Origin of the sequence: Shewanella oncorhynchi, from assembly GCF_012584455.1 — a bacterium.
Lineage (GTDB): Bacteria > Pseudomonadota > Gammaproteobacteria > Enterobacterales > Shewanellaceae > Shewanella > Shewanella oncorhynchi.
The window spans coordinates 478,799-536,469 of sequence record NZ_JABAEB010000001.1; the positions used below are offsets into that span (position 1 = coordinate 478,799).

Genomic DNA, 57,671 nt, shown 5'->3' on the forward strand with positions numbered 1-57,671 from the left:
GCGCGTGTAGCTCAGCTGGATAGAGTACCTGGCTACGAACCAGGCGGTCGGAGGTTCGACTCCTTCCACGCGCACCATATAGATAAGCCCTGCAAGCAATTGCAGGGCTTTTTTATTTTTTAATCTGTAATGGTTTAACTCATTATATTTTTACCCGCTTAGGTTTAACCTTAACTTTGCATCATCATCTTTTGCCTTACCTTAGCTATCTTCGGTGTCGCTATCTTTAGCCATTTCGCTTTAAACACTTCTCCTTCTTAGGTTCAACTCACTGAAGAATCTGCTTTTACCTGTGTTGAGAGTCTATGACGACATTGGATACCCATGTCAGTCTCTCAGAGCTGTCTCTAGAGGTATTAGCTATATAGTGATGTTTACGTATGTCGACAGTGATGGGCTACGTGCGAGCTCATGAGCGATAGATCCCGGGGAATGATGAGGATGAATGGTGAGGTGGTTTCAATACTGTGCCGTAGGTTAAATGGCAGTGTTTAGAATTGACTCGGGTTCAATGCGGCATCTGGATCAAGAGCGTAGATTAAGGCTCATAATTGTTCATAGATTGCAGCGATATAGATACAAGAAGGGCTGCCAAGTGGCTGCCCTTCATTCAGTTAGAACCAATCATAACAAGTGAATCAGAGTAAATGAGAAGCTTAAGCTTCTAACTTAGCAAACTCAGATTTTTGTTCATTGAGTTTGTCCATATCTCGCTTGAGATCGGCCATCTTGGCGCGCTCTTTGTCGATAACGTCGGCAGGGGCTTTTGCCACGAAGCCTTGGTTCGACAATTTGCCTTCGATGCGAGCGATCTCTTGGCCGATCTTTTCAAGCTGTTTGTCGATACGGGCCATTTCGGCGGCGACATCGATTAAGCCTGCCATAGGGATCAGCAGCTCCATTTCGCCAATCAAACCTGTGGTCGACATAGGCGCAGTTTCGCCATCGGCTAAAATGGTCATGCTTTCTAAGCGGGCAAGTGTGGTGAAGAAGGTTTGGTTCGCTTCAACACGAGCTTTATCCTGCGCGCTAACACCACGAAGTAGGGCATTTAGCGGTTTAGATGGGGCAATGTTCAGTTCGGCGCGAATGTTACGCACCGCGACGATCACTTGCTTAACCCATTCTAAATCGGCCATTGCTGCGCTATCGACTTTAGCGGCATCAAATGTTGGGAACGGTGCCAGCATGATGGTATCACCTGCGACACCGGCTAACGGTTTAACGCGTTGCCAAATGGTTTCAGTAATATATGGCATCATAGGGTGCATCAGGCGTTGCATAGCTTCGAGCACTGTCACTAAGGTGTGACGGGTGCCGCGCATTTGTGCTTCAGTGCCGTTTTGCAATACCGGTTTAGTTAATTCTAAGTACCAGTCACAGAACTGGTTCCAAGTGAACTCATACAGGGTATTGGCTGCTAAGTCGAAACGGTAGGCTGTCATGTGATCGTCAAAGGTCTTAACGGTTTGATTGAACAAGCCGATAATCCAGCGGTCGGCCAACGACAGTTCCATTTCGCCGCCTTTGTGCTCTGGTGAGCCTGGGCCGCAATCTTGATCTTCTGTGTTCATCAACACGTAGCGTGAGGCGTTCCATAACTTGTTACAGAAGCTACGGTAACCGTCTAAGCGCTTCATATCCCAGTTGATGTCACGACCCGTTGATGCCATTGCCGCAAGCGTAAAGCGCAGTGCATCAGTGCCGTGGGCTTCGATGCCGTCGGCAAACTCTTTGCGAGTGCTTTTTTCAATCTTGGCGGCCAGTTGTGGCTGCATCATATTACCGGTACGTTTTTCAACTAAATCTTCAAGTCCGATACCGTCGATCATATCTAATGGATCGAGTACGTTACCTTTAGATTTTGACATCTTGTTACCCGCTTCATCGCGGATAAGACCAGTTACGTACACGGTTTTGAACGGGACTTGTGGTTTACCGTCTTCATCTTTGATGAAGTGCATGGTCATCATGATCATACGGGCAACCCAGAAGAAGATGATGTCAAAACCTGTCACCAACACGTCGGTTGGGTGGAAGGTTTTTAAATCTTCTAAATTGTCAGGCCAGCCGAGTGTAGAGAAAGTCCACAGGGCAGAGCTGAACCAAGTGTCCAGTACGTCTTCGTCTTGGCGTAATGTCATTGAGTCGGCGATATTGTGCTTAGCACGCACATCGGCTTCGTTGCGGCCGACATAGACTTTGCCATTTTCGTCGTACCAAGCAGGGATGCGGTGACCCCACCACAATTGACGCGAAATACACCAGTCTTGAATGTCACGCATCCACGAGAAGTACATGTTCTCGTATTGCTGTGGCACAAATTTAATGCTGCCATTTTCAACTGCTTCGATAGCGGTTTTCGCCATTGGCGCAACAGCCACATACCATTGGTCGGTCAGCATCGGCTCGATAACCACACCTGAGCGATCGCCGTAAGGCACTTTCAAGGCGTGAGGCGCGATTTTTTCGAGCAGCCCTAAAGTGTCAAATTCAGCGACGATAGCATCGCGCGCTTTAAAACGGTCAAGTCCGGCAAAACGTTCAGGCAGGCTGCCATCGAGCGTTTTGTTAAAGGTACCGTCAGAGTTCACCACTTCGGCGCTTGCACGAATGGCGGCATCTAAGGTCAGCACGTTGAACATTGGCAGGTTGTGACGTTTACCGACTTCATAGTCGTTAAAGTCATGGGCTGGGGTGATCTTCACGCAACCTGTACCAAAGGCCATGTCGACGTAATCGTCGGCCACGATAGGAATGCGGCGGTTAACAATCGGCAACAGAATAAACTTACCGACCAGCGCTTGATAGCGTTCATCATCGGGATGCACTGCAACCGCACTGTCGCCGAGCATGGTTTCTGGGCGCGTGGTAGCGACTTCTAAATAGTCTTTACCATCGGCTGTCAGTTCACCGTCGGCCAGTGGATAACGCAGATGCCACATATGGCCCTGTTTTTCTTTGCTTTCCACTTCTAAATCAGAGATAGCCGTGTGCAGCTTTGGATCCCAGTTGACCAAACGCTTACCGCGATAAATCAACTCGTCTTCGTACAGACGTACAAACACTTCTTGCACGGCCTTGGACAAGCCTTCGTCCATAGTGAAACGCTCGCGGTCCCAATCAACAGAAGCGCCCATACGACGTAGCTGCTTAGTGATAGTGCCGCCCGATTGCGCTTTCCATTCCCACACTTTATCCATAAAGGCATCGCGACCTAGGTCATGGCGATTTTTGCCTTCTTCGGCTTCAAGCTTACGCTCAACCAACATTTGGGTGGCGATACCCGCATGGTCAGTACCGACTTGCCATAGGGTATTTTTGCCTTTCATCCGTTGGTAACGGGTCAAGGTATCCATGATGGTGTCTTGGAAGGCGTGGCCCATGTGCAAGCTGCCCGTCACGTTTGGTGGCGGGATCATGATGCAATAATTGCCTTGGGATTCATCGCCGTGTGGCTTGAAGTAACCTTGCTCTTCCCAGTTTTGGTAAAGCGTTTGCTCGATGGACTGCGGATCGTATGTTTTTTCCATGGGAACGTGTCTGTCTCAAACTAATTAAGTGGATGTGTTGCTAAGTCTTGGGTCTGTAAATTGACCCCTAAGCCGCGATACTGTCGATAACGTTCGCGAGCGACCGCTTTATGCTGATCGTCATTGGCAACAAAATCGATAATGTGGCCAAAGTTTACCGCAAATGGGGGCGCTTGGTCTGCAAGATTAATCAGAACTTGGCGACTTTTGTTGGCGCCGAGGCGATCAAAACCAATTTCTACCGGCGATCCCGTCATCGGGCCTTCACCTTTGAGGTTATGAGGTACAAAGGCACTTGGCTCAAACTGCCATAAAAGTTCATCAATTGCATGGGCTTGCTGTTTATCTTGGCAATGGATATAGACCCATTGTTGCTTCACAAAAGCCTGTTGCGCCAGTTGGCATGCCAGAAGATGCATCTCGCAAAGTGCAGGGTTCGCATTCGCGGTTTCAACAGGTGAATCAGCCTTGGCTTTGGCAGGCGATGCCACTGGCGGCATAAGATAAAACAGCACTTGAGTCATGATTTCAATGCCTTGCTTCACTTGTTTTAGTGGCGAACGAGAGCAGCAGTTTACACTAAAAGTCAGTATGGGTTAATGCTTAGGGCAAACCTTACGGTGAGGTTTTATCTATCACTGTCTGGCTGGACTTAATGGGATGCTTTCAAACCGTTGGAGATGAAGAGGGTAGAGCTATAACTCTTTGAAAAATTATTCTAAAACCATTAGTTGTTCAGTTTTTTATTCAAGTTCTTATTCAGGAAATCGATTTTCTGATTAAATTAAGAAAATAAAAAAGGCGAAGATTTTCATCTTCACCTTTCATTTATCGAGCCTTTAACACACTAAGGCCGGATAGTCGGTTATTCGCCGAGTTCAACGCCAGCACGATTGATCAGGAACTGAGTCAATAGTGGCACTGGACGGCCCGTAGAACCTTTGTTAGCACCGCTATTCCAAGCTGTACCCGCAACGTCTAAGTGAGCCCAGTTGTACTTTTTAGCAAAGCGCGAAAGGAAACATGCTGCTGTGATAGCTCCAGCAGGACGGCCACCTAAGTTGGTCATGTCAGCAAATGGGCTGTCGAGCATATCTTGATACTCATCCCACAATGGCATGCGCCATGCGCGGTCACCACTTTGCTCTCCGGCACTTAATAGCTCGTGTGCTAGAGGGTTATGGGATGAGAACAGACCCGATGCGTGTTTACCAAGGGCAATTACACACGCGCCAGTCAGGGTTGCAGTATCGATAACCAATTCAGGATCAAAACGCTCAACATAGGTTAATACGTCACACAAGACTAGACGGCCTTCCGCATCGGTATTTAATACTTCAACGGTTTGACCTGACATAGTGGTCAGAATGTCACCTGGACGGTAAGCATTACCCGATGGCATGTTTTCACAGCCAGCCAGAATACCCACAACGTTGATAGGTAACTTCATATCACAGATGGCTTTCATTGTGCCGATAACACCCGCTGCGCCACCCATGTCGTACTTCATTTCGTCCATGGCTTCGCCAGGCTTCAATGAAATGCCACCCGAGTCGAAGGTTAACCCTTTACCGACTAATACGATGGGTTTTTCTGTGCTATCTACAGCGCCTTTGTATTCCATCACCGTCATGATGGATTCGTTGGCACTGGCGCGACCGACTGCAAGGTATGAGTTCATGCCCAGTTTGGCCATTTGCTCTTCACCGATAGTGGTGACATGCAGAGTGTCGTGTATTTCAGCCATTTGGCGAGCTTGTGAAGCTAAATAGGCTGGATTACAGATGTTCGGTGGCATGTTGGCTACATCGCGACATAAATGCATGCCAGCAGATACTGCCATACCATGCTCGATGGCGCGCTCACCTAAGGTTAATTCACGGCGAGTCGGGACATTGAACACTAATTTACGCAGTGGACGGCGAGTTTCACCTTTGCGGGTCTTCAGGGCATCAAAGCTATAAAGACTGCTATTAGTGGTTTCAACCGCTTGACGTACTTTCCAATACGTATCGCGTCCTTTCACGTGCAGTTCAGTTAAGAAGCAAACCGCTTCCATTGAACCCGTTTCGTTAAGGGTGTTGATTGTCTTAGTGATGATTTGTTTGTATTGGCGTTCGTCTAGTTCTCGTTCTTTGCCACAACCCACTAATAATACACGTTCACTCAATACGTTAGGAACATGGTGCAGCAATAACATCTGGCCAGGTTTACCTTCCAGATCGCCGCGACGCAGTAGGTTACTGATATAACCTTCGCTAATTTTATCTAATTGCTCCGCGATACCCGACAGACGACGGGGTTCATAAACACCGACCACGATACAGGCTGAGCGTTGTTTTTCGGGGCTACCGCTCTTTACGCTAAACTCCATGAGCACTCCTAGATTCTTAAAGACAAATTTTTATATTTATTGGATAATGTCTGCTTGTCCCGAAAAGGGCCTAAGTTATTACTCCAAAGGTGATTTATTCTCGGCGCTTGAGTCACGCATTTCGTGACGTTAAGTTTACCTAGAACCCCTGAAGCTGGTCAGAAAACTATCAAAAGTAAACAGTTTACATGAAAGTTAGTCTGTTACCAGCAAAAAGATAAGTTTAGAGACCGGATCCTGCCTGTGATTGTATTTAAATACCTTATTCGAGAAGTTTTAAAGGCACAAATTGCGGTACTTTTAGTGCTGTTAACTATTTTTATTAGCCAGCATTTCGTGCGTATACTGGCCGATGCCTCCGACGGCGATTTTCCCGCCTCTTTAATCATGACTCTGATCGGGCTTAATTTGCCTTATCTGGTGATCTTAGTGCTGCCGTTAAGTTTGTTCTTGGGTATTTTACTGGCCCACGGCCGTATGTATTCCGAAAATGAAATGGTCATTCTCCACGGTGTTGGGGTCAGTGAGTGGTATGTCACCCGCGTAACGCTGATCCTCGCCGTGATCAATATGCTGTTTACTGGCTATTTATCCCTTTATGTTGCCCCCTGGGCAGAAGAACAGCAAAACCAAGTGCTCGAAAAAGCCCAGTCCGAAGCGGGTCTTGCCGCCTTAATCCAAGGGCGTTTTCAGGCGAGTCCCAATGGTCGCGCGGTATTATTTGTTGAGCGTATTGGTAAAGATAACGAGTTAGATAAAGTGTTTGTAGCCCAACTGCCAGATCCTGATGATGAAACTGGCGTGACCAATGTCGTGGTGGCTAAAGGTGGACGAGTACAGGAAGATAGTTCAGGTGCTCAACAATTGAACTTGAATGACGGCGTGCGTTATCAAGGCAGCCCGAAGGCAAAGGACTACCAAATGATCGAATTTGGTGGTTATAAAATGCAAATTAAAGAGCAGCAAGTTGATGAGCGTCGCCGTAAATTATCTGCACTGCCCGTTGATGAACTCGTGAAAATTGAAGGTGCTGAAGCCGCTGCTGAATTCCACTGGCGTCTTGCTATCCCACTCGCGATTCCAATTATGACACTGATTGCTGTGCCGTTAGCGCGGGTGAATGTGCGCCAAGGTAAGTTTGCTAAGATGTTCCCGGCAGTTCTTTTGTACCTTGGCTATTTTGGACTGATGGTCGCGGGACGTAAGGCATTGCAAGATGGGATTATTCCACTGTATTTAGGTATGTGGTGGATCCATGTTTCTGCGCTCTTGATGGGGTTATTCTTGCTCGGTAAAGATAGGCCTATTTTCAGTCGTATATCGTCCTTGTTTGCCAATAAGAAGGTGGCAGCATGAAGATATTAGACCTTTATATCGCCAGAATATTGTTAAGCACTTCAGCGCTTTGTTTGCTGGTGTTGACTGGTTTGTCGGGCATCATCAAATGGGTTGATCAGCTGCGTTTAGTTGGCCGTGGCACCTACAGCATGATGGATGCTGGCATCTATGTTTTATTTTTAGTGCCACGGGATATTGAAATGTTTTTCCCTATGGCCGTCTTGCTAGGCGCTTTGATTGGTATGGGAATGTTGGCATCGAATTCCGAACTTGTGGTGATGCAAGCTTCTGGCATGTCCCGTTTACAGATCACTATGTCGGCGATGAAAACTGCTGTGCCTTTGATGTTATTGGTGATGGTTTTAGGGGAATGGGGCGCACCGATTGCTGAGCAAAAAGCCAATGAGTTGCAAGCTGTTAAACTCTCTGGTGGGAGTTTAATTAAGTCCCATCGTGGAATTTGGGCAAAGGATGGTGATTTGTTCGTTAATATTGGTGAAGTTGAAAACATCAATAAGCTCAGCAATATCACGCTTTATAAATTCAATAGCGAACTTAAGCTCACCAACGTAGTTCACGCAGACCGAGCGGTATTTTCCCAAGATCGCTGGCGTTTATTTGACGTTAAACGTACTGATTTAAGCTATGAGAAAGTCGTGCTTGAGTATCTTGAAGAAGACCAATGGCAGTCGAGTTTAACGCCAGATAAGCTCAGTGTGGTTTCGATTAAACCCGAGGCGTTATCTATACGGGGTCTGGTCGGCTATCTTGATTACCTTAAAACTAACAGTCAAGATCCCAGCCGTTATGAGCTTGCTTTATGGCGCAAGGTGATGCAGCCCGTGACGGTCGCAGTGATGATGTTAGTGGCACTGTCGTTTGTATTTGGTCCGCTGCGGACTGTGACTATGGGCGCGCGCGTATTACTTGGGGTTGTAGCAGGTTTTAGCTTTTATATCAGTAATGAGATTTTTGGCCCCATGAGTATAGTGTATGAGCTACCCGCTTATGTGGGGGCTGTTGCGCCAAGCTTGTTGTTTACTGGCGTTGCCTTCTACTTTATCCGGCGATGATACGCAGCTTATTACTCCTTACTCCGGATTCCGTCAATTAAGAATAGTCCATAAAAATAGCCCATAAAAAACGACGCTTTTGCGTCGTTTTTTATATTTCGGATTTACTTAAGAATAAACTTATGCTCCATGCCAGTTACGCATTTGGTTGGCTTCTTTAGACAGCACGACCACTTCTGAGCGAGTCATCATATCCTGCAGTGCGCGTTTATCATCATTGATTAAAATCCATAAATTGCCAATGCCGAGCAGTGACCAAATGATGCGAGCGTAGGCAGTGATTAGACTTAAGTTTTGGCCATTAGGATGTTGAATTTTAAGCCGCCAAGCGCGCATCCCTAAGGTTTGACCGCCCTTACTCCAGAATAATGCGTAGAAAGTGCCGACACACAAGGCAAGCCAGAGTTGATAAATTCCCTGATAAACCGGCGTGCCATTGAGTGCATCTGAGACATGCTCAAAGCCATTCATGCCAGCCAGTCCTGAAGCGGTGAGGCCGTAGAAAATCCCAAAGCCCATTGCGCCAGCAACCATATAGACGGCCACGGCTAACATCGAATCGTAAACTGCAGCGCCTAGGCGGCGGAAGAATCCTGCGCGGGGGAAGTTAGCATGTTCGGTATTGAGCATTACAGTGTCCTGTTATTGAAGTGCTTACAGCTAATACAAAAAACAATTAATACATTAGCCTAGGCTTCAGGTTCTTCATCTCTGACAAAGTGGATATTGCTAAAACCAAAGCGGGCAAACTCTACTTTCCTGAATTCTTTTTCAGCCTTGGCACCTTTACGAGATGTCATGGCGACTTGTTGTTCCATAGCCAAAAATTTGGTCAGATCTATGCCTTCGGCTTCGGCCACAGCTTCATATAAATCATGGTGTTTGTCGTAGCTAAAGGCGATAGTTTTCGTCTTACCTTTGAAGGTATAAGTGACTTGACGGGCCATGGGGGGGAGCTCTCCTGAAATAAGTCTGAAATTAATTAAATTCACTTCTAAAAATAAAATACACAGCACCTAAGATGCACAGTCCTGCCCACAGATAATCGAGCTTCAATGGTTCTTTCATATAGAAATAGGCAAAGGGGACAAACAAACTTAAGGTGATGACTTCTTGTAAAATTTTTAACTGGCCGACATTCATTACTGTGTAGCCGATACGGTTAGCAGGCACTTGCAGCAAGTATTCAAATAGGGCGATACCCCAGCTCACTAAGGCCGCAATAATCCAAGGTTTTGAGCCTAGCGTTTTCAAATGCCCGTACCAAGCAAAGGTCATAAAAATATTACTTAAGCAAAGTAAACCGATAGTGGTTAGGGTTGGATTCATTTTTCATCTCTATGATTAAATTTATAAATCATATACATAGCATCGTCAGTATAGCTGCCAAGGCATTTATCGATTGCTTTAGGTTTAAAACCCATTTTAAGCCAATAGCTGTCGGCACCTTGTACGGCTACGAGGGATAAGGAATTGAGATTATAGCGATCAGCCAGTAGTGTTAGGCGGGTCAGCGCTTTAGCACCGGCGCCTAAACCTTGGGCTTTGGCTGAAATTGCAATATCGTGTAGGTATAGGGTATCAGCCTTGGGTAAATGGGTGATGGGCTGATATAGCGCGGGCGGCATATTGGCGGTCCATGGGTGAGCCAAGCAATAACCGACAACCGACTTATCCACTTCGAACACAAAACAGGACTGAGGTGATACCTGCCATTTACTTTGCAGTACGTGCAGTGGCTCAGGATCCAGTTGTGAGTAACACTCGTCTTGGATCGCTAAAATGGCATCCCAATCCTCTGGGGTGATTGCACGCAGTAACATGGCTGACATTTATCCTGTTTCAAGAGTCCTGATTCAAATAAGCTCGGCATTATAACCTCAAGCAGCGTTAAAATGCAGGCTCCAGCGGCAATATAAAGCGCTTTAAAACCCGTATAAACTGAGCTTTCAGCGCTTTTAAGCATTAGCAGCGGTTAAATGCCCAGATATCGTTGGCGCAGGTGACGCTCAAGATATTGGCCATTTAGGGTTTCACCCGTTGCTTGGCGTATCAGTTCATCGGTTGTGAGCAAAGATCCCTTAGACCAAATGTGTTCACTCAGCCATTGGAATACAGAGTTCAACTTGCCTGTATCGATTAGGGTTTCAATTGGCCCTAAGGCTTTTTCCATCGCAAAACGACATTGGGCGGCATACATGGCACCTAAGGTGTAACTTGGGAAATACCCTAGCTCACCGACAGCCCAATGGATGTCCTGCATGCAACCGTCGCGGTAATTGCCATCAGTATTGATCCCCTGCAGTTGTTGCATCTGCGTCGACCAAAAATCAGGTAAATCATCGACGGTTAAGCTGCCGTCGACAAAGGCTTTTTCCGCCTCAAACCGCAGTAAAATGTGGCAGGGGTAAGTGACTTCATCGGCATCGACGCGGATAAGTCCGGGATTTACGCGAGTGTAATGCTGGGCTAATTCTTGGGTACTGAAATGACAGTTAAGATGCTGCGCAATTTTAGGCTGCAATTGGCGTAAAAATGCCGGATTTGCCCCGAGTTGCATTTCGCAGAATAGACTCTGGCTCTCGTGGATACCCATAGAACGCGCCAGTCCCGCAGGTTGTCCACGCCACGCTTTAGGTAAACCTTGCTCGTATCTGGCATGGCCTGTTTCATGAACTATGCCCATGATAGCACTACTGAAATCAGCATCATTGTAGCGAGTCGTTATCCGCACATCGCTTGGCACACCGCCGCAAAATGGATGGCTACTCATGTCCAGCCTGCCGTGATTAAAGTCGAACCCCAAAAACGCCATCACGTCACGGCCAAGGGCTTGCTGCGCGCTGATATCGAAGGGGCCATTGAGCACAAGCTTAGGCTCGTTTGCCTGCTTAGTCAGCACTTCTTGGATGAGTGTCGGTAGCCAATCTTTCAGGCCGCCAAAGGTTTGTTCTAGCTTTGCCGTGGTCATTCCCGGTTCAAATTTATTGAGCAGGGCATCATAGGGGGAAATATTCTGTGCTTCGCCGCGGATCTGCGCTTCTTCCTTAGCAAGTGCAATTACCGCTTTGAGGTTTGGTTTGAAGCCTTGCCAGTCATTATTTTTACGTTGTTCACGCCACGCATTCTCACATTGATAGGCCATTTTAGTTTTGGCTTGCACGAGAGAGCCTGGCACTAAATTTGCCTGTTGATATTGGTACTGCATTTCCCGCAGGTTAGCTTGTTGTTCCGTTGTGAGAGATTCGTCCGTCGCGCCGTGTAAGTGTTCAGCTAATATGGTTGAGGTTTTGAGTGTGTGGATATGTCGCGCCAGTTCAGCCATTGCATCGCCGCGATCGCTATTACCGCCCATAGGCATCATAGCTGCTTGATCCCAGTCACCTAGAGCGCTGAAATGTTCAAAGTGAGAAATTTTTTGAAAATGTGCTGTCAGTTTATCGTAACTTGGTGTTGGTACTTTGCTCTTGGGTGAGTCCATGGAATTTCCCTTCTGGCGCATCAAATCCTGCGCGAATAAATAACAATAACAGGATGATCATACAATGACGTCAACAGTATACTCAAACAACCTAAAGATGCAGGACTCAGTGGGCTGATATTAACGCTATAGTAACGCACTTGAGGCAAGGCCATTTATTGCTCCTGAATAAATGGCATCCACGCCATATATGGCGATTGCGGCTATTTGCAGCGCTAGCGCTAAGCTAAAAAGGGAGTTGTAGTGTTAAAGTAGTTTTCGATAGGGAACTAGTAGCGAAGATGGTCACGCGATTTTGGCGCAGCAGAGCGATAGTCAAAATCCGTTTTAGGGACAATTTTTAGTTTGGAAATTGTGCTTGCCTTGCTATTCTGTTGTGGTTAAGTCGATAATTACAGTGAAATAAATGGAATGCTGTATTGTTCAAGGAGATGACTATGTGGGCGTTTTTAGTTGAACAGCCTAATTTACCTTACACCATAGCTTTTGCTTGTGTACTGGCCCTTGGTGTGTTTGAAGTCTTCGCATTATTCATAGGTTTAAGCATGTTAAGTGCGTTAGACCAATGGGTGCCTGCTGATGTGGAATATGATGCTGATGTGGGCACGGGTGGGCTCACGGGCATTGCCGGTTGGCTGTGTCTAAATAGACTCCCATTACTTATTTGGTTTGTGCTTGCGCTGACCAGTTTTGCGATTGCGGGTTATATCGTCAATTTTATCAGTGTTAGTCTTGCCGATTTTTTACTGCCGCAACTGTTCACGTTACCCATTGCTATTGTCGCCAGTGCATTTTCTTGCCGTTATTTTGGCCGAATACTTGCTGATCATTTGCCTAAAAATGAATCGAGTGCGATCTCGCTAGATGATCTTAGCGGCTATGTCGGCACTATCACCTTAGGTTGCGCAATTAAAGGCATGCCCTCTGAAGCTGTCGTTCGCGATAAACATCAACAAAAACATTACGTTTTAGTCGAGCCCGAAACTTCGGATATCGAGTTTGCCTCAGGCACTCAAGTCGTGCTGCTTAAGCGAGAAGGCCGAGTCTGGTCTGCTACGCGTTTTGATAATTAATCTTCCCAAGCCATAAATCAATTGAAAGGAAATCAAATGGATGTGTTAACAAACGTAGGTTCATCCGGTAGTTTTATTTTGCTCGTTGCGGGTATGGTGCTACTCGGCCTCATTGTGATCGGGTTAATTTTCGCCAAGTTATATAAACGTGCAACCAAAGAAATGGCCTTTGTGCGTACCGGCTTTGGTGGTGAGAAAATCATTAAAGATGGCGGCGCTATTGTGTTGCCTGTATTACATGAAACCATCTCGGTAAACATGAACACTCTGCGTATCGAAGTGGAGAAAACCCAGAAAGATGCGCTGATCACTAAGGACAGAATGCGTGTCGATGTGAAGGCCGATTTCTACTTGCGTGTAGCCCCACATTCCGATGGTATTTCAATGGCAGCGCAAACCTTAGGCACGCGTACAAACCGCGTTGAAGAGCTTAAAAAGCTGATGGAGTCTAAGTTTGTCGACGTGCTGCGTGCCGTGGCCGCCGAAATGACCATGACAGAGATGCATGAGCAGCGTGCCGATTTTGTGCAACGGGTGCAAAATAACGTCGCCAACGATCTGGAGAAAAACGGTCTCGAACTCGAATCGGTTTCATTAACGGGTTTCGATCAAACTGATTTGCAGTTTTTTAATGAAAACAACGCATTTGACGCCGAAGGTCGTGCGCGTCTGGCGAAGATTATCGAAGAGAAACGCAAAGAAACCAACGATATTCAGCAGGAAAACCGCATTAAGATCGAGCAGCGTAACCTCGAAGCTGAAAAGGAATCCCTAGAGATTGAAAAGTCGGAAGAAGAAGCGCGCCTGATCCAGCAACAGTCGTTAGAATTTAAACGCGCCGATCAAAAAGCGGAGATTATTAAGCAGAAAGAAAACAAGGCTCGTGAAGAACGCGAAGCCGAGATTGCCAAAGAGCGCGCCATTGAAACCGCTGAAATCGAAAAGACCAAAGATATCGAAACCCGTGAGATTGAAAAGTATAAGTCGATTGAGCAATCGCGCATTCAACAGCAAAGGGATATTGAAGTTTCTGAGCAGGAAAAACGCATTGCGGTTGCGGCCAAATCTGAAGAAGAATCTGCTGCCCGAGCCCGTGCAGCTGAAGCCGAAAAACTGAAAGTTGAAAAAGAAGAAGCGGTAATCACAGCGCGCCAAGTGGCTGAAGCTAATCGTCGCAAAGAGATTGAAGTGATTGATGCCCGTAAGGAAGCTGAGCGTGATGCAGTCGGCGTAACAGTGCAGGCCGAAGCTGAGAAACGTGCCGCTGAAGACAGATCGAGTGCGATTCTGATTGAAGCGCGCGCCAGTGCCGATGCGAAAAAACTGCAGGCTGAAGCGGATGAAAAAGTGTATGCCGTTGAAGCTGCTGGTAAACAAGCACTTTATGAAGCTGAAAACGTTTTAAGTGATGAGCAGATCGCCCTGCAAAAATCCTTCGCCATTTTGAAGGCCTTGCCTGAAATCGTGGCCCAAGCCGTTAAGCCGTTAGAAAACATCGAAGGTATTAAGATTCTTCAAGGTTATGGTGCAGGTCATCAATTTGCTGCGGGTGGCGAAGGTGCTCACCATCAAGGTGGTATCGCAGAGCAAGTGACCAGTGCAGCGTTAAACTATCGCGCTAATGCGCCTGTTATCGATGCCATGCTCAGGGAGTTAGGGTTAGTGAATGGCGACTCTGGAACCTTGAATGATTTATTGAACGGCAATAACACCTTAACCGCTGAAGCCTTAGGTGGTGTGACCTTGTCGAACTCTAGACCTAAGGACTATAGCCAAACGCAGGTAGTAGAGAGCCAAAGTGTGCTCAAGCCTTAATCTCAACGACATTAAACTAAGTCAAATCAAGTAAAGCGCTCGCCGTTGCTCTTTTGAGCCTTGTGCGGACAAAAGATTGATAAATAGGACGAATGAAATAAAACCGCTCACCATTATGGTGAGCGTTTTTTTTGGCATTAAATCAAATCTAACGGCTTATTTGTGTACCTTGTCGACCCCCGATGAGCGACCTTCGGCATGACAGGTTGCGCATGACTCCTGTCCTGATTGGTAAATTCGACCACCGCTGGCATCACTTTGGTAAACCCCGCCAAAGCTACGCGCATGGACGATTAAACTATCGATAAGCGTGTGACAAGCCGCGCAGGTTGCTAAGGTTGGTGAGTACTCGGCAATTTGCCCTAGGTTGGCGGCATCGGGTGTTGCAACTAACAGGGATTGCTGTGCACTTAGCCCCTCGAGACTGAGCTGTCCTGTGCTATGACAAACACTACAGTTATTTTTTGCATTAGGGTAAGTGAGTTCGGGACGTGGGTTATCAAAACCCACTACAGTGCGGGTTCCCGCATGCAGTGAATGCACCATTTCCCTGTAGCTCAAAGTGTTGTTGATGGTGCGATAGGGCTTGATTTGGCTGGCCCCAGGAGTATGCATCACATTGGCATTGAGATACATAATTGCATCATTACTGTGGCAACTTTGACATTGCCCATCGGTCAGTGCGGTTGCTGTTTGCGGTGCATGACAGGTGCCACAGCTGCTATTGGGTTCAAAAATTCCTTTCATTTGATGCGCCGACAGAACTCTATCTTCTAATCCTTGATCATGACATTGGCGACAGGCCTGTTCATCGACCTTAGCTTTTGCTGTAACAGCTTGACCTTGCAGGCTTAGCGAATTAATGGCACTGAGACTCACCTCTTGATTTGCGATATTACAGTTAACGGCAAAGCCGGTATTTTTATCGGCACAGAGCACTAGTTTACTGTAGAGTTTTGACTGACTCAGATCGCCAAAATCGGCAGCCGACAGGTTAGATATAGTGACTGTTAGCTGATTGGGTGCGGTAATTTTTAAGGCGACGTCGCTCGTGTTTGCTAATAAATCCCACACTTTACGCTGGCCGTTATTGATTGGCATGTTCGCGCTATTTGTTTCACCTGTGGCAATCAACCAGAAGGATTTTATCATAGGTTGACTGGCGGGCAGTTGCTCCATTTGCTGCACTTGCAATGTCACTGCAAGGGTCTTAGCTTCAACGCTTAGCTGCGAACTCAGTAACTTAACTTGGAAATCGCTCACCAGCTTAGTGGCTGTTTTCACGGCGGCATTGTGGAAAAGCCCGACACCTTCAGGATTAGTGCTATCAGGGTGGCAGCCGCTACAACCCAGTGCCCATGGGTTGGCAAAAATTTCCCTGTTGTGGAATAACCCCGCTACAGTGCCATTCCAATCAGCGGGAATTTGCGCTTTGTGACAGTCAAGACACGCGGTTTTACTGGGGATATTATTATTGCCACTTTGCGCCGTTGCGCCGGGAATATGGCATTGCTGACATTGGGCCATATCACCGGGAAAGGTCACATTGGCGTAGTCATATAGCTGTCCCTTGTAACCGACAATTTGATATTTGGCTTGGTGGATCTGGTGTGTCAATGTCGCCATATCAAGGCTATTACCCGTTTCAGGATCGCCAGAGTAAGTCGTGTGACAGACAACGCAGCCCTCAAAGGCAAAACGTTTATTGCCGTGCATCAAAAGGCGAGTATCGGTATTGGCTAAGTCTGGGTTATGGCATCGAAAACAGGCTTGTTCCGGCGCGACCACTTTACGGCCCATATCCGCCGCGACTGCCTGTCCTGTGGCGGGCACAAAATCGTACACGCTGTTGATCAACTTAGTGTCGATTGGGCTATTTGCGAACGGTTTTAACTCTAGGTAAATCCTGTGGGTGAGCTCAGGCGAGTACTGGGTATCTATCCCCGTAAATTGTGAGTAACCCGTGAGTGGTTTACTCAAAGTGTAACGGTATTGGCCCGCGCCTAAGGAGGTTAGACACGCCGTTTTACAGTTGCTTTCAATGCCTGCTTGCCACTGAGTCTGTGCATTTGCTTGGGCATTTGCGGCAGGTTCTACTTGATTATTGATGTAACTGGTCCACTGCAGTGCAGGGTCAGTTGTGCTCTTAGCCTCGGTACTTATGGCTGTTTGGGCTTGATAGTGCTTCTGCGGCGGTGCTAATTTGGCAATACCGACACCTAAGGTATCTAGCTCCTTCAGGTTTTCTAGTCCTGTGACCGCAATATCATTGGCATTGCTGAGGAAGAAATCGACCTGCACATGGGTTTGTGCATCGATAACCACATTTTCTATTGTCGCTTTGAGTGTATCCGCTTGTTCAATGCTGATACTCACAATCCCTGGTGGTCCTTCTTTCCCATCGTCACCATCGGAACAGGCTGTCATCAGACAGACTGCGACTGCCATTGGCGTAAAGATTTTCCATTGAGAACGGGTATTCGTTTTCATCATTTTCCATTCCTTTTTAATTAGATTCTGTCGGGACTCTAATCGGAATGTATGCGGTATAGATATTAACTTAGTTATGAGTCGAGTTGCACTTAATTAACCAAATTTAAAAGTTATTTGTTAATTATATTAAGGTAATTTGAAGTGAGGCATTATTTAAATTTGCTAGATGTTGAATTGTTAATTCTTGAAAACGTTACTCTGATGCATGTCGTGTAACTTGATCTAATAATGCCCCAATATGGGTAATTGTGACGCAGGTTAAAAATCAAAGACATAATTACTTTAGCATAAATTGTCGGGAATCAAAGTGTATGCATATTTTAATTATATTGCTTTGACTAATAAAGGATCAAATATGATTACCAGAAGAGGAATGCTTAAAGGCGGTATGGGCGTTGCTGTCGGTACAGTTTATAGCGGAACATTAATAAGTTTTCTGACCGGTTGTGGCAGTGACAGTAATAGCCAAGAGATAGTAGAAGTCATGCCTGGTGGACTCATGGTGGTGAACCCTACGGTTTGTGTTAGCTGCAGACGCTGTGAAATTGCCTGTGGTTGGAACCATGAAGGGGATAGCAGTCCGACACTTGCCCGCGTCAAAGTAGAAAGAAATATGAACTATGGCCCACATGGTGTGCAATTTGACTATGAAATACAACGAGGAGAATGCGGCGATAAAACCGTTGTTCCTTCCACTTGTCGCCACTGCGAAGTCTGTACTGAAGTTTGTCCACAGCAAGCTATTTCAACGAATGAACAGACTGGCGCCAAAGTGATTGATGAAGAACGTTGTGTCGGATGTGGTTATTGTGCAGATAAGTGTCCTCAGCAAGTCATTAAAGTTGTTCGCAGTAAAATGAAAGCCGTCAAATGTGATTTATGTAACGGTAAACCTGCCTGCGCGCAAGTTTGTCCTACAGGTGCAATTAAATTTTATAACTGGGAAGAGGCTGAAGCTGCATTAGAACAATACGAAAAATATACCGGCTTAGTTTCTTAAATTCAGGAGAAATAATATGAGTGATAAAATAGGTGGTTGGGCGGGTAAAGTCCTCAGAGTTAATTTAACAACTAATCATATATGGTATGAGCCAATCAATAAATATTATGACTATATCGGTGGTATGGGGATTGGTTATAAAATATTGTGGGATGATCATAAGGATAATATTACTGCAATCGACCCAGATAATATTATTGTCTTTTCTGCCGGGCCATTAACGGGTTCAGGCGTTATTTGTACTGGACGAACAACCATTACTTCCCGTAGTCCTGTAATTGAAAAACATCTGATTGCCGATGGTCACTTTGGTGGGCATTTTTCACCCGCAATGAAATTTGCGGGTTTCGATGCGATAGCAATAGAGGGGAAAGCGAGCAGTCCTGTGTGGCTTAAAATTGTGGATGATAAGGTCACGATTGAACCTGCCGATGCCCTATGGGGTAAAGGTATATTTGATACCCACGCTATGATCGCGCAAATGATGGGACCCAATGCACAAGTCGCTGCGATTGGCCAAGCGGGTGAAAACCAAGTGCCTCTTTCTGTCATTATGACTCAGGGCGGGCACTCAGCAGGTGGTCATGGCTCGGTAATGGGGTCCAAAAATTGTAAAGGTATCGGCATTATCGGCACTGGCGCCGTTAAAATCGCCGCCAATAATGAAAAGATGCGTGCCTTAGATGACCATATTTTAGGTATTATCGGTGCCAACAATAATGGTGTCGTTCCTTCAACGCCGCAATCTTGGGCTGAGTACTCAGCACCCATCAGCCGCTGGAAATCTCGGCCCGGTTTGAAGTGGGGCGCTGCCGATCAAGAAATCGATTTAGGCGAAGTGCCATGGAATGAACGCAATCGTATTGGGTTTCGAACTTCAATGGCAGAAAGCTACATAGGTGTGGAATATGCCAATAAGTGGATGAAGCGTACGGGAGGCTGTCATTCATGCCCAATACGTTGCTTCTGCGAGCTAAAAGTCCCTGAATTGAAAAGTAAATACGGTCGTAAAACCGAACATATATCTAACGTCTGTATGGGATTCCTCGTACCACAGTATTTAATGGGCACCAAAAATGGTACAGAAGCACATGCGATGGCGGGCGCTTTAGGGGCTCATATTCTCGATGACTATGGTATTTGGTGTAACTATGGCTCCATTTCTCATCTATTTAAATTCCTAAAAACAAAGGATATGTTTAAGCATTTATTACCTGAAGATGAATTTAACAGTATTCCTTGGGCGCTCTGGGATAACCAAGATCCTGCTTTCTTACTTGATTTTTATCGCCGAGTGGCGTTTAAAGAAGGTGAAATCTCCCATATGGCCGACGGCTTATATGATTTGATCAAGCGTTGGGGGTTAGATGGAACCAATCCCAAGTTAGGTAATTGGGATATTCATAAAGAAAGTGCCACTAAGGTATTCAACAAGAAAACCAATGCTGCCGTGCACCATGCTAGTGAAACCGCGGGTCAGGTGGGTACGTTAATCAACGTCGTCTTTAACCGTGATGCTCAGTGCCATTCCCACATCAACATAGTTAACAGTGGTTTGCCACACGATATGACAGTGGCGATTGCCGAGAAAAAATGGGGTGAAGGTGCATTCGATAAGGTGAATTGGTATACCCCAATCAATGCGGCTAAGATCCGTTTTGCAAAATGGTCGCTGGTGAAAAACGTATTACATGACTCTCTGACACTGTGTAATTGGATGTTCCCATTGTTGGCATCACCGGATAAAAATCGTAACTATGAAGGCGATAGCACCATTGAATCGCAGATGTTCAGTTTAGTGACTGGGATTGAAACCACAGAAACGGAATTGGACTTTAAGGCGGAAAGAGTGCTGCATTTACACCGTGCCTTAACCGTATTGCAAATGAATGAAAGCAATATGCGCGAAGAGCATGATGTGCTCAGTGACTGGGTTTATGATTTGAATCCAGATAAAAACTTCGGTCAAGAGGGCACCATCAAGATGGACCGCGCTGACATGCAAACGGCGCTGGACATGTTCTATGAAGCCTTTGGTTGGGATATTCAAACCGGTGCGCCAACTCGGGCCACGCTCGACAAGTTTAGCCTAGGTTTTGTTGCCGATAGATTGGCGGCGCGAGGCCTGTTACCCAGTTGAACTCTATAGTTGGACACTATGATTGAACTTGTCGGTTATATCAGGGTATTTAGCCAACACGGACGCTTAGTCACGGCGGAGCAAATCGCCGCCGTGGCAGGGCTCGAGTGGGATAGTGAGCAAACGGTTAACAGTTATATTCGCCTGATCCTCAATGAGGCTTACAAGGATGTGCAGATGCGTTTGTCGGATAAGCGGTATTTCTTCTATTCCGACAGAAGCATAGTTGAACGTTACGCTGAGCAATGGTTAGCATTGGAGCGGGGTGAAGCGTTTGAGGCGATTATTGCCCAGATCCGTCGCAATAGTTGCCGCCATACTGAGGTCTATCTGGAGAGTGTACTGACGTTTGCCCCCTATCTTTATGATGAGCCTACATTAGCCAATGTGCGTGAGCAATTACTACAACAGCTTGGGGCCGAGGATATCCATTATGCAGTGGACAATCAGGGGAAAGGTTATTACTACTCGACTCTGGGATTGAGTCACAGCTATGCGGCCGTCCTCGCTAATTATGATCCTTGCGAATGGTCAAACTGAGATTCTGCGACCTCATTGATATTGATTAAGCGCCTTCGGGCGCTTTTTATCGCAAATACCTCATATAGCTAGCGTGAGATTAGCTTGCCAGCGTTTGAGTGTACTTTTTGATGATTTCGTCAATTTTACCATTGGCCTTCAATGTCGCTATGGCTTGATTGATGGCAGGAAGCAAATCGGCATGTTCTTTTCGCAACCTAAACACTAAGTCACCATCAGAATGCACTGCCGCCAGTGCGACAGGGATCCGCAACTGAGTCGACCAATACAACGCCGGGTAATTACCAGCAATAACAGCGTTGACTCTGTGTTTATCTAAGGCTTTGATCAGCTCCTGCTCTGAGGTAAAGTCTGCACGGATAAAATCTTTATCGTCGTGATATAAATAACCGCGCACTGTACCTATTTCTTGGCCTTTTATCTGGCTGATATCTTTATATTTACTGACATTCTCTGGCAATGTGACCACATATTCAGTGATTTGCATTATGGGGGCCGATTTGACAAACAGCGGCCCTAAATCCTGCTTTTCAAACCAACTAGGGCTGACGATATCAAAGTCGAGTTGACCAGTTTCTAGCGCATTATTGGTGCGCTTTGGCGGCAGGGCGAGGATTTCACCTTTGATTTCAGCCATAGATAAAATCATCGGAATAAGCTCAGTGATCATCCCCGGCGCCTCGGCTTGATCACCGATAAAATACGGATACCAAGAATAGGAGCCAGTGATATTGTATTTGAGCTGTTCCGCAAAGGCGTGCTGTTGAGTCAAGCAAAGGGTGAACAAGGCAAATCGAACTAAGTGTTTATACTGCAAACATCGCTTAACCATATTGCTTTTATCCTTGTTATCTCTGCTTTAGCCAAGACCTATCCGATGGTCATTCTATCTAAACTGTGTGAATGAATTGTTTATTGGATCACAATCAGTCACATCCGCCATATTTAAGCTATTTTCAACTTTTCGCTATTACACCTTAAGCCAATAGCTGACACAAAGCTGGTTGCTGATTATTAGGGAAAATTTGATAGGTTTTATGGTGCTTAATCAAACTGGTTTTCTTGTTGCCTTGGCTGAGCAATAACCCATGGGACAGGGCGATACGCGTTAGTGTCTGTTCATCGGCGCGGACATATAAGTTGATTGGCTTGATCAGCTGATTGTCTTTAATATGTTGATTAAATTCTTTGGCATCAATCACTAAGCTAGATTGACCATCACCATCGAGTTTCAGCTTGGCACTGATTTCAGTGTCAGTAAAGACTAACCAATCGGCTTGTTTTAAGGTTTCTATCATAGCATTTAATGCCGTGCCTAAAGCGGGCTCTGATGTCTCAACTGATTGATATTGATACACTATCCTTTCTAGTAAACGCTTGAGTTCGGCGCCCGCACCTTGGCTGCGAGCCAAACGTATCCAAGCCGTGAGATCGTCGGCTACCAATTTAGAAAAGCGTTTTTCCTTTAAGGACTCGACCATCCAATTACACAAAAAATGACTTTCCTGCGCAGAGGTGCGCTGGGCTTTCTTGGTCTGTGCTGAAGCGGTTAAATCGGCAAGACCCGCAAGGGCGAGTTCGAGCACAGCTTGGTTATAGGTTTGAGAATTCATTATGACTCCGCCGCGGGCTGAAGTGATGTTATCTATTTGAACTTGGACGATATTGATTGCGGCGGAGCTAGTTTAGCAAAGCGGTCGTTAAACCGATATTTATTCTTGCGATCCCACCAAACTCGCGGCGGTTAAAATCAGCTTTGGCGCGGGCCTTACTTTGTAGTTTGGGTTGATATATTGAAAATGAATCAATCCCTTGTCGTCGCTGATATAAATGGCGGGTACAGGTAAGACTAAACGTTTGGCACCTTCAGGGGTGATCCATAAAGGATTCTCGAGATTAAGGCGTGCGGTATAGGTTTCAGTCACCTTTTCGCTAGTGTAAAAAGCTAAACCAAAGGCTTGGGATGCCAGCATTTTTTCATCGGAAAGCAGCAGATATTTAAGTTCATTTTTTGCCGCCGAAACCTTAAGTTGAGCTGGCGTATCGGGTGAAATCCCCACTAACTGAAAGCCCATTTTTAATAACTCAGGTTCAATGGCTTTTAGTTGTCCCATTTGATTGTTACAAAATGGGCACCAGCCACCACGGTAAAAGAAGAAAATGGTTGGCTTTTTCTGGGTTAATTCTGCTAAATCGACCGTTTTGTCATTGATATCTTGCAAGTTTACCTTAGGGATTTGCTGACCATTAAGTAGTGGACTGATGGAAAACTCATTCTTAGCAATGGGTTGCGCCATAGCCGTTAGACTTGTTAGTAGTAAGATGGTTGTGAAGTAAAACCTGTGTAACATCGAAGCGGTTTGCATATAAAGTCCTTAATTTGATTTTGTTTTCTTCGTTTTTTAAGTCGTTGTTGTTAATATTTCCCTCGTTTTAGACAAAGAGATATTGCGTAAATCTGTATTTGTTATGCCTTACTCGCTTATAGAGTGGTTCGAGTTAGCACTAAACGGGTATGAGCATTAAAAGAGCGGCAATTGCCGAACATTCTTACAAGCCAATGCAGATGATTGCACCAATGTGATACCGATGGGGTTTGTTGGTGAGGTATTTATAACGGTAACCATTTGGATTTTATCGCGATTACAGCGTAGTGTTAGAGTGGTTAAAACGAGTGAGCGACAAGCTGATGGGGCAAGCCTTAATTGATGCAGTGGTAAAACACGATATCATTACCGTAAAACAGTTGATCAAACAGGGTGTTGATGTCGAATATATCGACTCACAAAATATGACGGCTTTATTGCATTGCTGCCAACTGCAATTACTCGATATTCTCATGTTACTGGTTGAAGCTGGGGCCGATGTCCATCATGCCAATAACTTAGGTCACCTTCCTGTTGAACTGGCCCATTGGCATGGCGAGTTTCATATGGGTAGTTATACCGCCACGAGTCAAAAAATGGTGAAGTATTTGGAGCGCTATGGTGGCGTTCAACGTGGTCATCGATAAATTGTATTGCACTTCAATATTCAATCACGGGAGCTGTAAATGGATAAGGGATTATTTAAAATATTAAAGAAAATCTATTTTAAAAAGTCTTATATCAAAGACGAAAATGGATATATGCAAAGAATAGATAATGGAGACCAGTTTGATTGCGAGTCTGGGACTACACACTATTCTAATGACGGTTTATCTAATGCAGAAATACTAACAATTGAACAGAGTGGTTATCCTGTTAATCAGATAATCAAATATAGTCATGATGAATGTATTAACGCTTATAAAACGTTGCTTGAGCATCCTCACTTATCGATTGAGAATTTGATTTCGGCATATATATGTGGCTTTTCAAGTTTTCCAAGAGGAAGGCAACCCATATTAAGTTATTTGTTCGCTCAAGCGGTTCCTGAACATAAAATGGTCAGCGAAGGGGATGTTTGCCCCGTTTGCTCAATAAGAAGAAATGTTTGGATAGAAAAAGGACATAAAATATTCAGTTGCTATACCGGGAGTGTATGGAATGAAAGGTGGTGTGGTAATCTCGTTGAATTAGAGTAGTTTACTGCCATTCCCCCTTGTACTCCTACACCAGAGGATATCAGTATATTGATATCGTTAATCGATATGATCCGTCAAGCTCCTCAAGATGAAACACCCGGAAAATTAGAACAGCGCATCAAGAAAGCTAAAATTATTCCTAACTATGAGAAATATAGTTTTCGCGGACAATTAATGGTATTGGCTGAATTGGGGATTATGCCAAATCCTTATGTAAAACCTTTATATGATGGATTCACCCATTTTACCGATATCTGTAGTGTGAAGTACCCAGGAAGTACTCGATCGGATATTATACTTCCTCTCGCGGGGTGGCGAGGCGAAAATAGTATAAATGAAACAAGGCTTCAAGCGTTATTGGGTAACATAATACGGTGAGATAAAGGTTACCAAGGTTATTATTGAGTGAGTATAAAAAAGCGTCCGGTTATGGACGCTTTAAAATCGCTGTTTTATCAATATTGACAAACACTGATAATATCAATCAACGGATAATTACTTAAGTTTTTTTGCCTTGCTCGGTGCTTGACCAACCTTCATTTTTACGCGGCGGCCCTGCATGTTTTTCTCAGCAGCAACTTGAGCGCCGACGTTGTCGGTTCTTTGTTGCTTTTTGGCAAAACTGCGGCGGGTTTGCAATTGCTTTAATAGCAATTCGCGGCTGCCAACTTCATAACCTGGCACAGTGACGCGGCGAATCTGTTGGCCAATCAATTTTTCGATATCGGCTAAGGTACGTTCTTCTTCGCGGCTCACGAAAGAAATGGCTACGCCAGTTTTACCCGCGCGGCCTGTACGACCGATACGGTGGACATAGTCTTCGGCGAGGAAAGGTAAGTCATAGTTGACTACGTATTCAAGGCTTGGGATATCCAGACCACGGGCAGCGACTTCGGTGGCAACTAGCACCCGTACATCACCCGCCACAAACTCACGCAGGGCGCGGCGACGACTGCCTTGGCCTTTTTCACCGTGGACCACTTCAGATGGGATACCATCTAAGTTTAATTCTTTGACTAGCGTATCGGCGGCTTCACGGGTCGCAGTAAACACCAATACCTGTTGCCAGTTTTTCTTGCCGATAAGCTCAGAAAGCAGTTCGCGTTTACGGCGTTGTTCAACCGGATAAACTACTTGGCTAACGGTGTCGGCTGTAGTGTTTTGTTTATCAACGCTGATCACTTGCGGTTTAACCATCATGTCGTTGGCGAGTTTTTTCACCGCACTTGAGAAAGTGGCCGAGAATAACAAGTTTTGACGTTTCTTATTTACTGCTTGAAGGATTTTTTGGATATCGGCGCTAAAGCCCATGTCGAGCATGCGATCGGCTTCGTCTAGCACTAAAAAGTCGACGTTCGACAGGCTTAAGTTACAGGCGGTAAGGTGCTCAAGTAAGCGACCTGGGGTGGCAACAATCACATCGGCGCCGCGTTTCAGCTTTTGCGCTTGAGTCTCAATCTTTACGCCGCCGTAAATGGTTAAGACACTGAAGTTTAAGTACTTGCAGTAAGCCGTAACGTTGTCAGCCACTTGAGCTGCAAGCTCACGGGTCGGCGTAAGGATCAATACGCGGGCATTCGACTTTAGCGTTTCGCTTGGCTTTTCAACCATCTTTTGCAGGATCGGCAGCGCGAAAGCGGCGGTTTTACCCGTACCGGTTTGGGCACTGGCTAAAACATCTTGGCCGCGGCGGATAGCAGGTATCGCTTGCTGCTGAATAGGCGTCATTTGTTGATAACCGCAATCTGAGATAGCGCGCAAAATCTCGGGGGAAAAACTAAAAGATTCAAATCTCATTTTGGATTCCTATCGTTCACTTATTCAAACATTCAAGCGCCACTAGCCTCTTTATCACTCGTCTAAAGGAGAGAGGTGTACCGGCTGGCTCATTCTTCCACACAGATTTTATAAGAAAAATGGCGGGCGCGGAGTATAGCAAAAATTTCGGTTAAAACCTGTACTTTTTAGTGTTTTGGCATTTTATCTGCATCATTTCATCAGGAGGGGATAAAAGGCTTAGTACTGGTTCAGGTGGGCAAGGTCTTATTGATCTATACAAGGGTTGAGTAAAATATGGACTCAACAATACGGATTAAAGCTCGCTATATTAGAGAATACCGCAACCTAGGCTGCGGTATTTTGGATCTTGTACTTATGTTTAACCGAAGGTGCGCCTCAGGCCAAGGGCTTTTTCGGCATTGTGTTTAAGAAGATGGGCTGCATCACCAATCAGATGGGTTGCGGCTAAGTTCTCGGCGCTGGCATGGGTGATGGAGTGAATATTACTGGCGATCTCATTGACCACTTGACGCTGTTGATCGGCTGCCACTGCATTTTGTTGGGCAAAGGTGTGGATATCACTCACTTCTTGGTAAATGGTGTTTACATTGTCGGCGGACAATTGAATATCGCTGGCACAACGCTCCGCATGTTGACGGCTTTGTTCCATTTCTTTGGCCCATGCGTTGAGCATAGTAAACATCTTATCGACACTCTTAGAAATACTGTTGGTCGATAGCTGGGTTCTGCTCGATAGGGCGCGTACTTCATCGGCGACCACGGCAAACCCACGGCCTTGTTCACCCGCACGGGCAGCTTCAATCGCGGCATTGAGGGCGAGGAGATTAGTTTGCTCGGCAATAGAGTCAATTTCGCCCATCGCATTAGCGACTTGCTCGGCTTCTTTATTTAATTGATGGGCATTGTTGGTTGCATCGGCAACAGACTTTGCCAGTTGCTCCATTTTTTGAGTGTTGGCCTTCATGTTGGCACTGCTTTTAAGGCAAAGATCATAGGCGGTATTGATGCTGGTGGACGTGAGATGGGTATTCTGCGCCACTTCTGTGATGGTTGAACTCATTTCTTCCATCGCGCCAGAGAGCTGTTCTAGCTGACTTTTCTCTTGATCTAGGCTGACATAGGTTTGCTCGGTCGCGACCACTAATTGATCGGCAATTGCATGTAATTGATTGGCTTGATCTTGGGTGCGCCCAAGTACGCCATTCATTTTAGCCTGCAGCATGATGAGCTGGAAATCGAGGATAGAAGAGGTATCGGCACCCGAGTAAATATAACGACTGATAGAGTCATATTTGGTTTGCATTTCAATCAGTTTAGCGGGAATACGAAAGGCCTCATCGTAGAAAATGGCGAGGTTTAAGCTCATCAGAATCGCCCCTGCGATAATCACGCCCCAGCCCCAAAAGTAGCCAGCGATCAGTAAACCTGTGGAGGCTACAACCGCAGATACGATACGTTTTTGCATTAAACTTAAGGGTTTAGGAATGGATTTGTCCAATTTGAGTCTTTGGTAAATCTCATTAGCTTTCGTGACGTAGGCGGCTTGAGGCTGAATGCGCACCGATTGGTAACCGATAATAGTGCCGTTTTCAAACAAGGGCGAAACAAAGGCATCGACCCAATAGAAGCCCCCATTTTTACAGCGGTTCTTGACTATGCCGCGCCAAGATTGGCCCGACTTAAGCTTTTCCCACATTTCTTTAAAGGCGGCGCTCGGCATATCCGGATGGCGCACCATATTGTGGGCATTGCCAATTAATTCTTGATCGCTATAGCCTGAGACTTCGGCAAAACGGGCATTAACGTAAGTGATGATACCGCGAGTATCAGTGGTGGAAATGAGTTCATCTTGTGGTGTTAAGCGGATTTCTTGATCTGATCTCTGTGTATTAACTATTTTATTCGCTGAGGCGTTACTCTGGCTCATTTAGTGTGTCCATTCAGGGCCGATGTGGTTCATTAGGGTTCAGGGCGCGGTATTAGGCGCGAATTTTATTGTGCTGACTCTCATCGGAGTAAGCTTGTTATGTGATAAGAGTATCATTTTTGTGTGGGTATAGGAGAGCGGTTTCTCATGGCTGACTGGTGAAAATCAATCGTTCGTCGTATTTATAAGCTATTGCAATATATAAAGTTTTTAAGTAGCGAGAATGTGGAGTTAAACGAGCGTTTATCCTGTTAAATCGTTAATTCTAGTATTTTGTATAGGGTTATTCTTTTATGTCTTGAGTGGGTATTTGTCATTCATCTTAAATATAAATTATGTTCGATGATATTGGACTAATGTCGTTGATTCGGCTTGATATCGCAGTATTCATGGAGCGCTTTATTGGCCTTAGTCTATTCTTTAATTGGCAACAAAAGATGGCTTATTTTTCCTTGCTTCAGCGGTGTATCTTGATTTTGCTCTTCTAGTTCATTAGCTCACAGCGGGAATGCTACATAAGAGGAACTTCCCATGGCGATATCACTTAGGCGTGGTGTAACTAAATTAGCCACAGCGTCCTTGGGAACAGCGGCGGCACTGCCACATTGGCGACGTTTGATCTTTGAACGTTTATTTGGCTTTCTAGCGATTCTCTGCGTGCCTGTATATATCACAAGTGTGTATTTATGCGTCATCGCCGATCTCTGGTTTATGGTGGTATTTGATACGCTGGCTTATCTGTTTTTACTGCTTTTACTGTATTTTCCTAAGCTTGCTGATAGTACGCGTTTTGGCTGTGGCTGCTTGCTGGGTTTTGCTATCGGCATCGGTTTTTTAATTGCGATTGGCCCTTCGGGAGCTGGTTTTTTCTGGTTATTTATTTTCCCGCCGTTAGTCGGTATTTTTTTAGGAAATCGAGCCAGCTTATATGCCCAGTGTTTGAATGGGCTAAGTTTGGTATTGATTGGTTTTGCCTATCATTTTAATTGGCTCAATTGGCCTGAAACCCAAGGTTATAGTGTCGGTATTTGGGCCGTTGTCGTGGTCAATTTTATCGTGACCAATGCTATGTTGACGTTAACTATTACTTATTTATTAGGTAAGTTGGCTGACGCACTCGATTCAACCTTAGCATCACGCCAAGCTACCGTATTAGGCTTAGCTAAACTCGCCGAATACAGAGATAACGAAACGGGCGCGCATTTGCTACGTATGCGGCAGTATTCGAAAATGCTCGCGTCGCAGCGACTACTGGCTGCCAATCCTCCAGCAGAATTGAACGAAGATTATATTCAAGACATTAGTTTGTCGGCCATTTTGCACGATATAGGTAAAGTCGGTATTGCCGATGCGATTTTGCTTAAACCGGGTAAATTAACGCCGCAGGAGTTTGAGCAAATTAAAGCCCATCCTGTGATCGGGGGACAAGTGCTACGCAGTTTGTTGGAATATGCGCCCCAATGTACTTTTATTCAGATGGGCCGCGATATTGCCTCGGGTCACCATGAAAAGTGGGATGGTAGTGGTTATCCCCTTGGTTTGAAAGGTGAAGATATTCCGCTTTCGGCGAGGATAGTGGCCCTAGTTGATGTTTATGACGCGCTGACTTCTCCCCGATGTTATAAGCGGCCCTTTAGCCACCAAGAGGCTATCGACTTAATTATTGAAGGCAAAGGTCAGCATTTCGACCCTGAATTAGTCGATTGTTTTATTGAAATTCATCAGGACTTTGAAGTGTTGTCTAAAGCATCGCTGGATGATGCTTATCAGCCGATGGCACAACCTACTATGGTTTAGCGACTCATGTTTTTAAATCGTGTTTTTAAATCATGGTTTTGAAATAAGACGTGGGTTTTAAAACATACAGATAGCGCTAAAAAAACGCCCAATGCTAATTGCCTTGGGCGTTCTATTTTATAGCGCGTAAGTGACTAAAATAACGACTTAAATTGCTACTTATCAGCGGAGTGCTAAATTGCTTTAGTCACTTGAGTTAACCAAGCCAATTCATCCCCTGACATCAACGGAGAAAGTGTATTGAATACTTGCTGATGATAAGCATTAAACCAGTCTATTTCCCCTTGCGTTAACAGGCTCTTATCAATAAGGCGTGCATCCATAGGGATCATAGTCAACGCATCGAATTCATACATTTCACGCTCAGCCCCTTTAAGTGCTTCACAGTGTTGCACTACGACGAGGTTTTCTAGGCGAATACCGAAATCGTCGGCGCGGTAGTAACCCGGCTCGTTGGAAAGCACCATGCCTGGCATCAGGGCAATAGCGTTAACATTCTTGCCTATGCGCTGCGGACCTTCGTGCACACTTAAAAAATGACCCACACCATGGCCTGTACCGTGATCGTAATCAAAACCATGTTGCCATAAATATTGGCGGGCGAATGCATCGAGCTGCTGGCCTGAGGTGCCTTTCGGGAAGCGAGCTTGGTCGAGGGCAATATGACCTTTTAGCACCAGCGTAACCATTTTTTTATGCTCATCGGTCACTTCACCTATCGCAATGGTACGGGTCACATCTGTAGTGCCATCAATATACTGAGCGCCAGAATCCACTAAGTAGATGCTGTCCATTGTCATCATGGCTGGTGTGCCATTGTTGTGATTGTAATGGCACATAGCGGCATTAGGACCGGCAGCTGAAATCGTGTCGAAACTTGGCTCGCGGTAACGCTCATCTTCTAGGCGAAAGCTTTCCAATTTATCCGCAAGGGTGCCTTCATCGTGCATACGATTGGCTGCCACTTCGGCATCGAGCCATGCAAGGAATCGACTCACGGCGACGCCATCGCGGATATGGCAGGCACGCATGCCGGCCAGTTCTGCGGCGTTTTTCTGCGCTTTAGGTAAAGCGACAGGATCGATTCCAGCTATCAATTTTGCTCCTGCCTCACGGGCAATGTTTTGTGCCCAAGCGTTTGCAGAATTCGGATCGGCAAGTAGTTTTACATCCTGCATGCTGGCGAGTGTATCGGCAAGAGATGCCTCGCCCTTAAAGCTTACGCCAGCACCAACATGCTCCTCAATGCCCTCTGGGAGTTTGCTTAAATCGGTGAAAAGCTGCATATCGCCATTGGCGTGGAGCAGGGCACTGCCGAGTACAACGGGCAGGCGCGGTACATCATTGCCGCGAATGTTGAGTAGCCAGCAGAAAGAATCTAAGGCGGCGATTAAGGCAACATCACCACCGGCTTTCTTTACTAAGGTACCAATTTCAATGCGTTTTTGCAGGCTGGTTTTACCTGCACTCTCGTTGCTAAACAAAGTGATAGGCGCGTTCGACTGTGCTGGCCGATTCTGCCAATGCAAATCGATGGGGTTTTGTTCAACTGCAACTAATTCGATTTGGGATTTATTTAAGGTTGCTTTGGCATTTTCATACCAAGCTAAGGTGTGTAAGCGCGCATCGAAACCAACGCGAGACCCTGCTGGTAGCGTGTCACATAACCACTCAATTTGTGGTGTATCGGTTAGGCTTTCATAACTGAAAAGTGTGGCATCGACTTGCAAACGAACTTGAACCGTATAGCGGCCATCGGTAAATATTGCGGCTTTATCTTTCAATACGATAGCCATACCCGCCGAACCGGTAAAGTTGGTTGCCCAGTACAAACGTTCGTTATGTGCTGGCACATATTCGCCCAGATATTCGTCGGCACGGGGAATAATAAAAGCATCGAGATTAGCAGATGTTAATTCGTTACGAATAGCACCGAGACGGTTAGCGATTGATTGTGACATAAGGGCTCCAATAGTGACTGGCATGCTATGCGAGTCGGTAGGCGAAGATCACCTAAGGATGAGTAGGTTTATGTTGATTTGAGTTTTAACCGGCTCGGATTATCGCAAGTCTAGCGCGCTAGATGCAAGGGTAGCGAATAAAGGATTTTGTATACAATCGTGAATTTGTGCAGGTAAGACGCTTGAGGTTATGGGGTTTGTTGTTAATTTATTTATGTGATTTTGAGCATGAAAAGTGAATTAAATAAAAGGTTGGTCATGTTTTAATTAGGACTTGTTCCTTACAAATTAGCAACTTAAGTTTTATTCAATCGCTAACATTTGGACCCTATGCTAACATTTGCCATCTCTACTCGGGGTCAGAGTGGGGCACATGTATCAGTGGAGTAAGCGATGCAAATACTAACAATAGATGTGGGCGGTACCAAAGCCCTGTTCGAACTTCAGCTCGCGGGACATACAGAACAATATAAAATCCCCACAGGTGAAGGTTTTAAAATTGAAGAGTTAAATAATCAAATTGCGGCGTTTGAACGTGATTATGATTTACAGCATTACCAACTAGCGATTGCCGTACCTGGACTGGTACAAAATAATCGTTTGGTTTCTTGTAAATCTTTACCTGGACTCAATGGATTGAGCTTCGATACAGTCAAAACCCAGGGTGAGCTTAAGTTTATCTGCAACGATATCGATGCGGGTATGCAAGCGACTTGTGATGCCAAATATGCCTGTGAGTTATTGGTCATGTGCGGCACTGGGATCGGTATGTCTATTGCTTTTAATGGACAAGTCTTTACGGGAGCGACGGGCGTGGCGGGGGAGTTGGGGCCTTGTCGCGTGATGACAGAATCTGGCGAGTTTAGTTTAGAGCAACTGGCCAGTGGCGATTCAGTGCGCAGCCGCAAAATCTCCACTCAGGATGATTTATATCGCGCGGGCAGTTATCTCGGCATGGGATTAGCGTGGGCGGTTAATTTATTTAATCCCAATCGAATTTGGCTTGCTGGCGGTATGATGAATAGCGCTCCTTACTACAAAGGCTGTCTCGAAAGCTTAAAGCAAATGGCATTGAGCGCGCCCTTAGCTGAGATGAAAATCAATCGTGTCGATGATATGGAGACCTTGGTTTGCCGCGGTTTATCTGTGATGCTCGCAAGGGACTACCCCCGCGCATAAGAATAATAAATGCCCCGCGCATAAGGATCATAATGTTGCTCGACAATGGTTTGCGCCATGAATGTTTAGTGATTGAGGTTTAGCTGCATAAGCGACGTAAATTGTGAAATACAAAGCAGGACTTATGATGCCTTTGGCATATCGAGTCCTGTTTTTTTTATTCTTAAAGTATTCAGATAATCCTCATTATCCAAAGTAAATATTAGCGATAGTTTAATTTGCATAATTCCTTTCTTATCAGATGCCTAGTTCTATTTACGATTTTAGCCAATAACACAGTTGATAATATTTTGTTGCAATTTTATTGCGCTTACGCTTATGCTGATATTTGCAATGACAACGTTGTCATTGTGTGTAAAAGGCAAACCAGTTGAAAAACTGGGACGCAAAGCCTCCGGTCTAAGGGTTCGTCTGTACCTATGATAGCGGGGATACCACAGGTTTTTCTTCGTGCAGTTGTCAGTCGTTTTGCATGGTTTTAAGAGAGTGTTGTTTCCTGTCTACGCTTTGTTTGCCTTATTGATTCATATAAAAATTCAATAGGGATATCTCATGTTCAAGACTCAAATTTCAACATCAGCCTTGCTAGTGGCATCAGCGCTGGCATCTACCATCAGTGCCAGCGTTTTTGCAGCGGCGCCCGGTAAACCGACTTTAGGTTGGGGCGAAACTAAGTTCGCTATTATTGAAGTGAATCAAGCGGCTACCGCTTACAATCAATTAGTTACGGTGAAAGATGCCGCCGATGTCTCCGTCAGTTGGAACCTTTGGAGTGGCGATGTGGGCAATAGAGCCCAAGTGTTACTCAACGGCAATGTAGTTTGGGAAGGCCCATCTGGCGCGTCGGGAACCGCTAACTTTAAGGTGAACAAGGGCGGCCGTTATCAGATGCAAGTACAACTGTGTAACAGCGATGGCTGTACGGCGAGCGATGCTAAACAAATCCTCGTGGCTGATACCGACGGCAGCCATTTAGTGCCACTCAATGCTCCCCTAAAAGAAAACAACCGTCCCTATGCTAATAAATCAGGCAAAGTGGTGGGCGGTTACTTTGTCGAATGGGGCGTATACGGTCGTAAATTCCCGGTCGATAAGATACCTGCGCAAAACTTAACCCATATTTTATATGGCTTTACCCCAATTTGTGGTGGTGATGGCATCAATGATAGCTTGAAAGAAATCGAAGGCAGTTTCGAAGCGTTGCAACGTGCCTGTAGTGGTCGTGGTGATTTTAAAGTTGCGATTCACGATCCTTGGGCGGCGATTCAAATACCGCAGGCGGGAGTGAGTGAGCATTCAGATCCTTACAAAGGTAACTTCGGTCAATTGATGGCACTTAAGCAAGCACATCCAGATTTGAAGATTTTACCTTCGGTCGGTGGTTGGACCCTCTCGGATCCCTTCTTTTTCTTCGGTGATAAAACCAAGCGCGATATCTTTGTCGCTTCGGTGAAAGAGTTTCTACAGACCTGGAAATTCTTCGATGGCGTAGATATCGACTGGGAATTTCCAGGGGGGAATGGCGCTAACCCAAATTTAGGTAATGCCAATGACGGTGAAACCTATGTGACTCTGATGCGTGAACTGCGGGCGATGCTTGATGAACTAAGCGCCGAAACGGGTCGTACCTATGAGCTGACCTCAGCCATTAGCGCTGGTGACGATAAAATTCAAAAAGTCGATTATCAGGCTGCTCAGCAGTACATGGATTACATCTTCTTGATGAGTTACGACTTTAATGGTGGTTGGACTAATACTGAACTCGGCCATCAAACCAATCTGTATGAAGCGAGCTGGGATCCTAATACTCGTTACACCACAGCTAATGGCGTTAATGCGCTGTTAGGCCAAGGCGTGACCCCTGGGAAAATTGTGGTCGGTGCCGCTATGTACGGCCGCGGCTGGACAGGTGTCAATGGCTACAGTGGTAATAATCCTTTCACGGGAACGGCAACGGGCAAAGTGAAAGGTACTTGGGAAGCTGGTGTGGTGGATTATCGTCAGATAGCGAACGACTACATGGGAAGCGGTTGGACTTACAGCTATGACGAAACAGCTGAGGCGCCATCTTTGTTCAAGGCATCTACTGGCGATTTAATCACTTTCGATGATGCTCGTTCAGTTAAAGCTAAAGGGCAATATGTGCTTTCTAATCAACTTGGTGGGCTCTTTGCGTGGGAACTTGATGCCGATAATGGCGACATTCTGAATGCCATGCACGAAGGTTTAGGTCATGGTGAAGGCACCACTCCGCCAGTGAATAAAGCGCCCATTGCTAATGCGGGCACGGATGTGAATGTCACCGGTCCCGCCGATGTGACGCTCAATGGTAGCGGTTCGCGCGATCCTGAGAATAACGCGCTGACGTATCTTTGGACGCAAGTGTCTGGCCCAACAATTGCCATCGCAAATGCGGATATGGCGAGTGCGACTATTCAACTGGGAGCAACCCAAACCGATGTCGCCTATGGTTTTAGCCTTAAAGTCACCGATCCTGAAGGGCTATTTGCCAGCGATACTGTGCTGGTGACGAACAAGGCTTATACGCCTAATCAAGCACCTGTAGTGACTCTGGCTCCGACTGCGACAGTTGAAGCGGGTAAAACCGTCAGTATAGTAGCGAGTGCCTCCGATGCAGACGGTGATGCCTTAACCTACGCTTGGACTGTGCCCGCAGGCGTGTCGGCAACCGGGCAAAATAGTGCCACGTTAGTAGTTACTGGCCCCAATGTTACCGAAGCGACCCTCTATGGTTTGAGCGTGCTGGTTTCCGATGGTGCCTTAGATGCAAGTGCATCGACGAATCTGACTGTGACGCCAAAAGTGGTAGGCGGTGGTTGCGATGCAACCGATCCCAATGCCGGTAACTATCCTGCTTGGCAAACCAGTGTGGTGTATAACACTGGCAATACTGTGAGCCATAGTCAGTTGGTATGGAAAGCAAAGTATTGGACGCAGGGCAATACGCCATCTCGCACCGCAGACCAATGGCAGCTACTCAGCCAAGTTGATCTCGGTTGGGATGCGGGTGTGGTGTATAACGGCGGTCAAACTACTCGCTATAACGGTCGTGTTTGGAAGGCGAGTTACTGGACTAAAGGTGATGTACCGAGTGTTGCAGCAGTATGGGTTGATATTGGCGCGGCAACCTGCCAGTAATTATCCAAAATTTTGATATTATTGGTTAAAAAATAAAGCCCTGCGAAGATTCAGGGCTTTTTTCTTTATTAAGCGTTAGGTTTTTTTATGAATACAGCCGAATGCGTTAAGACAGACTCATTGAAGACTGATTTAATCAATCTTAAGCAGTTCCACATCAAAAATTAACACAGAACCACCACCAATCTTGCCCGTGCTACGGTTACCGTAGGCGAGTTCACTGGGAATAAAAAACCGCATTTTATCGCCAACAACCATAAGCTGTACGCCCTCAGTCCAACCTTTAATCACCCGATTAAGCGGAAATGCGATGGGTTCGCCGCGATCAACCGAACTGTCAAACACAGTACCGTCAATCAAAGTGCCATGGTAATGGACTGTCACTGTATCGCTGGCTTTAGGATGAACTGTGCCATCGCCCTGAGTTAATACTTGATATTGCAAACCTGAAGCAGTGGTGACCACATCTTCTTTGGTTTTGTTTTGTGTTAAAAACTCATTGCCTAAACGGATATTTTCTTGGGCGGCTTTTTGGCCGTTCATCGAGGTAAAGAAGTAAAAAATCACCCCAGCAATCACCACAACGGCAAGTAACATTTTCATATAAAGAGCACCTTAGTTAATTTTTGCCATATTATCAGTTTTTTAGCATCAGATGCTATCGGCACTCGCGTGTGCGTTGAGCGGGATATCTGGTGCTACCAGTTCAAACCGTTAAAAACTCCCTCAAGACTTTATCCTGCTTTAGAGATCGCTTAATCTGTTGGCTTAAGACTCAATTAAAATTCAATAAAAACAAATAAGAACTAGGGCGTGTTGACGTTTTAGTTCAGATAATAAACAAGGAAAGTCTATGTTAAACAAAGCGGCAAAACCTCTGGTCAAACTCGTCGACCGATATCTACCCGATCCCTATATTTTCGTGCTTTTACTTACCTTAGTCGTATTAATTGCTGCTGTGGTTGCCGAACATAAAACCCCGCTGGAAGTCATCAATTATTGGGGCGATGGCTTTTGGACGCTGTTAAGTTTTTCGATGCAGATGCTGTTAGTGCTGGTTGCAGGATTTATGTTGGCAAGCTCGCCGCCGATTAAAAAGCTGCTCGATGCCATTGCTGGATTGGCTAAGTCGGCACCACAAGCCATTATTTTAGTGACTTTGGTGTCACTGGCCGCCAGTTGGATTAACTGGGGTTTTGGGCTAGTGGTGGGCGCGTTATTTGCCAAAGCCTTAGCTCGCAAAGTAAAAGTGGATTATCGGCTGCTGGTCGCCAGCGCCTATTCCGGCTTTGTGGTTTGGCATGGTGGGCTTGCGGGTTCGATCCCATTAACCATAGCGACGGCGGGGCATTTCTCTGAACCGCAAATCGGTATCATCCCCACCAGTGACACCATTTTCGCGAGTTATAATTTATTGTTAGTGGCAATTCTGTTTGTGGTCATGCCCTTAGTGAATCGCTTTATGTTGCCTGAAGATAAGGACAGTGTTTATGTTGACCCAAGCGCCCTTGATGACAAAGACGCTGAACTTGATGCTTCGGCGTTAGAGCTTAACTCTGCAAATATGAGCGAGCGTCAGCCTGAAAGCCGTCCTGCGGATAAGTTAGAAAATAGCCGTTTACTCGGCTGGAGCGTTGGTGGCGCTGGGCTTGTATATTTAGGTTATTACTTTTGGGTGCAGGGCGGCAGCTTAAACCTCAATTTAGTGAATTTCTTATTTCTGTTCCTCGCCATACTGTTACATCAAACACCACGCAGTTTATTAACCAGCTTGAATGAGGCCATTAAGGGCGGCGCAGGTATTGTTATCCAATTTCCCTTTTATGCGGGCATTATGGCCGTGATGGTGCAATCGGGTTTAGCTCAAAGTATTTCGGAAGGTTTTGTGGCCATCGCTAGTGCCGAGAGCCTGCCATTTTGGAGCTTTATCAGTGCAGGAATTGTGAATATTTTTGTGCCATCGGGAGGTGGCCAATGGGCGGTGCAGGCACCGATTATGTTACCCGCCGCACAGGCTTTAGGTGCAGATGTCGCTCGGGTCGCAATGGCCGTTGCTTGGGGAGATGCGTGGACTAACTTGATTCAACCTTTCTGGGCACTGCCCGTGCTGGCGATTGCAGGCTTAAAAGCGCGGGATATTATGGGCTTTTGTTTAATGCAATTGATGATCACTGGTGTGATTATCAGTATCGCATTGAGCTGGTTTTAAAGGCAAAGTGGCAGCCAATTTTGCATTTTAGAGTAAAGTGTAGGGCAATTTTAAATTGCCCTTTTTATTGGCGATGAATGATTAAAACCACTTTTGTGGGTATTGTCGGCGGCAAAGTAAGTTGTGATACAGCCAACCAAAAGCCAGAATGAGTGCAACACCACTGGCGACGGGCATATACAGAAAATCCCAGTGCTGCGCCGTGAGCATAACGACCAGAGGATTTGCTCCCGCTGGTGGATGCACAGTATGAGTTAACATCATAACCGCTATGCCTAATCCGACCGCAAGCCCTAAGGCTAGCGGGGATACTCCTAAAGTATTTAGAATGATCAGTCCAACCAAACTTGTGAGTAAGTGGCCGCAGAAAATGTTTCTCGGTTGAGCGAGTGGACTTTCTGGCAAGGCAAACAACAACACCATAGTGGCACCAAAGGGGGCCATCAACCAAATGGTTTGCGGTGTTAGCTGTTCAAGCGTCGCTAAACTACTGATACACAACGTGGCTCCACACCCTGCGAGCAAGGCCATCTTTAGATTCTGTGGATTGATTCTTTGCATCTTTTCTCCCATTAATGGCTTGTGTTAAGCCCTTATTTTGATAATGAATTGTGGACGTGAATGTTCAGCAAACCATCGCCGCTAACATGCCGTGGTGTTCCGTGTTCACTCTTGATTTCACTATTAACTTAATTTAGTTACCGAAGTAGACAAATTTGTCTACCGATGTGAATGTTCTCACGAGTAGACTGACTTGTCTACTCGTGAGAAGATAGGACTCATATTTGTTAGCTAAGATTTGCTAACGAATGTTTACCAAAGAAGAGGAATGAGTTGATGCAGGGCACTGAGATTCAGGCAGGTACGCCATCGGATAAACGGCAGCAATTGGTCACTACCGCATTTAAACTGTTTTATTTTCAAAGTGTGCATGGGGTGGGGATTAACCAGATTTTGCAGGAATCGGCGATCGCCAAAAAAACTCTGTACCACCACTTTGCCAGTAAAGATGAGTTAGTTGAAGCCGTGGTTCGCTATCGTGATGAGGTATTTTATCAATGGCTTAGCGAGCGAGTGAACGCATTGCCAGCGGGACGGGAGGGCATTGGTGGGTTATTTATCGCGCTCGATGATTGGTTTAATCAAAGAGTGCCGCAACTGTGTGAGTTTCGCGGCTGTTTTTTTATCAATGTCAGCGCCGAATTTACTGAGCCGAGCCATCCAGTGCACCAACTCTGCGCCCTGCATAAACAGCGAGTGGCGAGTTTAATTGAACAGCAAGTATCGGCATTGGGGTTGCCAGAAGCTAAGACCCAATTTCTCGTTGCGGCAATAGGTTTACTCAAAGAGGGGGCGATAGTGTCGGCGCAACTAAAAGGTGACACTCAGTCAGCACTGTTGGCGTTGTCTGTGGTTGAGCAGTTGATCGATGCCGCGACTCATGCTGCTTAGAGTGCCACCCTCAGATGGCGATTCTTAGATAAGGCACCTCATATAAAAGCCTTTGTATAAAAGCCCTTACATAAAAGCTCTTACATAAGAGCATTAGATAAACATATCTACGGCGCCGGTTTTTATGCCATAACCCAGCACGGCTAAGTTAGCGACAACGGTGAGCCAAAAGACGTTTCTAAATGAGGCTTTAACGGACTTGTGTCTTAACAGGTTTTGGGCAAATAGAGCGCCGGGCCAACCGCCCATGAGGGCGAGCAGATGTAATGTGCTTTCTTTAGTGCGCCATTTGTTACGTTTAGCGGCGGATTTATCGATGGCATAGGCGATAAAGGTCAGCAGGCTTAGCGTGAGGTACATGCCCGCAATCCCGACTGGCAGCATATGTTGCTGCGCTGCGCCGATTAAGCCAGCAAGAAAAATTACCACCAATAACAGCGGCATAAGGCTTGAGCCTGAAGCGGCTGTATTGGATTTTTGAGTGCGGCTACTTTGGGCGCGATTGTTCTGTGTGCGACTGTTCTGAGCGCGACCGCTTTGTGCTCGATTCTTTTGCGGGCGATTGGTTTGAGGTGAAGCGCTGTTGCCCGTTTTGGTAGTTTTTTTGTTTGTCATTATCTGGTATCAATCTCGTGTCAGTGTTTTTAAGCTTGCTTGTGTTCTTGTGATGCCGTGTATTTTTTAAATGCGAGGTGGCGCCACAGTTTCTCTAGCGGCCCTTGTTTGAAATAGTGTAAGTACAGGCTGGCTAACAGTAATTGCACTACTGAATAAACCAGCGCCATGGCCATGTATCCCCATCTATCTAAGCTCAATAGCAATTCGGGAGCTAAGTGTCTAAACACTAACACGCCAACGATGGATTGCAGAATATAGAGACTAAACGCGAGTTTGCCAACATTTTGCAGCGGAGTCAGTATATTAGGATTATTCTGGCAAACTTTAACTATAATATGGATGTAAATCAGTGCCATAGGAATAGCACTTAGCATGATTAACACATCTGAAAACGCAACGAGAATGGTATTTTTCGTTAAACCTAAGATGGTATCAAGCAGTGATAGCGTTACGCTTGCTAGCACTAACTTCACCAGTACCGATTTGCTAAAACCTTGCTCAAAAATCCCCTGTTGATACAAAGCCATACCGAGCAACATCAAGCCAGCCGTAAACCACATTATGGTAAAAGGGATCACCAGTGCCATATAGCCAACTTGCATCAATTGCAGTAATAGTTGGTCGGCATAGCCAGAGGTCCATGCACTGTATTGCTCTGCAAATAGACTCGATTCTCGAGTGAAAGGTTCATCGCTGCCCGTAAGGCTAACCAGCGTAATGATAACTAAGGCGCTTAAAATAAAAATATTCGCTTTGCGCTTAAGGGCTTCAACACTTAAATCTTTGTAACACAAAGCTAAAAATCCGCTGATGCCATAGGTGAATAAAATATCACCTGACCAAATAAAAATGCCGTGGAGTAGGCCAAATACAATTAACCATTTTAAACGTGATCGCAGTAGGGGGTAAGCTTCTAGGCCTTTGGCGCTAAATCGCTGATATTGAATAAAAAGCCCGACGCCAAACAAGATGGAAAACAGACTGATAAAGCGTGCCTCGATGAAAAAGTTACTGAACACTTTGATAATGTGATCCGACAGCGGCTGTGTTTCATGGGGCGCATAGCCAAAAAAAGTAATGCCCATAAAATAGATATTCATAAAAAATATCCCCAACACGGCTAAGCCGCGAATAGCATCGAGGTTTGCATTACGCTGTGTGGGTATCGTCATTACAACAGGCTGTGTGGAGTCTGATCTTGACCAAGGGTCTTTAGGTAAGTTTGCTGACACGTTAGCTGAGTTCCTTTCGCTAGTAGACATGTTCCACTTTTCACTGGAATTTGGGAGGGCTAGCCTAGCAGGCGCTAGCCCCCAATGAAATACAGCCAACACAAAAAGTAAAATACAGGAAAGGTAGAAAGTGAAATAGCGCCAACGTAAAAAGTGAAATACAAAAATGCAGAAACGGATTGAGAAGACTGTCGAACCATTACTCGCCGATATCTTCGTTCCAGAGTGTGGGATTACTGGCGATAAAGTCCTGCATCAATTGTTTGCACTCGGCATTATCGACCACAGTGACATCCACACCGCGGGATTTTACATAGGCTTCAGGCCCTTGGAAGGTAGCGTTTTCACCGACGATGACTTTTGGTATGCCATAAAGTAATACTGCACCGCTGCACATATCGCAGGGCGATAGGGTGGAATACAAGGTCGCCCTTTGGTACTCGGCGGCGCTAAATCGGCCGGCATTTTCGAGACAATCCATTTCGGCATGCAGTACTGAACTGCCTTTTTGTACCCGTTTATTGTGGCCGCGCCCGACGATTTTGCCATCGATCACTAATACCGAACCAATGGGGATGCCGCCCTCGGCGAGTCCTTGTTTGGCTTCTTCAATGGCTGCCGCTAAAAATTCATCCATCTTGATATCCTTAAAATATGAACCCTGAGTATTGCACTCAGCATAGCACTCGTTTGGGAGACAATCTAAATGGTTTTGATTTGTTGCTTCAATAAGTTCCTCAGACTATCGAGAATCGGCAGCGAAGCCATTTCTGGCCGATAAATCAGGCAGATATCGGCGGGGATGGTTTGTTTTAACTTAATAAACTTTACTCTAGGCCAAGGTTGTGAAGCATAACTTTGCGGCACTATGGATACCCTGTTATCGGCAGCGATGATAGCCATCAAGCTATTGGGCTCGACCATTTCCTGTACTAATTGCGGCATAAATCCTGCGGCCTGACAGCTGGCGATAATCAAATCGCTAGAGGCGGAATTGGCACGGCTGAGTAAGGTAAAAGGCTCATCTTTGAGTTCACTCAAGTCGGTGCTTTTGCGTCTGGCTAAGGGATGCTTACTTGCCAGTGCTAACACCATAGGTTCGCTGGTGATGGTTTCGGCGAGAAGGTGCGGCAAATTTAAGGTGTCGGCGTAGCGCACTAGGCCAAAATCGATTTCTTGATGTGCTAAGGCGACTTTTTGAGTTTCAGGTGATAATTCTTGAAATATCAGGTCATTATCAGGGCATTGCTTGCGAAAGCTTTTCAGTATGTCACCAAATCCCATCCAAAACAGCGAGCTCATGATGCCAATCCGAATATGGTTTCTATCGAGTCGCCCAAGCTGAGCCACTTGTTCCAATGAGGTATTCACCAGCTCGAATATTTGTTCGCACTTCTCTCTTAACAATTGGCCATAGGGCGTGAGTTCGACCTGACGAGTGCTGCGGGTGAACAGCTCAACGCCAAGGAGCGATTCTAACTCTTTGATTTGTGCGCTCAGCGGAGATTTCGATAAATGCAGTTGCTCGGCGGCAGCGGTAAAGTTTTTCACTTCAGCCACTCGATGGAAATACCGCAGCATCTTCAAGGTGACGAGTTCAGGTGCGTTTATCTTGCTCATCTTAGGCTCACCATTTTCTAGTTATTGTCATTTTTATCAGCACAATAGTGCGATTAATCGCGATTATTTGCAACCCTAAGCCCGCTTATACTGAGGGTCGCTTACTCTTTCATTCCCTTGCTATGAGGTACCTTGTATGAGCCATGATCCCGTTATTAATGCCCTTGCGACGATTCGAGCCCGTAAACCGAATTTCTCACCCCGTGCTGCTATGATTTTGGGCTCAGGGCTTGGCGCGTTTGCCGATAATTTAGATAATAAAGTGGTGATCCCCTATGAAGAGTTAGACGGTTTTCCTGTGAGTACCGTCGTCGGCCACTCGGGAGAGCTTGTGCTCGGCAGCTTACATGGCATCGATATAGTGTGCATGAAAGGCCGCGGGCATTTTTACGAGCATCAAAGCATGAAGGTGATGAGGACGCCTGTGCGTACTTTCAAACGTTTAGGGTGTGAATTGTTACTCGTGACTAACGCTGCGGGGTCATTACGGCCAGAGCGGATCGGCGTGGGATCATTAGTGATTTTCAGCGATCACATTAATACTATGCCGGGTACGCCCATGACGGGCGCAAATGATGATAGCTACGGCCCACGCTTTTTTAGCCTAGCCAATGCTTATGATAAAGACCTGAGAGCAGAAGCCTTAAGTGTTGCAAAAGCCGCAGGCATTGAAGTGAATCAAGGGGTCTTTGTGTCTTACTCTGGCCCGTGTTTTGAAACCGCGGCTGAAATCCGCATGATGCAAATCATCGGTGGCGATGTAGTGGGTATGTCCGTGGTGCCAGAGGTGATTTCGGCGGCGCATTGTGGTTTGCCCGTGTTGGCTGTGTGCGCCATTACCAATATGGCAGAAGGGTTGGGGGACGTGCAGTTATCCCATGAACAAACCTTAAAATGTGCCAAGCTTGCTGAAGCCGACTTTATCCGTTTAATTGAGCAATTTACCGCAAGCCATTTCGCTTAATATTTTGCATAACGGTGCAGCTATATTGCGATAGGGCTGGGATTTTAAAAGCTCGTATCTAACAGTTCGTACTTAAACGTGAGCGAGCAAGGCGCCGCACAATTCATTTCCCCGAATGTTTTTGCGAAATACGGCTGAAGGTTAAAAAGTAAAGGGAGCAAAGCTCCCTTTTTAAATGCTGATATTAAGTGTAAGTCTTGATTCAAAACGTTTATTTTTGCGGTTTTTCTGAAATCCACAATTTGATATGTCCTTTCACCACAACCACTCCTTGGGTGTCGTAGGCGGTAACGGGGACCAGCATATCGCCAGGAGTCCATTGCTCTGGTGCCACTTCGGCGACACATAAAATATCGCTGCCTGCTTTAGCCGTATAATCCAAACTCATGCCCTTAGGTATCCAACGTAAATGTTTTGGAATTGAAGCTTCGGCCATCACGCCCATGGCCATTTCTAGACCATTACAAATCGCAATCACATGCACTGTTTTTATATGATTATGAACGGCATGGCGTTTTTTAATTAAACAGGCGCAATGATTAAGGCGTAATTCAGTGATCAGTGGTTTGATGGTGCCGAAATAGGGCGCCATGCGTGAAACCATGATTGAAAACAGTTTTTGGCCGAAGGGATAACGGCGAGTTTTGTGGTAGAGCGCGAGCACTTTATTAGGTTTTTGTTCTGCAGTGCTAGAAGAGTCTGTCTGGCTCATGGTCATCCTTAATAATGGTGCAAAGGGGTGTTGTTATCTTGAGCCTGTTCCAAGTTGAGCTTGGGTTGCTCTGGTCGGATGAGTGTAACATTAGGATAACAACAAATACCAGTCGGCTTAATTAAGTAAACTTCATTTCGCTGTTTTAAGTGTAACACCGTATAATTGCGGCCAATTTGTCGTGTAGCGGCAATGGCATGTTGATTTAACTACAAGGACTCACAGTGAAATATTTGCTGACGTATTTTAAGGGAATGGCCATGGGCGCTGCTGATGTTGTGCCTGGCGTTTCGGGCGGCACCATAGCGTTTATTACCGGTATTCTCGATACTTTGCTCGATAGTGTAAAACGCATTAATCCTTCCCTTTGGGGTGTAATCAAGTCGCAGGGCATAAAAGGGGCATTTGCCCATATTAATGGTGGCTTTTTAGTGAGTCTGCTGGCGGGGATCCTGACCAGTATTTTTACCTTTGCGAAGCTGATTTCTTGGTTGTTGGCGGTACATCCCATCCCGATCTGGTCGTTCTTTTTTGGGCTTATTCTTATCTCTGTCGTGCATATGCTTAAGCAAGTGAGTGGTTTCACTGTGGCACGTTTAGGTTTATTTGCGCTTGGTGTGCTGGCTGCATGGGCGATTACTGTACTGAATCCGGTCGCGGTAGAAGCCAGTTACATGAATATCTTTTTCGGCGGCGCGATTGCGATTTGCGCTATGGTATTGCCGGGAATTTCAGGCAGTTTCATCTTATTATTGTTAGGGTTATATCCTGTGGTCCTCGCTGCCGCTAAAAATATTCAGCTGGATATTTTGGCCTGTTTTGCTGCTGGTGCCGTGATGGGATTACTGACGTTCAGCCATTTATTGTCGGCGCTGCTGCGTAAATACCATGATGCCACTATCGTGTTTCTAACCGGATTAATGTTAGGTACCTTAGGTAAAATTTGGCCATGGAAAGAAATCTTAACTTGGCGGACTAACTCCCACGGCGAACAAGTACCTTTGCTGGAGCAAAATATTTCCCCGCTTAATTTTGAGCAAGTAACGGGTCAGCCTTCACAACTGCTGTTCGCCATTGTGTGTATGTTAGCGGCGATTGCACTGGTTTGGGGGTTAGAGAAAGTGGGCAAAAGAGATTAGCCCTTTGTTACCTCAACATCATATCCAATAAAAGCAGCGAGATACGCTGCTTTTATTTTTTTGCTCATATGCTCATCTTACTTGAATCTGGTCAGCTTTCGACTTTAGGGCAATGTCATTTTAGCCCTGTTTTGGTTACAATCACAGTTCACATTTAGCGTACTCAGTCGACGTTATGTTCTAGTTTAAACTCAGTGAGAGTTTGCAGTTACGATAAGGATATACTTGTGGATAAAAAACAGGTCTCGTGGGGCGGTGTAGCGCTGGCGATTTTTGCTTTGGGTCATGTGGTTAACTTACTCATAGATAAACAGGATTCTGATATATCGCCCGAATTAAAACAGCAAATTTCTGACACGATCTTGGCTCACAGATCACCATCCACCACGAATAATTCATTAACGTCCATCCCGAGCAATCTTGAGGTGGCCGACGATTCTACCAAAATCCCTATGCCTGCCCAGTTAGCCCAAGTGAGTCAAATCTACAGTAATCTCAGTGCATTTGCGGTACTCAAGCAAGACGGTACTGTGGTGGCATGGGGCGATGCTGAATGTGGTGGCGATATCAATAATGCCGCAGAGCCTCTGGTCAATGTAAAAGAGTTATACGCGGCGGAGAATACCTGTGGTTTTGCGGCCTTAACCCGTGATGACAAACTTATCCCTTGGGGGATGGGGATGAAGCAAGTGCTGACAGGCGTTCGTTCTTTTGTGTTGGCAGAAGGGCTTTATGCGGCCATCAAACAAGATGGTAGTGTAGTCAGTTGGTCTAATCTGGATTCAACACCAGCCGAACTGCTCTCGGGTCAATATGCGGCGCCTGCGATGACCAATATTGATTTTGTGTTGATTAATAAAGGTGCCTTTGCTGCCTTAAAGCTGGGGGGAGCAGTAGTGACTTGGGGCGATGCCGCTTATGGTGGCGATAGTCGCCACGTGGCCTCTGAGCTTAACCATGTCGATCTGCTCTATGCCAACAATAATGCTTTTACCGCGAGGACGGCGACGGGAAAATTAGTGTCTTGGGGCGGGGTCAGCGATGATCAAAAAGGCCACGAACAACTGGCAAAACTCAGCCAATTAGCGCCTGCCGTGAAAGTTGTCAACACGGATCATGGGTTTGCGGCGCTGCTGGCGGATGGCAGCGTATATACCTGGGGTGAGGGCGAATTGACTGAGTATCACGTCGCGTTTCCAGCGCGTTTATCTACTACAAAACGCGCCAATAAAGTGATTGATATTTATGCAAATCGTGGCGCGTTTGCCGCCTTAACCATCAGTCGTCAACTGCACGTATGGGGCAGTAAATTCAATGGTGCCGATACATCAGTCCTACAGGATAAGTTGCAAAAAGTGCACAAGGTTTATCCCTTTGAGGAGGGGTTTGTCGCGCTACGCAAGGATAATACGGCTATTGCTTGGGAAGGTTGGGACTTGGTAGACAAGCAACCACGTTATCAAGAAGTCACTCAGGTGAGTAAAGTGGTGACCTATGAGCGGGAGTTTGCCTTTTTAAAACAGGATGGCACTGTGGTTGATGGCCACTCTGGACCCAAAACTGAAATTACCCAAGCAACGGATATTTTCCCGACAGGCTTAGGGTTTACGGTTAAACGCCAAGATGGTTCGATTGCGGTGTGGATGGGAGGCGAGGCTGCGTTAACATTAGATAAACAAGCCGTTGATTTGAGCCAAATGCGCGACATTCGCAGCAATTTGCTCGATGCCATTGCCTTAATGGCCGATGGCACAGTGCAGGCATGGAATATGATGGGCTTTAGCGGACAAGCTGCGCAATAACAAGCGCAATCACAAGTGCAAAAATAATAAAACCAAAGGGCTAAGGTTATTTACACCTTAGCCCTTTCTATTTAGGCGAGTTTTTTCTCGCTTTAAGCTTGATTGGCTTTGATTTCCCGCAGATAGCGATAAATCGAATGCACCGAAATCCCCAATCGAGTGGCCGCGACTTGGGCACTGTCCTTGAGTTCGAAAATCCCTAACTCATGCAATTGATTGACGATTTCGCGACTCTTTTGTGAAGGTGAAATCGCGGGATTCGCGCGAACCTCATGGTTCACACTGTCGATAGTGCTATGGAGCGCTTCATCGATATTGCGGGCAAACACCTCGGGCGAGCTGGTCAGTTCGCTGCCAAGGAGTTGCTCTGGCATCATAGTGCGCAGTACTGATTGCAGTGGTGCATCCATGTCGCTATTAATACACAGTAACCCTATGGGTTGATTTTTACTGTTACGGATCACCGTCGTAATTGATCTTAGCGTCTTACCATTGGCACATTTAGTCAGGTAAGAGTTGGAAATATCCTGACCGGTTTTGAGCTTGAGCAAGGCAAGGTTGGTTATTGGAGCACCCACTTCACGGCCTGTGACATGGCCATTGGCAATTTTGACCACAGACGGATGTTTCGCATCTAGGCTGTGCAATACCACTTCTGTGTGTTGACCATACATGGCAGCGATGCCATCGACGATATTTTCGATGGATTTCAGAATATCCAGATCACTTTGCGTTAAATCTTGCAGTTTCACAATTTCAACCTTTAGTTATTAACCCGCCAATATTCAGCGGGTTAAAATCATTATGCCGACATAATATCGATAATAGTGACATCTGTGGATGACATGCCATTGAGGATCATTTTGCCAATGTTTTTAATGGTTTTCTCTACATCGGTAGCAATAATACCTTGGCCTGAGACATTGTGACTACTGAGCGCCATCAAAAATGAGCGCACGGCCGCACTGGATGAAGTGCTAACCTTCATGGCGCAGGACGCTTTAGCGCCGTCACACACCATGCCAGAGCTGTCGCTGATCACGTTTTGAATCGCGAAACAGGATTGTTCGAATGAGCCACCAGCTAAATACACCATGGCCATAGAAGCGGCTGCGCTGGTGACGGTATTGCCACAAAATGCCGACAGTGGTGGGTAATGGGACTTGATATAAATCGCCCCTAGATGGCTCATAATCAAGGCGCGGGCGAGTTTCTCTTCCGAAACCTTATAGCATTGTGCCGTCAATACCACAGGGATTGTTGCCGCTATGCCTTGATTACCACTACCAAGATTGCTCATGGCGGGCAAGTTCGCCCCGCCCATGCGAGCATCGGATGCTGCAGCAGTTAACATGACAATTTTATTCAGTAAGTCTTCTCCGATAATGCCGGCGGCTATGCCGCTTTTCATGGTGCGGCCGACTTCCAGCCCATAGGGATTCGCCATGCCTTCATCGGATAATTTGCCGTTTAGCTCAGAGGCTTCGAGGATGAATTTGATCTCTTCGAAGGGGACTTCTTCGGCGAAGCGATAAATGGACTCGATAGTGATATCCACGCCTTCACAGATGGAACCAGTGGCTTTAGCTTGCGTGCTATCGATACTGAAGACGGATTCGCCGTTGAGGCGCTTCTCGGCGATCAGTGTATGGCCGCCGCAGATTTTCACTAGGGCTTCGCGGTCGCCTTTTTTCGCGATGACACAACAATAGATAAATTCTGCTGTTTCGGTGCGCTCGACCGTCACCTTGCCCGCATCGATAAGGGCCTGTGCTCTGGCGACTTGTTCTGGCGTGATCACGGCCAATACTTCTAAGCCCGCATCCGGATTACCCGCAATGGCGCCTGCTGCAGCGGCAATTGCCAGACCGATTTTGCCTGTGCCAGGCACAAACACGCCCATAGAGTTTTTATAAAGATTGTCAGACACTTGTACTGCAATTGAATCGGGTTCAACACCCAGCAAGGCGCGGGCGACGGCGGCGGCGTAAGCGGCGGCGATGGGCTCTGTGCAGCCTAATGCGGGCTTAACCACTTGTTTAATGATTTGAATATACTGCTGCCATTGGGGTTTCATGAGCTTACAACCTTATGTTAATGCTTAAATTTTAACGTGTGCTATCGCTTCAACTTCTACTTTAACGCCCAGTGGAAGGTCCTTCACCGCAAAACAGCTACGAGCTGGGCAGTCGGTTTTAAAATAGGTTTTATACACTTCGTTAAAGGCGGCAAAGTCACTGATCTCTGCAAGATAACAAGTGGTTTTAAGAATCGTGTCTAAGCTGCCACCACCTGCTTCGAGCACGTATTTGAGATTCTCTAATGATTGAATCGATTGCTCAGTAATCCCACCGTCAACTACGCTGCCTTTCTTTTTACAAACAGGGAGTTGGCCAGAGGTAAAAATGAGGTTGCCATAGGCTGTGCCATGGGAATAAGGGCCAATGGCCGCGGGAGCACGTTCTGCGTGAATAATGGTTTTCATTGTCTCTCCAACTTGCAAATAAAATTGAATGCCTAGGTCGGCGTATGTGCAACATTATTTGTATTTTTATGTTTTATTGCAATTATTTTTTAATGAATTTCATTTTACACTGCGGTTTGTGCGCTATTTATCTCGTTTTCAGTCAAGTTGTGAGCTTTAACTCTTTGTTCAACAAAAGTTGAGTATTTTGATTGCTGAGTTTGTTTTGTTCAAATATATTTGCACAAAATAATACCAACTAGGTAAAGGTGAAATGATGGATGCAACAATTACTGCTGCACAGTGGAAAGCAGATACCCGCTTCGATAGTACGGATTGGGGCTGGATTATCATGAGTATCGGAATGGCGATTGGCGCGGGGATCGTATTCTTGCCTGTGCAGGTCGGTTTGATGGGGTTATGGGTTTTCTTACTGTCTGGCATTATTGGCTATCCTGCCATGTATATGTTCCAACGGTTGTTTATCAATACCTTAGCGGAATCTCCAGAATGTAAGGATTACCCGAGTGTGATTTCGGGTTACTTAGGTAAAAACTGGGGTATGTTGTTGGGTGGTTTGTATTTCATCATGTTGGTTATTTGGGTGTTCGTTTATTCAACGGCCATTACAAACGACAGTGCTTCATTTTTGCAAAGTTTTGGGATCACCAAAGCATTATTGTCAGAAAATCCTTTCTATGGTTTAGCCTTGATCTGCGGTCTTGTTGCTTTAGCCTCCCGCGGTGAGAATCTTTTGTTTAAGATCTCTACTTTTATGGTACTGACTAAGTTGGGCGTTGTCGCCGTGTTAGGGTTATTGATGGTGGATAAATGGGATATCAATAATATCGGCGCTATCCCAGCAACGGGAGATTGGTTGAAAGATGCGGTCGTTATGCTGCCCTTTACGCTAACATCGATTCTGTTTATTCAAAGTTTAAGCCCTATGGTGATTTCATACCGTTCGCGGGAAAAATCCCTTGCGGTAGCGCGCTTTAAAGCGATGCGCGCCATGAACATTGCCTTTGGCGTCTTGTTTGTCGTGGTGTTCTTTTATGCCGTGTCATTCACCCTAGCAATGGGACATGATCAGGCTGTGCGTGCATCGGAAGAAAATATCTCGGCTCTTGCTATGGTTGCCCAAGGTATGCAGGGACAAACACTGAAATTGCTGAGTTTAACCTTGAATATTTTTGCGGTGATGACGGCTTACTTTGGCGTATATCTTGGTTTTAGGGAAGCTTGCCAAGGATTGACCATGAACATGCTGCGCCGTTATATGCCTGAAGATCGTATCAACAAAAAGCTTGTTGGTTACGGCATCATGATTTTTACCATTCTATTATCTTGGGGCGCGATTGTGTTGAATGCGCCAGTGCTGAGCTTTACGTCGATTTGTAGTCCAATTTTTGGTTTAGTCGGTTGTTTGATACCCGCTTATTTAGTGTACCAAGTACCTGCATTACATAAGTACAAGGGCGTGTCGCTGTATATCATTATTATCACAGGCTTATTGCTGTGCGTATCCCCCTTCTTAGCGTTTAGTTAACACGGATAAAGTGGTACAAAAAGATAAGCTTTAAGGAATTAAAAACCGGTATTAAGTGTAAACTCAATACCGGTTTTCTATGTTTGGCAATCATCTCGATAATGCTCTATGGTCAAAGTTTGAATTGAGATGTGGCGTTTTTTAGTTCATCGGCAAAATCGACTAATCCCTCAGAAACATTGCGAACCTGCGACAGAATTTGCAATGTCTGTTCAAATGAAGCGTTCATATTGACGACGTTATCGACCACTTGAGAAGCAACCGAGGCTTGCTCCTCCGTTGCCGAGGCGATGTGAGTATTCATACTATTGATGCTGACAATCTGCTGTTGAATTGATTTCAGAGCGCTCCCTGTATTTTGAGCATTGGTTTCATTTTCCGATGACTTCGACATCGCCACATTCATGGTATTGACCGAGGAAATGGCCGCCGTTTTAAGGTTTTGTAACACATGGCGAATTTCAGTGGTTGCATCGGCTGTTTTAGAGGCAAGGGCGCGGACCTCATCAGCGACTACGGCAAAGCCTCGTCCTTGCTCACCCGCGCGGGCGGCTTCGATGGCGGCATTAAGTGCCAACAGGTTGGTTTGCTCGGCAATAGAGGTAATCACATTTAAGATAGAAGTGACATTTTCAGTATCTCTAGCGAGCTCGTTGATCGAGTTAGAAGCCGCCTGAATTCCTGTATTTAATTGCTGTGAAATATCGATTGTGCGCTGAACGACTGTCATACCTTGCATCGCTTCTTTCTCCGCGACCTGTGCTGCACTGGCGGCTTGGCGGGCATTTTGCGAGATTTCGATGACAGAGTGACGCATGTCTTCCATTGAGACTTGTACTGCGCTGGCATCATGGCTTTGCCGCTGGGTGGCATGCGTCGCATCTTCCATGCGCTGTTTGAGTGAGCGCGAGCTATCAAGTAAGGGATCGGTAACATTCACCACCCTTCGAATAGAATCTCCGAGCAAGCGAAGAAATCGATTGAAGTTACTTGATACTTGGCCGAGTTCATCGCTACCAGATACTTTGAGCTGATGACTAAGATCGCCTTTTCCATCGGCCAGCTCACTCAGTGACTGGGCGACATTACGCGCAGATGAGCTGATAGCGCGTGCTATGGCAATAGTGACAATCAACATCACGATCAGCAAAGCGATGCCGATGGAGAGGGTGAGCCACAAACTTTGCGCAGATCTGTCGCCAGCTTCTTTTATCGATTGTTTAAATTCGAGTACTTTGCTTTGTTTGTAATCTTGTATTTCATTAAGTACAGCTTCATAGGCTTGGGATTTTTCTTGGCTGATCTGGCCAATGTTTGCCATATCAATCGTACCCGCCAACATGCCTTTAGCCAGCTTAATCGTCATGTCGTTATAGCGGGTTAATTTAGCGGATAGATTGCTGAGTTTATTGGCTTGTGAGGGATCGACACTATCTAATTGTTGTAGGTTTTTACGTAAAGATTCATACATAGTACCTGCATTTGTTAACAGGTCTTCGTCGGCAAAAGAAACCGATTGAGTGTAAAGTTCATCGAGTCGTTGGATAAAAAACACGTTTTGATTGGCGAGTTCAACTCTTTGGTAAACTTGCTGCTCCATATAATTAAGTGTGGTGCGATTTTTATTTATGGAGATGACACTAATGCTTAAGTTTAAAGCGAAAATGATGACAGCTAAAATAAATATCGCGATAACTTTTTTAAAAATAGAAATATCATTAAAGAAATTCATCCCTTGCCCCCAAGTTGTGCCGAGCTTGAGCTCGGCACTCCAATCTAAAACTCGGCAATAACTTTTACCGAATCATTGGCCTCACTACTATCAATATAGCCAATAATATTGGGGTTCGATGCAACTAATTTTATCATCTCCGCCCCACTAGTGACTTCCTTGGGTGGCGTTCCTTTGCCTGTAAATACTTTTTGTGACCAATATGACTTAAGTTGGCTGGATGACTTGCCCAGCACTTTAGTATCAAAGGTTTCCCTTAAGGGCATAGCACTGTCAAGATTGACTGGCACGGCCTGCGCTCCACCAGGAAAGGTCTTTGTTTTCCCTAGAAAAATATTTTCAATAACCTTTTGGTCGACAGTGTCTGCATTACTGGGATGAACGATGACAACCACACCAGCAAATAGTGGCATTGAGACTAAGCTGAGTAGGATTAAGCAAAGTAACTTATTCATTTCTCTCTCCTAAAATACTAAGTCAATGCCAAGACTGATGGATTTCGAATCCCCTGCGACTTTCATACCTGGGCCACCGTCATCTTTAACGTCATCATACTGAATTTTAAAGGCCGCCGAAGGATGGAAATCCCAACGTATACCTGCAGAACTTGTATGGTGAACTTCACCGCCTTCACCATCATTGAAGTCCGAATAGGAAATGTAAGGCATCACTGAATCGATACGATAGCCGAACGAGAGAAGATAAGTATCTAGATTACTCCCATCGAGATCTAAGCGGTTAAGCTCAGATAAAAAAAGGAAATTCTCATAATCTATATTAACGGATAGGCCATAAAACTTACCCGTACGTTGGTTGCTACCATTCCATTCCTGCTGAATACCACCAATATAACGTTCGTTAGTGTATTGCATATGCGTGAGGCGAATATCTAACCAATCTTTATTGAATTGAACAACAATACCGCCTATATCCTTCCATACTTCTCGGGTATTTTCGAGGAAGAAAAAATCAGATAAAAGCTTATTAGGTTCGCTATCTTCGCTACCGTAATAAACTTGTCCAGACATAGTCCAGTCGCCAATTAAATAGTTATATAAGGCGCTGACACCTGTGTAGTTAAATATTTGCCATGTGTAATTATCTGCGGGTGGACGTATCCAAGGATAAGCATATCCAACATCAAAAAAGTCACTGTAATAGTAGAGCGGTAAGCGTTTTTTACCTCCTTGTACTGTCCAATGATCATTGATCTCATAGGACAGATAAGCCCATTCAAAACTTGCCGAAAAGTCATCAGCCCCGCGGGAAACAACCTGTGCCGTGGCAGATAAACCTTCGAGTAAATCCGCTGAGAATTGAATACCAAATAAGGTATCGGGTTTGAAACTAATATCTTCATCATAGGCGCCAACGAGTGGATAGTCGGCGAGAAAGGTGGGGCCTAAATCAAACTCTGCAACGCCCGAACCTTCGAGAACTTGACCAGCAACAACTGAGGCAAAACCTGAAATGTTGACTTCTGCATAAGCGGTGGAGCTGAGCAAAAGTGAGCAAAGACCTAATGAAAGCTTATGTTTCATAAAAAAGCCCTTTAAGTGAGTATATTCGTTTTTAAGCCTAGAACAGGTACAAACATACGCAAACTTTTATTAAACATTTTTGCAACATGGTGGTTTGGCTCTCATTTTGAAAGATAAGTTTGATATTTTATGAGTAAAAAGCGTTAGGTAATTCGAGCTAACTTAAGTCAAAACTGTAAGTTCAATATTCTAAATTTGGAATGATTACTCAGCCATACCATTAAACTGTTCAGGTGAGACTGTGTTCTCCCTGAAAATTGTTTCGAAAATTCGCCAAAGAATATTATTGATTTTGCTAAATGAGAGACTCAAAGCTTGAGTGAAAAGTGGTGAGATAATTATCTTTATTAACAATATTAGCCAAAGCTAAATGTGGTTGTTATTTAGCCTTTAGATTATAAAAATAACGCAATGGATACTTTTTATTAAACTAAAATTGGGCTTTTTACATAAAAATGCTCTAAATCTATCATTGATTATGCTTGTTAAGTCAACGTCGATATTTATTCCATTTTCATAAGTATGCTAGCGCTGTAGCATATTTTACTGAGTCTTTTTCTCCGATGTAGTGGTTTTATACTGTATGGTTAGCGGCTTGATTGCTGCACAGTGCTATAGCACCTATAATCTTGCTCTCTTATGTTGAGTTTCTCTTCTTTCTAAACATGATCCAATAAAAGGAATGTCATAATGCAAAGACGCAATTTTTTAAAAAGTGCGGCTATTTTGTCGACTGCGGGTTTTATCACGCCGGTACTGGCATCTTCCTCTAAATCGAGTGTCGTTGAACATAGCTCAAGCGATGGACGCCGCCGTTTTATCTTAACCAACACTTACCATCTTGTTGCCCCAGAAGGGTCTGAGGGCGTGGTTAAGTTGTGGATCCCTTTACCTGAAGACACGCAATTCCAATTGGTGAGTCAGTTGAATTTTACGGGCAGTTTTAAAGACGCCTATATCAGCTCAAACAACAGTTATGGCGCCAAAACCCTGTTTGCGACTTGGCCCGATGCCAAAGCGAACATGACAATAACGGTTGAGCTTGATATTGAAACGATAGATTGGGAACCCGTTAAAAGCGGCGCCTTAACCCATTACCGCACCCCAGAGCAGATACATTATCCTGCAGATGTTGAACGTTATTTGCTGCCGACTAAACACATGCTGATTAATGGTATTGTGAAGCAAACAGCAGATAAGATCGTTGGCAGCGAGACTGAACCACTGAAGCAAGCACGACTGATTTATCTTTGGGTTAGCGCTAATATGTTTCGCGATAATAGCGTGATTGGCTGTGGTACGGGTGATGTAGCAAGTATCCTCGAAAGTGGCAAGTTAGGCGGTAAGTGTACCGATATTAACTCAGTATTTGTGGCGCTAATGCGCGCAGTGGGGATCCCTGCCCGTGAGATGTTTGGGATTCGCTTAGGTCAGGCTATCAAGATGGGCGAATACTCTAAAAAGGCCTTTGGTAGTGCTGATGACAAAGGGTTTGCCGATGTCAGTGGTGGTCAACATTGTCGCGCTATGTTCTATTTAGCGGGTTATGGTTGGTTGCCAGCCGATCCTGCTGATGTGACAAAAATGCGTTTGACGGAGAAAAAAGAACACAGCGATCCCGCAGTTCAGGCCGTGAATGATTACCTCTTTGGCAATTGGGAAATGAACTGGGTTGGCTTTAACTATGGCCGTGACTTTGATTTATTCCCTACAGCCGAACAGACACCACTGAATAACTTTGGCTACCCTTATGCCGAAGTTGATGGCGATCCCGTGAACTATTATGAGCCTAAAGTGTTTGCCTATGACTACCAGTCAACCGAACAACGCTAAGGGCCTCTTCGCGACTATGGCCGCCGCAGTGCTTGCTGCGGTTGCTTCAAGCCTATGCTGTATTGCACCGCTTATTTATCTGGTGTTCGGGGTGTCGGCCGCAAGTCTGTCGGGGATTGAGCAACTGAGCTGGCTGCAAGTGCCCATGTTGCTACTGTCGTCTGGGCTGATTCTGATGGGATTTTGGCGGCTCTATTTTGCTAAAAAGCCACTGTGTACCGCGACGTTGAGTCGTACTCAGATGCTGTGGCTGTACTGGTTAACTGTACCTGTTGTGCTGGCATTTCAGTCATATCCTTTTGTATTACCTTGGTTATTAGAGGTGCTTGAATGAAGTTAGTGTTATTTCTCGCCTTAAGTCTGTGTTCAGCGTCGAGCTGGGCGGCAAACGTGCTGGTCACCTTAGATGTTAAGGGCATGACTTGTCCGCTGTGTGTCACTGTCGTGAATAAAGCGCTGCGTAAAACCGATGGGGTGATTAAGGCCAAGGCTTCGTTAAAAACGGAGCAAGCCTTAGTGACAGTGCCAGAGGATTTTAATCTAGATAGTTTGCTTA

At 45.6% G+C, this 57,671-nt stretch carries 50 protein-coding genes, 1 tRNA gene and 1 riboswitch (1 of these 52 cut by a window edge); of the genes, 23 read left to right on the forward strand and 28 right to left on the reverse strand.

Annotated features, from left to right (window positions below):
* Positions 1-77 (forward strand) — tRNA-Arg (locus tag HGO26_RS02065).
* Positions 78-656: 579 nt separating this feature from the next.
* Here the strand turns inward: HGO26_RS02065 and HGO26_RS02070 are convergent.
* The 3 genes from HGO26_RS02070 to pepA all read right to left on the reverse strand — a co-directional run bounded on the left by HGO26_RS02070 (position 657) and on the right by pepA (position 5,907).
* Positions 657-3,533 carry a valine--tRNA ligase gene (locus tag HGO26_RS02070; protein WP_168822966.1) on the reverse strand — a complete coding sequence of 959 codons (2,877 nt, stop codon included), beginning with the start codon at positions 3,531-3,533 and terminating at the stop codon, positions 657-659.
* Between the two features lie 20 nt (positions 3,534-3,553).
* Positions 3,554-4,057 (reverse strand): DNA polymerase III subunit chi, encoded by a 504-nt coding sequence (locus tag HGO26_RS02075; RefSeq protein WP_131523599.1) that lies wholly within the window; start codon positions 4,055-4,057, stop codon positions 3,554-3,556.
* A gap of 341 nt (positions 4,058-4,398) precedes the next feature.
* Positions 4,399-5,907, reverse strand: a complete 1,509-nt coding sequence (gene pepA / locus HGO26_RS02080) for a leucyl aminopeptidase (RefSeq protein ID WP_006082597.1) — start codon at positions 5,905-5,907, stop codon at positions 4,399-4,401.
* A gap of 243 nt (positions 5,908-6,150) precedes the next feature.
* On the opposite strand from pepA, the gene lptF reads away from it, so the two are divergent.
* Positions 6,151-7,263, forward strand: coding sequence for an LPS export ABC transporter permease LptF (lptF, locus tag HGO26_RS02085; RefSeq protein WP_113939369.1), 1,113 nt, complete (start codon positions 6,151-6,153; stop codon positions 7,261-7,263).
* The gene (gene lptG / locus HGO26_RS02090) at positions 7,260-8,318 is read left to right on the forward strand and encodes an LPS export ABC transporter permease LptG (protein WP_105251819.1); all 1,059 of its coding nucleotides are present in this window, start codon (positions 7,260-7,262) and stop codon (positions 8,316-8,318) included. Before lptF ends, lptG begins: the two co-directional genes overlap by 4 nt.
* A 120-nt stretch (positions 8,319-8,438) precedes the next feature.
* Here lptG and HGO26_RS02095 read toward each other — a convergent pair whose 3' ends face one another.
* The 5 genes from HGO26_RS02095 to HGO26_RS02115 form a co-directional block, all read right to left on the reverse strand.
* Complete coding sequence (locus HGO26_RS02095; protein ID WP_028761351.1) at positions 8,439-8,948, reverse strand: RDD family protein; 510 nt, start codon at positions 8,946-8,948, stop codon at positions 8,439-8,441.
* A 59-nt stretch (positions 8,949-9,007) separates the two neighbouring features.
* Positions 9,008-9,265 carry a DUF2960 domain-containing protein gene (locus HGO26_RS02100; protein ID WP_006082593.1) on the reverse strand — a complete coding sequence of 86 codons (258 nt, stop codon included), beginning with the start codon at positions 9,263-9,265 and terminating at the stop codon, positions 9,008-9,010.
* A 31-nt stretch (positions 9,266-9,296) separates the two neighbouring features.
* Positions 9,297-9,647, reverse strand: a complete 351-nt coding sequence (locus HGO26_RS02105) for a DMT family protein (protein WP_006082592.1) — start codon at positions 9,645-9,647, stop codon at positions 9,297-9,299.
* Positions 9,644-10,141 (reverse strand): GNAT family N-acetyltransferase, encoded by a 498-nt coding sequence (locus HGO26_RS02110; protein ID WP_113939489.1) that lies wholly within the window; start codon positions 10,139-10,141, stop codon positions 9,644-9,646. Before HGO26_RS02110 ends, HGO26_RS02105 begins: the two co-directional genes overlap by 4 nt.
* A gap of 152 nt (positions 10,142-10,293) precedes the next feature.
* A complete protein-coding gene (locus tag HGO26_RS02115) occupies positions 10,294-11,799 on the reverse strand; it encodes a carboxypeptidase M32 (RefSeq protein ID WP_168822968.1) in 1,506 nt (501 codons plus the stop codon).
* 437 nt (positions 11,800-12,236) lie between these two features.
* Here HGO26_RS02115 and HGO26_RS02120 point away from each other — a divergent pair, with 437 nt between their 5' ends.
* Entirely contained in the window at positions 12,237-12,872 is a 636-nt protein-coding gene (locus HGO26_RS02120; protein ID WP_168822970.1) for a YqiJ family protein, read from the forward strand.
* A 36-nt stretch (positions 12,873-12,908) separates the two neighbouring features.
* Complete coding sequence (locus HGO26_RS02125; protein WP_168822972.1) at positions 12,909-14,687, forward strand: flotillin family protein; 1,779 nt, start codon at positions 12,909-12,911, stop codon at positions 14,685-14,687.
* A 156-nt stretch (positions 14,688-14,843) separates the two neighbouring features.
* Here HGO26_RS02125 and HGO26_RS02130 read toward each other — a convergent pair whose 3' ends face one another.
* The gene (locus HGO26_RS02130) at positions 14,844-17,180 is read right to left on the reverse strand and encodes an OmcA/MtrC family decaheme c-type cytochrome (RefSeq protein WP_168822974.1); all 2,337 of its coding nucleotides are present in this window, start codon (positions 17,178-17,180) and stop codon (positions 14,844-14,846) included.
* A 355-nt stretch (positions 17,181-17,535) separates the two neighbouring features.
* Here HGO26_RS02130 and HGO26_RS02135 point away from each other — a divergent pair, with 355 nt between their 5' ends.
* The 3 genes from HGO26_RS02135 to HGO26_RS02145 are packed head-to-tail and all read left to right on the forward strand — an operon-like array spanning position 17,536 to position 20,860.
* Positions 17,536-18,180: a 4Fe-4S dicluster domain-containing protein gene (locus HGO26_RS02135; protein ID WP_105251824.1), complete on the forward strand. Its 645-nt coding sequence runs from the start codon at positions 17,536-17,538 to the stop codon at positions 18,178-18,180.
* A gap of 16 nt (positions 18,181-18,196) precedes the next feature.
* Entirely contained in the window at positions 18,197-20,320 is a 2,124-nt protein-coding gene (locus tag HGO26_RS02140) for an aldehyde ferredoxin oxidoreductase (protein ID WP_105251825.1), read from the forward strand.
* An 18-nt stretch (positions 20,321-20,338) separates the two neighbouring features.
* Positions 20,339-20,860, forward strand: coding sequence for a hypothetical protein (locus HGO26_RS02145; RefSeq protein WP_168822975.1), 522 nt, complete (start codon positions 20,339-20,341; stop codon positions 20,858-20,860).
* A 79-nt stretch (positions 20,861-20,939) separates the two neighbouring features.
* Here HGO26_RS02145 and HGO26_RS02150 read toward each other — a convergent pair whose 3' ends face one another.
* From HGO26_RS02150 to HGO26_RS02160, 3 genes are all read right to left on the reverse strand, one after another.
* Positions 20,940-21,692, reverse strand: coding sequence for a substrate-binding periplasmic protein (locus HGO26_RS02150; RefSeq protein ID WP_113939376.1), 753 nt, complete (start codon positions 21,690-21,692; stop codon positions 20,940-20,942).
* A gap of 145 nt (positions 21,693-21,837) precedes the next feature.
* The gene (locus HGO26_RS02155; protein WP_168822978.1) at positions 21,838-22,473 is read right to left on the reverse strand and encodes a DUF2913 family protein; all 636 of its coding nucleotides are present in this window, start codon (positions 22,471-22,473) and stop codon (positions 21,838-21,840) included.
* A 99-nt stretch (positions 22,474-22,572) separates the two neighbouring features.
* Positions 22,573-23,226 carry a peroxiredoxin-like family protein gene (locus HGO26_RS02160; protein WP_247651441.1) on the reverse strand — a complete coding sequence of 218 codons (654 nt, stop codon included), beginning with the start codon at positions 23,224-23,226 and terminating at the stop codon, positions 22,573-22,575.
* Between the two features lie 308 nt (positions 23,227-23,534).
* Between HGO26_RS02160 and HGO26_RS02165 the strand changes: the two genes are divergently transcribed.
* From HGO26_RS02165 to HGO26_RS22340, 3 genes are all read left to right on the forward strand, one after another.
* Positions 23,535-23,873 (forward strand): ankyrin repeat domain-containing protein, encoded by a 339-nt coding sequence (locus HGO26_RS02165; protein WP_345719236.1) that lies wholly within the window; start codon positions 23,535-23,537, stop codon positions 23,871-23,873.
* Between the two features lie 39 nt (positions 23,874-23,912).
* Positions 23,913-24,425, forward strand: a complete 513-nt coding sequence (locus HGO26_RS22335; protein WP_247651442.1) for a hypothetical protein — start codon at positions 23,913-23,915, stop codon at positions 24,423-24,425.
* A 66-nt stretch (positions 24,426-24,491) separates the two neighbouring features.
* Positions 24,492-24,803, forward strand: a complete 312-nt coding sequence (locus tag HGO26_RS22340) for a hypothetical protein (RefSeq protein WP_247651443.1) — start codon at positions 24,492-24,494, stop codon at positions 24,801-24,803.
* A 117-nt stretch (positions 24,804-24,920) separates the two neighbouring features.
* Here the strand turns inward: HGO26_RS22340 and HGO26_RS02175 are convergent, their stop codons facing one another.
* Positions 24,921-26,222 carry a DEAD/DEAH box helicase gene (locus tag HGO26_RS02175; RefSeq protein ID WP_028761337.1) on the reverse strand — a complete coding sequence of 434 codons (1,302 nt, stop codon included), beginning with the start codon at positions 26,220-26,222 and terminating at the stop codon, positions 24,921-24,923.
* A 361-nt stretch (positions 26,223-26,583) separates the two neighbouring features.
* A complete protein-coding gene (locus tag HGO26_RS02180; RefSeq protein WP_168822980.1) occupies positions 26,584-28,152 on the reverse strand; it encodes a methyl-accepting chemotaxis protein in 1,569 nt (522 codons plus the stop codon).
* A gap of 531 nt (positions 28,153-28,683) precedes the next feature.
* On the opposite strand from HGO26_RS02180, the gene HGO26_RS02185 reads away from it, so the two are divergent.
* Positions 28,684-29,949 (forward strand): HD-GYP domain-containing protein, encoded by a 1,266-nt coding sequence (locus tag HGO26_RS02185; RefSeq protein ID WP_168822982.1) that lies wholly within the window; start codon positions 28,684-28,686, stop codon positions 29,947-29,949.
* A gap of 173 nt (positions 29,950-30,122) precedes the next feature.
* On the opposite strand, the gene HGO26_RS02190 is transcribed toward HGO26_RS02185, so the two are convergent.
* A complete protein-coding gene (locus tag HGO26_RS02190; protein WP_168822984.1) occupies positions 30,123-31,910 on the reverse strand; it encodes an aminopeptidase P family protein in 1,788 nt (595 codons plus the stop codon).
* A 393-nt stretch (positions 31,911-32,303) separates the two neighbouring features.
* On the opposite strand from HGO26_RS02190, the gene HGO26_RS02195 reads away from it, so the two are divergent.
* On the forward strand, positions 32,304-33,089 hold the full coding sequence (locus tag HGO26_RS02195) for an ROK family protein (protein ID WP_028761333.1): 786 nt from the start codon (positions 32,304-32,306) through the stop codon (positions 33,087-33,089).
* 350 nt (positions 33,090-33,439) lie between these two features.
* Positions 33,440-33,528, forward strand: a riboswitch (cyclic di-GMP riboswitch).
* Between the two features lie 113 nt (positions 33,529-33,641).
* Positions 33,642-36,248, forward strand: coding sequence for a glycosyl hydrolase family 18 protein (locus tag HGO26_RS02200; RefSeq protein WP_168822986.1), 2,607 nt, complete (start codon positions 33,642-33,644; stop codon positions 36,246-36,248).
* A gap of 132 nt (positions 36,249-36,380) precedes the next feature.
* Here HGO26_RS02200 and bamJ read toward each other — a convergent pair whose 3' ends face one another.
* Positions 36,381-36,851 carry a BamJ family beta-barrel-assembly machinery protein gene (bamJ, locus tag HGO26_RS02205; RefSeq protein WP_168822988.1) on the reverse strand — a complete coding sequence of 157 codons (471 nt, stop codon included), beginning with the start codon at positions 36,849-36,851 and terminating at the stop codon, positions 36,381-36,383.
* A gap of 250 nt (positions 36,852-37,101) precedes the next feature.
* On the opposite strand from bamJ, the gene HGO26_RS02210 reads away from it, so the two are divergent.
* Positions 37,102-38,457, forward strand: coding sequence for a short-chain fatty acid transporter (locus tag HGO26_RS02210; protein WP_168822990.1), 1,356 nt, complete (start codon positions 37,102-37,104; stop codon positions 38,455-38,457).
* Positions 38,458-38,538: 81 nt separating this feature from the next.
* Here the strand turns inward: HGO26_RS02210 and HGO26_RS02215 are convergent, their stop codons facing one another.
* Positions 38,539-39,018: an HPP family protein gene (locus HGO26_RS02215; protein ID WP_168822992.1), complete on the reverse strand. Its 480-nt coding sequence runs from the start codon at positions 39,016-39,018 to the stop codon at positions 38,539-38,541.
* Between the two features lie 276 nt (positions 39,019-39,294).
* On the opposite strand from HGO26_RS02215, the gene HGO26_RS02220 reads away from it, so the two are divergent.
* Positions 39,295-39,909, forward strand: a complete 615-nt coding sequence (locus tag HGO26_RS02220) for a TetR/AcrR family transcriptional regulator (protein WP_168822994.1) — start codon at positions 39,295-39,297, stop codon at positions 39,907-39,909.
* Positions 39,910-40,002: 93 nt separating this feature from the next.
* Here the strand turns inward: HGO26_RS02220 and HGO26_RS02225 are convergent, their stop codons facing one another.
* The 4 genes from HGO26_RS02225 to HGO26_RS02240 all read right to left on the reverse strand — a co-directional run bounded on the left by HGO26_RS02225 (position 40,003) and on the right by HGO26_RS02240 (position 43,379).
* Positions 40,003-40,524 (reverse strand): DUF1294 domain-containing protein, encoded by a 522-nt coding sequence (locus HGO26_RS02225; protein ID WP_247651444.1) that lies wholly within the window; start codon positions 40,522-40,524, stop codon positions 40,003-40,005.
* A gap of 29 nt (positions 40,525-40,553) precedes the next feature.
* Positions 40,554-41,759, reverse strand: a complete 1,206-nt coding sequence (locus HGO26_RS02230) for a DUF418 domain-containing protein (RefSeq protein ID WP_168822996.1) — start codon at positions 41,757-41,759, stop codon at positions 40,554-40,556.
* A 199-nt stretch (positions 41,760-41,958) separates the two neighbouring features.
* A complete protein-coding gene (locus HGO26_RS02235; RefSeq protein ID WP_028761325.1) occupies positions 41,959-42,396 on the reverse strand; it encodes a nucleoside deaminase in 438 nt (145 codons plus the stop codon).
* A 65-nt stretch (positions 42,397-42,461) separates the two neighbouring features.
* Positions 42,462-43,379: a LysR family transcriptional regulator gene (locus HGO26_RS02240; protein ID WP_168822998.1), complete on the reverse strand. Its 918-nt coding sequence runs from the start codon at positions 43,377-43,379 to the stop codon at positions 42,462-42,464.
* A 136-nt stretch (positions 43,380-43,515) separates the two neighbouring features.
* Between HGO26_RS02240 and xapA the strand changes: the two genes are divergently transcribed.
* Positions 43,516-44,343, forward strand: a complete 828-nt coding sequence (xapA, locus tag HGO26_RS02245) for a xanthosine phosphorylase (RefSeq protein WP_168823001.1) — start codon at positions 43,516-43,518, stop codon at positions 44,341-44,343.
* Between the two features lie 211 nt (positions 44,344-44,554).
* On the opposite strand, the gene HGO26_RS02250 is transcribed toward xapA, so the two are convergent.
* Positions 44,555-45,055 (reverse strand): hotdog fold domain-containing protein, encoded by a 501-nt coding sequence (locus HGO26_RS02250; protein ID WP_168823003.1) that lies wholly within the window; start codon positions 45,053-45,055, stop codon positions 44,555-44,557.
* 224 nt (positions 45,056-45,279) lie between these two features.
* Here HGO26_RS02250 and HGO26_RS02255 point away from each other — a divergent pair, with 224 nt between their 5' ends.
* Positions 45,280-46,194 carry a polyprenyl-phosphate transporter gene (locus HGO26_RS02255; protein WP_168823005.1) on the forward strand — a complete coding sequence of 305 codons (915 nt, stop codon included), beginning with the start codon at positions 45,280-45,282 and terminating at the stop codon, positions 46,192-46,194.
* Between the two features lie 227 nt (positions 46,195-46,421).
* Positions 46,422-47,996 (forward strand): RCC1 domain-containing protein, encoded by a 1,575-nt coding sequence (locus HGO26_RS02260; RefSeq protein WP_168823007.1) that lies wholly within the window; start codon positions 46,422-46,424, stop codon positions 47,994-47,996.
* Positions 47,997-48,088: 92 nt separating this feature from the next.
* On the opposite strand, the gene HGO26_RS02265 is transcribed toward HGO26_RS02260, so the two are convergent.
* From HGO26_RS02265 to HGO26_RS02275, 3 genes are read right to left on the reverse strand one after another with little or no spacing between them, the layout of a single operon-like run.
* Positions 48,089-48,748 (reverse strand): helix-turn-helix transcriptional regulator, encoded by a 660-nt coding sequence (locus tag HGO26_RS02265; RefSeq protein ID WP_113939392.1) that lies wholly within the window; start codon positions 48,746-48,748, stop codon positions 48,089-48,091.
* A gap of 50 nt (positions 48,749-48,798) precedes the next feature.
* A complete protein-coding gene (locus HGO26_RS02270; protein ID WP_168823009.1) occupies positions 48,799-50,073 on the reverse strand; it encodes an L-cysteine desulfidase family protein in 1,275 nt (424 codons plus the stop codon).
* A 24-nt stretch (positions 50,074-50,097) separates the two neighbouring features.
* The gene (locus HGO26_RS02275) at positions 50,098-50,481 is read right to left on the reverse strand and encodes a RidA family protein (RefSeq protein WP_168823011.1); all 384 of its coding nucleotides are present in this window, start codon (positions 50,479-50,481) and stop codon (positions 50,098-50,100) included.
* Between the two features lie 256 nt (positions 50,482-50,737).
* Here HGO26_RS02275 and HGO26_RS02280 point away from each other — a divergent pair, with 256 nt between their 5' ends.
* On the forward strand, positions 50,738-52,009 hold the full coding sequence (locus tag HGO26_RS02280) for an SLC5/6 family protein (RefSeq protein ID WP_168823082.1): 1,272 nt from the start codon (positions 50,738-50,740) through the stop codon (positions 52,007-52,009).
* Between the two features lie 112 nt (positions 52,010-52,121).
* Here HGO26_RS02280 and HGO26_RS02285 read toward each other — a convergent pair whose 3' ends face one another.
* From HGO26_RS02285 to HGO26_RS02295, 3 genes are read right to left on the reverse strand one after another with little or no spacing between them, the layout of a single operon-like run.
* Positions 52,122-53,741, reverse strand: coding sequence for a methyl-accepting chemotaxis protein (locus HGO26_RS02285; protein ID WP_168823013.1), 1,620 nt, complete (start codon positions 53,739-53,741; stop codon positions 52,122-52,124).
* 44 nt (positions 53,742-53,785) lie between these two features.
* The gene (locus HGO26_RS02290) at positions 53,786-54,196 is read right to left on the reverse strand and encodes a type 2 periplasmic-binding domain-containing protein (RefSeq protein ID WP_105251847.1); all 411 of its coding nucleotides are present in this window, start codon (positions 54,194-54,196) and stop codon (positions 53,786-53,788) included.
* 9 nt (positions 54,197-54,205) lie between these two features.
* Positions 54,206-55,282 (reverse strand): porin, encoded by a 1,077-nt coding sequence (locus HGO26_RS02295; RefSeq protein WP_168823015.1) that lies wholly within the window; start codon positions 55,280-55,282, stop codon positions 54,206-54,208.
* A gap of 690 nt (positions 55,283-55,972) precedes the next feature.
* Here HGO26_RS02295 and HGO26_RS02300 point away from each other — a divergent pair.
* The 3 genes in view from HGO26_RS02300 to HGO26_RS02310 are tightly spaced (at most 16 nt apart) and all read left to right on the forward strand, a layout consistent with a single transcriptional unit that may run on beyond the window.
* Entirely contained in the window at positions 55,973-57,115 is a 1,143-nt protein-coding gene (locus HGO26_RS02300; RefSeq protein WP_168823017.1) for a transglutaminase-like domain-containing protein, read from the forward strand.
* Positions 57,116-57,131: 16 nt separating this feature from the next.
* The gene (locus HGO26_RS02305; protein ID WP_345719238.1) at positions 57,132-57,449 is read left to right on the forward strand and encodes a hypothetical protein; all 318 of its coding nucleotides are present in this window, start codon (positions 57,132-57,134) and stop codon (positions 57,447-57,449) included.
* On the forward strand, positions 57,446-57,671 hold the 5' portion of the coding sequence (locus tag HGO26_RS02310) for a heavy-metal-associated domain-containing protein (RefSeq protein WP_028761311.1). It continues 59 nt past the right edge of the window; only the first 226 of its 285 coding nucleotides appear in the window; it begins with the start codon at positions 57,446-57,448; its stop codon lies beyond the right edge, outside the window. The genes HGO26_RS02305 and HGO26_RS02310 overlap by 4 nt, the downstream gene beginning before the upstream one ends.

What these genes read in the sequence shown, in the direction of transcription:
- HGO26_RS02070 (WP_168822966.1), bottom strand. Translation starts at nt 3,533, where the DNA reads ATGGAAAAAACATACGATCCGCAGTCCATCGAGCAAACGCTTTACCAA.
- HGO26_RS02075 (WP_131523599.1), bottom strand. Translation starts at nt 4,057, where the DNA reads ATGACTCAAGTGCTGTTTTATCTTATGCCGCCAGTGGCATCGCCTGCC.
- pepA (WP_006082597.1), bottom strand. Translation starts at nt 5,907, where the DNA reads ATGGAGTTTAGCGTAAAGAGCGGTAGCCCCGAAAAACAACGCTCAGCC.
- lptG (WP_105251819.1), top strand. Translation starts at nt 7,260, where the DNA reads ATGAAGATATTAGACCTTTATATCGCCAGAATATTGTTAAGCACTTCA.
- HGO26_RS02095 (WP_028761351.1), bottom strand. Translation starts at nt 8,948, where the DNA reads ATGCTCAATACCGAACATGCTAACTTCCCCCGCGCAGGATTCTTCCGC.
- HGO26_RS02100 (WP_006082593.1), bottom strand. Translation starts at nt 9,265, where the DNA reads ATGGCCCGTCAAGTCACTTATACCTTCAAAGGTAAGACGAAAACTATC.
- HGO26_RS02105 (WP_006082592.1), bottom strand. Translation starts at nt 9,647, where the DNA reads ATGAATCCAACCCTAACCACTATCGGTTTACTTTGCTTAAGTAATATT.
- HGO26_RS02110 (WP_113939489.1), bottom strand. Translation starts at nt 10,141, where the DNA reads ATGTTACTGCGTGCAATCACCCCAGAGGATTGGGATGCCATTTTAGCG.
- HGO26_RS02115 (WP_168822968.1), bottom strand. Translation starts at nt 11,799, where the DNA reads ATGGACTCACCCAAGAGCAAAGTACCAACACCAAGTTACGATAAACTG.
- HGO26_RS02120 (WP_168822970.1), top strand. Translation starts at nt 12,237, where the DNA reads ATGTGGGCGTTTTTAGTTGAACAGCCTAATTTACCTTACACCATAGCT.
- HGO26_RS02125 (WP_168822972.1), top strand. Translation starts at nt 12,909, where the DNA reads ATGGATGTGTTAACAAACGTAGGTTCATCCGGTAGTTTTATTTTGCTC.
- HGO26_RS02130 (WP_168822974.1), bottom strand. Translation starts at nt 17,180, where the DNA reads ATGATGAAAACGAATACCCGTTCTCAATGGAAAATCTTTACGCCAATG.
- HGO26_RS02135 (WP_105251824.1), top strand. Translation starts at nt 17,536, where the DNA reads ATGATTACCAGAAGAGGAATGCTTAAAGGCGGTATGGGCGTTGCTGTC.
- HGO26_RS02140 (WP_105251825.1), top strand. Translation starts at nt 18,197, where the DNA reads ATGAGTGATAAAATAGGTGGTTGGGCGGGTAAAGTCCTCAGAGTTAAT.
- HGO26_RS02145 (WP_168822975.1), top strand. Translation starts at nt 20,339, where the DNA reads ATGATTGAACTTGTCGGTTATATCAGGGTATTTAGCCAACACGGACGC.
- HGO26_RS02150 (WP_113939376.1), bottom strand. Translation starts at nt 21,692, where the DNA reads ATGGTTAAGCGATGTTTGCAGTATAAACACTTAGTTCGATTTGCCTTG.
- HGO26_RS02155 (WP_168822978.1), bottom strand. Translation starts at nt 22,473, where the DNA reads ATGAATTCTCAAACCTATAACCAAGCTGTGCTCGAACTCGCCCTTGCG.
- HGO26_RS02160 (WP_247651441.1), bottom strand. Translation starts at nt 23,226, where the DNA reads ATGCAAACCGCTTCGATGTTACACAGGTTTTACTTCACAACCATCTTA.
- HGO26_RS22335 (WP_247651442.1), top strand. Translation starts at nt 23,913, where the DNA reads ATGGATAAGGGATTATTTAAAATATTAAAGAAAATCTATTTTAAAAAG.
- HGO26_RS22340 (WP_247651443.1), top strand. Translation starts at nt 24,492, where the DNA reads ATGATCCGTCAAGCTCCTCAAGATGAAACACCCGGAAAATTAGAACAG.
- HGO26_RS02175 (WP_028761337.1), bottom strand. Translation starts at nt 26,222, where the DNA reads ATGAGATTTGAATCTTTTAGTTTTTCCCCCGAGATTTTGCGCGCTATC.
- HGO26_RS02180 (WP_168822980.1), bottom strand. Translation starts at nt 28,152, where the DNA reads ATGAGCCAGAGTAACGCCTCAGCGAATAAAATAGTTAATACACAGAGA.
- HGO26_RS02185 (WP_168822982.1), top strand. Translation starts at nt 28,684, where the DNA reads ATGGCGATATCACTTAGGCGTGGTGTAACTAAATTAGCCACAGCGTCC.
- HGO26_RS02190 (WP_168822984.1), bottom strand. Translation starts at nt 31,910, where the DNA reads ATGTCACAATCAATCGCTAACCGTCTCGGTGCTATTCGTAACGAATTA.
- HGO26_RS02195 (WP_028761333.1), top strand. Translation starts at nt 32,304, where the DNA reads ATGCAAATACTAACAATAGATGTGGGCGGTACCAAAGCCCTGTTCGAA.
- HGO26_RS02200 (WP_168822986.1), top strand. Translation starts at nt 33,642, where the DNA reads ATGTTCAAGACTCAAATTTCAACATCAGCCTTGCTAGTGGCATCAGCG.
- bamJ (WP_168822988.1), bottom strand. Translation starts at nt 36,851, where the DNA reads ATGAAAATGTTACTTGCCGTTGTGGTGATTGCTGGGGTGATTTTTTAC.
- HGO26_RS02210 (WP_168822990.1), top strand. Translation starts at nt 37,102, where the DNA reads ATGTTAAACAAAGCGGCAAAACCTCTGGTCAAACTCGTCGACCGATAT.
- HGO26_RS02215 (WP_168822992.1), bottom strand. Translation starts at nt 39,018, where the DNA reads ATGCAAAGAATCAATCCACAGAATCTAAAGATGGCCTTGCTCGCAGGG.
- HGO26_RS02220 (WP_168822994.1), top strand. Translation starts at nt 39,295, where the DNA reads ATGCAGGGCACTGAGATTCAGGCAGGTACGCCATCGGATAAACGGCAG.
- HGO26_RS02225 (WP_247651444.1), bottom strand. Translation starts at nt 40,524, where the DNA reads ATGACAAACAAAAAAACTACCAAAACGGGCAACAGCGCTTCACCTCAA.
- HGO26_RS02235 (WP_028761325.1), bottom strand. Translation starts at nt 42,396, where the DNA reads ATGGATGAATTTTTAGCGGCAGCCATTGAAGAAGCCAAACAAGGACTC.
- HGO26_RS02240 (WP_168822998.1), bottom strand. Translation starts at nt 43,379, where the DNA reads ATGAGCAAGATAAACGCACCTGAACTCGTCACCTTGAAGATGCTGCGG.
- xapA (WP_168823001.1), top strand. Translation starts at nt 43,516, where the DNA reads ATGAGCCATGATCCCGTTATTAATGCCCTTGCGACGATTCGAGCCCGT.
- HGO26_RS02250 (WP_168823003.1), bottom strand. Translation starts at nt 45,055, where the DNA reads ATGAGCCAGACAGACTCTTCTAGCACTGCAGAACAAAAACCTAATAAA.
- HGO26_RS02270 (WP_168823009.1), bottom strand. Translation starts at nt 50,073, where the DNA reads ATGAAACCCCAATGGCAGCAGTATATTCAAATCATTAAACAAGTGGTT.
- HGO26_RS02275 (WP_168823011.1), bottom strand. Translation starts at nt 50,481, where the DNA reads ATGAAAACCATTATTCACGCAGAACGTGCTCCCGCGGCCATTGGCCCT.
- HGO26_RS02280 (WP_168823082.1), top strand. Translation starts at nt 50,738, where the DNA reads ATGGATGCAACAATTACTGCTGCACAGTGGAAAGCAGATACCCGCTTC.
- HGO26_RS02285 (WP_168823013.1), bottom strand. Translation starts at nt 53,741, where the DNA reads ATGAATTTCTTTAATGATATTTCTATTTTTAAAAAAGTTATCGCGATA.
- HGO26_RS02290 (WP_105251847.1), bottom strand. Translation starts at nt 54,196, where the DNA reads ATGAATAAGTTACTTTGCTTAATCCTACTCAGCTTAGTCTCAATGCCA.
- HGO26_RS02295 (WP_168823015.1), bottom strand. Translation starts at nt 55,282, where the DNA reads ATGAAACATAAGCTTTCATTAGGTCTTTGCTCACTTTTGCTCAGCTCC.
- HGO26_RS02300 (WP_168823017.1), top strand. Translation starts at nt 55,973, where the DNA reads ATGCAAAGACGCAATTTTTTAAAAAGTGCGGCTATTTTGTCGACTGCG.
- HGO26_RS02305 (WP_345719238.1), top strand. Translation starts at nt 57,132, where the DNA reads ATGGCCGCCGCAGTGCTTGCTGCGGTTGCTTCAAGCCTATGCTGTATT.